The organism is Pontibacter silvestris, from assembly GCF_020907275.1.
Classification (GTDB): Bacteria; Bacteroidota; Bacteroidia; order Cytophagales; family Hymenobacteraceae; genus Pontibacter; species Pontibacter silvestris.
On sequence record NZ_JAJJWI010000025.1, the window covers coordinates 1 to 50,059 of the forward strand.

At 42.7% G+C, this 50,059-nt stretch carries 39 protein-coding genes; 20 read left to right on the plus strand and 19 right to left on the minus strand.

Annotation, left to right across the window (positions count from 1 at the left end; all coding sequences use genetic code 11):
* Positions 1 to 178 precede the first annotated feature (178 nt).
* The 4 genes from gap (at position 179) to LN995_RS18220 (ending at position 3,663) form a co-directional block, all read left to right on the plus strand.
* On the plus strand, positions 179 to 1,171 hold the full coding sequence (gap, locus tag LN995_RS18205) for a type I glyceraldehyde-3-phosphate dehydrogenase (protein WP_229962516.1): 993 nt from the start codon (positions 179 to 181) through the stop codon (positions 1,169 to 1,171).
* Positions 1,172 to 1,349: 178 nt separating this feature from the next.
* Positions 1,350 to 2,234 (plus strand): universal stress protein, encoded by an 885-nt coding sequence (locus tag LN995_RS18210; RefSeq protein ID WP_229962517.1) that lies wholly within the window; start codon positions 1,350 to 1,352, stop codon positions 2,232 to 2,234.
* Positions 2,235 to 2,336: 102 nt separating this feature from the next.
* Positions 2,337 to 3,218 (plus strand): diacylglycerol/lipid kinase family protein, encoded by an 882-nt coding sequence (locus LN995_RS18215; RefSeq protein WP_229962518.1) that lies wholly within the window; start codon positions 2,337 to 2,339, stop codon positions 3,216 to 3,218.
* A gap of 97 nt (positions 3,219 to 3,315) precedes the next feature.
* Positions 3,316 to 3,663: a translation initiation factor gene (locus tag LN995_RS18220; protein ID WP_229962519.1), complete on the plus strand. Its 348-nt coding sequence runs from the start codon at positions 3,316 to 3,318 to the stop codon at positions 3,661 to 3,663.
* 109 nt (positions 3,664 to 3,772) lie between these two features.
* Here the strand turns inward: LN995_RS18220 and kdsB are convergent, their stop codons facing one another.
* Positions 3,773 to 4,507, minus strand: a complete 735-nt coding sequence (gene kdsB, locus LN995_RS18225) for a 3-deoxy-manno-octulosonate cytidylyltransferase (RefSeq protein WP_229962520.1) — start codon at positions 4,505 to 4,507, stop codon at positions 3,773 to 3,775.
* 291 nt (positions 4,508 to 4,798) lie between these two features.
* The gene (locus LN995_RS18230; RefSeq protein ID WP_229962521.1) at positions 4,799 to 6,160 is read right to left on the minus strand and encodes an NfeD family protein; all 1,362 of its coding nucleotides are present in this window, start codon (positions 6,158 to 6,160) and stop codon (positions 4,799 to 4,801) included.
* A gap of 301 nt (positions 6,161 to 6,461) precedes the next feature.
* On the opposite strand from LN995_RS18230, the gene LN995_RS18235 reads away from it, so the two are divergent.
* Complete coding sequence (locus tag LN995_RS18235) at positions 6,462 to 7,238, plus strand: DUF4905 domain-containing protein (RefSeq protein WP_229962522.1); 777 nt, start codon at positions 6,462 to 6,464, stop codon at positions 7,236 to 7,238.
* Between the two features lie 12 nt (positions 7,239 to 7,250).
* Positions 7,251 to 8,234 carry a LysM peptidoglycan-binding domain-containing protein gene (locus LN995_RS18240; protein ID WP_229962523.1) on the plus strand — a complete coding sequence of 328 codons (984 nt, stop codon included), beginning with the start codon at positions 7,251 to 7,253 and terminating at the stop codon, positions 8,232 to 8,234.
* Between the two features lie 203 nt (positions 8,235 to 8,437).
* Here LN995_RS18240 and LN995_RS18245 read toward each other — a convergent pair whose 3' ends face one another.
* Both LN995_RS18245 and LN995_RS18250 read right to left on the minus strand, forming a co-directional pair.
* On the minus strand, positions 8,438 to 8,821 hold the full coding sequence (locus tag LN995_RS18245; RefSeq protein WP_229962524.1) for a DUF3037 domain-containing protein: 384 nt from the start codon (positions 8,819 to 8,821) through the stop codon (positions 8,438 to 8,440).
* A complete protein-coding gene (locus tag LN995_RS18250; protein ID WP_229962525.1) occupies positions 8,799 to 9,596 on the minus strand; it encodes a HipA family kinase in 798 nt (265 codons plus the stop codon). Before LN995_RS18250 ends, LN995_RS18245 begins: the two co-directional genes overlap by 23 nt.
* A gap of 743 nt (positions 9,597 to 10,339) precedes the next feature.
* Between LN995_RS18250 and proC the strand changes: the two genes are divergently transcribed.
* From proC to ppk1, 4 genes are all read left to right on the plus strand, one after another.
* Positions 10,340 to 11,164 (plus strand): pyrroline-5-carboxylate reductase, encoded by an 825-nt coding sequence (gene proC / locus LN995_RS18255; RefSeq protein WP_229962526.1) that lies wholly within the window; start codon positions 10,340 to 10,342, stop codon positions 11,162 to 11,164.
* A gap of 260 nt (positions 11,165 to 11,424) precedes the next feature.
* Entirely contained in the window at positions 11,425 to 12,516 is a 1,092-nt protein-coding gene (gene proB, locus LN995_RS18260; protein ID WP_229962527.1) for a glutamate 5-kinase, read from the plus strand.
* Between the two features lie 13 nt (positions 12,517 to 12,529).
* Positions 12,530 to 13,777, plus strand: coding sequence for a glutamate-5-semialdehyde dehydrogenase (locus tag LN995_RS18265; RefSeq protein WP_229962528.1), 1,248 nt, complete (start codon positions 12,530 to 12,532; stop codon positions 13,775 to 13,777).
* Between the two features lie 329 nt (positions 13,778 to 14,106).
* Complete coding sequence (ppk1, locus tag LN995_RS18270; protein WP_229962529.1) at positions 14,107 to 16,209, plus strand: polyphosphate kinase 1; 2,103 nt, start codon at positions 14,107 to 14,109, stop codon at positions 16,207 to 16,209.
* 141 nt (positions 16,210 to 16,350) lie between these two features.
* On the opposite strand, the gene LN995_RS18275 is transcribed toward ppk1, so the two are convergent.
* Both LN995_RS18275 and LN995_RS18280 read right to left on the minus strand, forming a co-directional pair.
* Positions 16,351 to 17,253, minus strand: a complete 903-nt coding sequence (locus LN995_RS18275) for a Ppx/GppA phosphatase family protein (protein ID WP_229962530.1) — start codon at positions 17,251 to 17,253, stop codon at positions 16,351 to 16,353.
* Between the two features lie 99 nt (positions 17,254 to 17,352).
* Positions 17,353 to 18,729, minus strand: coding sequence for a M23 family metallopeptidase (locus LN995_RS18280; protein WP_229962531.1), 1,377 nt, complete (start codon positions 18,727 to 18,729; stop codon positions 17,353 to 17,355).
* A 169-nt stretch (positions 18,730 to 18,898) separates the two neighbouring features.
* Between LN995_RS18280 and LN995_RS18285 the strand changes: the two genes are divergently transcribed.
* On the plus strand, positions 18,899 to 19,744 hold the full coding sequence (locus LN995_RS18285) for a murein L,D-transpeptidase catalytic domain family protein (protein ID WP_229962532.1): 846 nt from the start codon (positions 18,899 to 18,901) through the stop codon (positions 19,742 to 19,744).
* A 108-nt stretch (positions 19,745 to 19,852) separates the two neighbouring features.
* Here LN995_RS18285 and malQ read toward each other — a convergent pair whose 3' ends face one another.
* The 4 genes from malQ to treZ are packed head-to-tail and all read right to left on the minus strand — an operon-like array spanning position 19,853 to position 28,352.
* Entirely contained in the window at positions 19,853 to 21,367 is a 1,515-nt protein-coding gene (gene malQ, locus LN995_RS18290; RefSeq protein WP_229962533.1) for a 4-alpha-glucanotransferase, read from the minus strand.
* Positions 21,364 to 24,090: a malto-oligosyltrehalose synthase gene (gene treY, locus LN995_RS18295; RefSeq protein ID WP_229962534.1), complete on the minus strand. Its 2,727-nt coding sequence runs from the start codon at positions 24,088 to 24,090 to the stop codon at positions 21,364 to 21,366. The genes malQ and treY overlap by 4 nt, the downstream gene beginning before the upstream one ends.
* 3 nt (positions 24,091 to 24,093) lie before the next feature.
* On the minus strand, positions 24,094 to 26,508 hold the full coding sequence (locus tag LN995_RS18300; protein ID WP_229962535.1) for a DUF3536 domain-containing protein: 2,415 nt from the start codon (positions 26,506 to 26,508) through the stop codon (positions 24,094 to 24,096).
* 2 nt (positions 26,509 to 26,510) lie between these two features.
* A complete protein-coding gene (treZ, locus tag LN995_RS18305) occupies positions 26,511 to 28,352 on the minus strand; it encodes a malto-oligosyltrehalose trehalohydrolase (RefSeq protein ID WP_229962536.1) in 1,842 nt (613 codons plus the stop codon).
* A 198-nt stretch (positions 28,353 to 28,550) separates the two neighbouring features.
* Between treZ and LN995_RS18310 the strand changes: the two genes are divergently transcribed.
* The 3 genes from LN995_RS18310 to glgB all read left to right on the plus strand — a co-directional run bounded on the left by LN995_RS18310 (position 28,551) and on the right by glgB (position 36,430).
* Positions 28,551 to 30,518, plus strand: a complete 1,968-nt coding sequence (locus tag LN995_RS18310) for an alpha-1,4-glucan--maltose-1-phosphate maltosyltransferase (protein ID WP_229962537.1) — start codon at positions 28,551 to 28,553, stop codon at positions 30,516 to 30,518.
* Between the two features lie 85 nt (positions 30,519 to 30,603).
* A complete protein-coding gene (treS, locus tag LN995_RS18315; protein ID WP_229962538.1) occupies positions 30,604 to 33,936 on the plus strand; it encodes a maltose alpha-D-glucosyltransferase in 3,333 nt (1,110 codons plus the stop codon).
* A complete protein-coding gene (glgB, locus tag LN995_RS18320) occupies positions 33,929 to 36,430 on the plus strand; it encodes a 1,4-alpha-glucan branching protein GlgB (protein ID WP_317206972.1) in 2,502 nt (833 codons plus the stop codon). The genes treS and glgB overlap by 8 nt, the downstream gene beginning before the upstream one ends.
* A gap of 136 nt (positions 36,431 to 36,566) precedes the next feature.
* Here the strand turns inward: glgB and LN995_RS18325 are convergent, their stop codons facing one another.
* The 3 genes from LN995_RS18325 to LN995_RS18335 form a co-directional block, all read right to left on the minus strand.
* A complete protein-coding gene (locus LN995_RS18325; protein WP_229962539.1) occupies positions 36,567 to 36,860 on the minus strand; it encodes a DUF2179 domain-containing protein in 294 nt (97 codons plus the stop codon).
* 43 nt (positions 36,861 to 36,903) lie between these two features.
* The gene (locus LN995_RS18330; RefSeq protein ID WP_229962540.1) at positions 36,904 to 37,155 is read right to left on the minus strand and encodes a DUF5698 domain-containing protein; all 252 of its coding nucleotides are present in this window, start codon (positions 37,153 to 37,155) and stop codon (positions 36,904 to 36,906) included.
* Positions 37,156 to 37,272: 117 nt separating this feature from the next.
* A complete protein-coding gene (locus LN995_RS18335) occupies positions 37,273 to 38,382 on the minus strand; it encodes a mechanosensitive ion channel family protein (RefSeq protein WP_229962541.1) in 1,110 nt (369 codons plus the stop codon).
* 347 nt (positions 38,383 to 38,729) lie between these two features.
* On the opposite strand from LN995_RS18335, the gene LN995_RS18340 reads away from it, so the two are divergent.
* Positions 38,730 to 40,952, plus strand: coding sequence for a bifunctional alpha,alpha-trehalose-phosphate synthase (UDP-forming)/trehalose-phosphatase (locus LN995_RS18340; RefSeq protein WP_229962542.1), 2,223 nt, complete (start codon positions 38,730 to 38,732; stop codon positions 40,950 to 40,952).
* Positions 40,953 to 41,126: 174 nt separating this feature from the next.
* Here the strand turns inward: LN995_RS18340 and xseB are convergent, their stop codons facing one another.
* The 4 genes from xseB to LN995_RS18360 all read right to left on the minus strand — a co-directional run bounded on the left by xseB (position 41,127) and on the right by LN995_RS18360 (position 44,829).
* Positions 41,127 to 41,399 (minus strand): exodeoxyribonuclease VII small subunit, encoded by a 273-nt coding sequence (gene xseB / locus LN995_RS18345; RefSeq protein WP_229962543.1) that lies wholly within the window; start codon positions 41,397 to 41,399, stop codon positions 41,127 to 41,129.
* Positions 41,389 to 42,954: an exodeoxyribonuclease VII large subunit gene (xseA, locus tag LN995_RS18350; RefSeq protein WP_229962544.1), complete on the minus strand. Its 1,566-nt coding sequence runs from the start codon at positions 42,952 to 42,954 to the stop codon at positions 41,389 to 41,391. The genes xseB and xseA overlap by 11 nt, the downstream gene beginning before the upstream one ends.
* A 171-nt stretch (positions 42,955 to 43,125) precedes the next feature.
* Positions 43,126 to 43,668, minus strand: a complete 543-nt coding sequence (locus LN995_RS18355; protein ID WP_262910525.1) for a GNAT family N-acetyltransferase — start codon at positions 43,666 to 43,668, stop codon at positions 43,126 to 43,128.
* 108 nt (positions 43,669 to 43,776) lie between these two features.
* Entirely contained in the window at positions 43,777 to 44,829 is a 1,053-nt protein-coding gene (locus tag LN995_RS18360) for a CNNM domain-containing protein (protein ID WP_262910526.1), read from the minus strand.
* 217 nt (positions 44,830 to 45,046) lie between these two features.
* On the opposite strand from LN995_RS18360, the gene LN995_RS18365 reads away from it, so the two are divergent.
* Both LN995_RS18365 and LN995_RS18370 read left to right on the plus strand, forming a co-directional pair.
* The gene (locus LN995_RS18365) at positions 45,047 to 45,892 is read left to right on the plus strand and encodes a hydroxymethylglutaryl-CoA lyase (RefSeq protein ID WP_229962547.1); all 846 of its coding nucleotides are present in this window, start codon (positions 45,047 to 45,049) and stop codon (positions 45,890 to 45,892) included.
* 2 nt (positions 45,893 to 45,894) lie between these two features.
* Positions 45,895 to 46,635, plus strand: a complete 741-nt coding sequence (locus LN995_RS18370) for a (Fe-S)-binding protein (protein ID WP_229962548.1) — start codon at positions 45,895 to 45,897, stop codon at positions 46,633 to 46,635.
* 507 nt (positions 46,636 to 47,142) lie between these two features.
* On the opposite strand, the gene LN995_RS18375 is transcribed toward LN995_RS18370, so the two are convergent.
* Both LN995_RS18375 and LN995_RS18380 read right to left on the minus strand, forming a co-directional pair.
* Positions 47,143 to 47,331, minus strand: coding sequence for a hypothetical protein (locus LN995_RS18375; protein ID WP_229962549.1), 189 nt, complete (start codon positions 47,329 to 47,331; stop codon positions 47,143 to 47,145).
* A 328-nt stretch (positions 47,332 to 47,659) separates the two neighbouring features.
* The gene (locus tag LN995_RS18380; protein WP_229962550.1) at positions 47,660 to 47,818 is read right to left on the minus strand and encodes a hypothetical protein; all 159 of its coding nucleotides are present in this window, start codon (positions 47,816 to 47,818) and stop codon (positions 47,660 to 47,662) included.
* Positions 47,819 to 47,881: 63 nt separating this feature from the next.
* Between LN995_RS18380 and LN995_RS18385 the strand changes: the two genes are divergently transcribed.
* The 3 genes from LN995_RS18385 to LN995_RS18395 all read left to right on the plus strand — a co-directional run bounded on the left by LN995_RS18385 (position 47,882) and on the right by LN995_RS18395 (position 49,982).
* Positions 47,882 to 48,667: a transporter gene (locus LN995_RS18385; RefSeq protein ID WP_229962551.1), complete on the plus strand. Its 786-nt coding sequence runs from the start codon at positions 47,882 to 47,884 to the stop codon at positions 48,665 to 48,667.
* A gap of 17 nt (positions 48,668 to 48,684) precedes the next feature.
* The gene (locus tag LN995_RS18390; protein WP_229962552.1) at positions 48,685 to 48,999 is read left to right on the plus strand and encodes a DUF2391 family protein; all 315 of its coding nucleotides are present in this window, start codon (positions 48,685 to 48,687) and stop codon (positions 48,997 to 48,999) included.
* An 89-nt stretch (positions 49,000 to 49,088) separates the two neighbouring features.
* Complete coding sequence (locus LN995_RS18395; protein ID WP_229962553.1) at positions 49,089 to 49,982, plus strand: cyanophycinase; 894 nt, start codon at positions 49,089 to 49,091, stop codon at positions 49,980 to 49,982.
* Positions 49,983 to 50,059 lie beyond the last annotated feature (77 nt).

The window sequence follows — 50,059 nt, forward strand, 5'->3', positions numbered from 1 at the left end:
TGTGCCGTATTGCGATGCAAAGATACGTAACAAATTTTAGCCGCAAAACATTTTATGTAAATTTTTAGCGGCTTATACGTAAGCTATTCAATATCAGTATAAAAAAAATATATTGGTTTTAAAATATGCTAAACGTAAATTTGCGTCAGAAACTTAAACCTTTCAAACAATAGATATTATGTCTAAAACTAAAGTTGCAATTAATGGCTTTGGCCGTATCGGCAGACTTACTTTCAGAGCGCTGCTTGATAAGGACAATGTAGAAGTAGTGGCAATCAATGACTTGACCGATACTAAAACATTGGCTCACTTGCTGAAGTATGACTCTGTTCATGGTAAATTCAATGGCACAGTAGAGGCTAGTGAAAATGGTATCGTAGTAAACGGAACAGAAATCCAGGTTACAGCGGAGCGCGATCCTAAAAACCTTCCTTGGGGTAAGCTAGGTGTTGATGTAGTATTAGAGTCTACAGGACGTTTCGTAGATGAGCAAGGTGCTGGTGGTCACATTGAGGCTGGTGCCAGAAAAGTAGTTATCTCTGCACCTGCTAAAGGTAACATCCCAACAGTTGTGTTAGGTGTAAACCAAGATATCCTGACAGGAGAAGAAACAATTCTTTCTAATGCATCTTGTACTACTAACTGCCTTGCCCCAATGGCTAAGGTGTTAGATGATGCTTTCGGAATCGAAAAAGGGTATATTACTACAGTTCACGCTTATACAGCTGATCAGAACTTACAGGATGGTCCGCACAAAGACTTAAGAAGAGCTCGTGCTGCTGCTAACTCTATTGTGCCTACTTCTACTGGTGCTGCAAAAGCTGTTGGCCTTGTATTACCTCACCTCAAAGGCTCACTGGATGGTGTAGCAATGCGCGTTCCAATTCCTGATGGTTCACTTACTGACCTTACTTGTATACTGAAGAAGGAAGTTACAAAAGAGGAAATCAATGCTGTGATGAAAGATGCTGCTGAAAATGGACTAAAAGGTATTCTGGAATATACAGAAGATCCAATCGTTTCTATCGACATCGTAGGTAACAAGCACTCTTGTATTTTTGATGCGGAAATGACATCAGCTAACGGTACTCTTGTAAAAGTTGTTGGCTGGTACGATAACGAAACTGGTTACTCAAACCGTGCTGCTGACCTTATTTCAATGATTGGTTAAGGATTTTTTTCTCACCCATAGGCAAGGCCCTCCTTTAAGGAGGGCCTTTGCTTTTTCAGGCTTGTTTGAAATTGATAAGCAAAACCAAAGAGACAAAGGTCACATATACTATGTAATATTGAAGATTTAACTTTAGGCACATGAAATGAGTACACTTTAGAAATTCAATACTGAAACTATGAAAAGAATTCTTGTACCAACTGATTTCTCTGAACAGGCTAAAAATGCTTTTGAAATAGCAATTGCAATAGCCCGTAAAACAGGTGCATCAATCAAACTGCTTCACGTTGTCGAGATGCCGTATTCATCAGCCTATGGAACTACAACCGCCACAAGTACTGCTACTGGTGGTTTTATTTCCCCCTTGAATGATAGCCTTGCTATGGGGCAGAGGCAGGTGTATTTGCAGGAGATGTTGGAGGCATCAAAGAGGCAAATTAGGGAACTGAAAAATAGTATAGTGCATGATGGAGTTGAGGTAGTGGAGGAGGTGGAAACTGATCGTGTTATCAGTTATATAAAACGAACCATAAAAGAAGACCAGGTGGACTTAGTGGTGATGGGATCGAAAGGGGCAAGTGGCTTCGATGAGTTCTTAATTGGTTCAAACACTGAAAAAGTAGTGCGATCTGCTGAGTGTCCGGTGCTTACTGTAAAAAAGCCACAGCCAGACTTTAACCCAAAAGAAATAGTGTTGGCCTCAGATTTTAAACGAGAGGTTAGTACAGCCATGGGTAAGTTCAAGGCTTTCCAGAACTTGTTCGGGGCCAGAGTGCACCTGGTGTATATAAATACTCCGGGAGCGTTTGAGTCGAGCGGTAATTTGCGTCAGAAACTTGAAGAAACAGCAAAGTGTAATGGGCTTAAAGATTATACTGTCAATATCTATAACGACACAGTTGAAGAAGATGGGATTCTGCACTTTGCCCGGGACATTAAAGCTGATCTGATTATGATGGCAACACACGGGCGTACTGGTTTTGCTCATTTGCTAAGTGGTAGCATAGCAGAAGACCTGGTAAACCACACAAGCAGACCTGTCTTAACATTTCACTTAAAATAAAAAGTACCATTAATTAATGTGCAGCCTGGCCAGATGAAAGCCAGGCTTTTTTTGTTATAGGTTGGAAAGGCTTACTTTTGCGTCAGGCATAAATACTGGTACATGAGCCATCAATCTACAATTCGTTTTATTATCAACCCTACTTCAGGACCTAAAAGTCGGCAGGATGTGGCAGCACTTATAGCGTTACATTTAGATAAAAATAAGTACAGGCACGAAATAGTGTACACCGCCCATGCCGGACACGCCACAGACCTAGCAAAAGAAGCTGCTGACAAAGGTTGTAATATAGTGGTAGCTGTCGGGGGAGATGGTACTGTGAATGAGGTGGCTCGGGGCTTGCTTTATTCTGAAACAGCTCTGGCTATTTTGCCTAAAGGCTCTGGTAATGGTTTGGCCCGCCACCTGCTGGTTCCTCTGAACATAAAAGGTGCTCTCCGTATCATAAATAGAGGATACACCTCTTTCATAGATAGTGGCAATATCAACGGACATCCCTTTTTTACCACAGCGGGCATTGGCTTTGACGCTTATATTAGTTCTGTGTTTGCCGGCAACAGCAAGCGTGGTTTAAAAACATATGTGCAGTTGGTATTGAAAGAAGTAATGAAATACAGGCACTTACCCATAAAAGCGACTATAAATGGTAGCGTTTTTGATTCAGATTGTTATGTAATGGCTTTTGCCAACGCCGCGCAATATGGCAACAACGCTTATATTGCACCGATGGCTAATATTCAGGATGGTATGCTGGATGTGTGCCTGGTGCGGCAACTGAATTTTAGAAAGGCACTGCATTTAAGCTACTGTATGCTAACGAAGCAATTAGCAACCGATAGTGCAGAGTATTTTCAGACGAATGCCGTAGAAGTAGAAACAGAGCAGGAGATTATGTACCATGCAGATGGCGACTTCATGGGTAAAGCCTCCAGATTTTCTGTGCATATGGAGCCAAAGTCGTTAAAGGTAGTCGTGCCGGCATGAAGTTAGGAGTAGACGAACTTTCAGAGACAACATCTCTGAGAGGTAGAATGTTATTAACCCCATCTATTATTTTAAATTCTAAATAAAGCTAAAACTTATGAGCGATAAAAATAAAAAAGGCAGACAAGGTGTAGTATATTCTACCAACTCTGATTTTAGCTATGAGTATGAGCAGGAATCAGAACAGGAGACGCTGCCTCCGCAGCAACAAAACCTGAAAGTAATGTTGGATAAAAAAGCGCGTGGCGGAAAGCAGGTAACCTTAGTGGCTGGCTTTGTAGGTACAGATGATGCCCTCAAAGATCTAGGGAAGACACTGAAGAGCAAATGTGGCGTAGGAGGTACGGTTAAAGACGGAGAAATATTAATTCAGGGAGACTTCCGCGATAAAGTACTGCAAGTACTTCTGTCGGCTGGATATAAAGCTAAAAAAGCAGGAGGATGAGGTGTTGAACAGCTAACCTTCAGGTATCAAAGCATACTTATATCTGAAGGTTAGCCGTCACTTATTTATTATTCTGATTGAAATATTCACGGTAACTTTTGATAAGTTATTAAAAAAGCTGTTGTACCTTCAGTAAGTCTTCTGGTGTATCAATGCCAATAGTTTCAAACTTGGTGAGCGCAGTCGTAATGCGGAAGCCATTCTCCAGCCATCGGAGTTGCTCCAGCGACTCGGCCAGTTCCAGGGCTGAAGGAGGTAGTTTCGTGATCATCTCCAGAATATCTACACGATAGCCATAGATGCCAATGTGTTTATAATAAGTATGTTGCTTATGCCAAATGTCGTTCGGGATATTGCGGCAGTAGGGGATAGGCTGCCTGCTGAAATATAATGCTTCCTTTTGTTGACTGATAACTACCTTTGGCGAATTTACATTAAACAGTTCTTCTGCTGATGTGACTTTCTTTATGAGTGTCGCCAGTTGCGTTGCAGGATTTTCAAAACAGGCTGCTATCAAATCGATCTGCTCAGGTTTGATAAAAGGTTCATCACCCTGAATGTTGATAATAACATCGAAAGCGGAATTATTTAGCTGGTAAGCTTCAAAGCAACGGTCAGTGCCACTCTGGTGATGGTTTGAAGTCATGACGGCTTTGCTCCCGAAACCTGTTACATGTTCTAGTATTCTGTTGTCGTCGGTGGCAACAATAACATCAGCCAGCCTGGATTTCTTTGCCTGCTCGTATACCCGCTGAATCATAGATTTCCCATTGATTAGGGTTAAAGGTTTACCTGGGAATCGGGTAGAGGCGTATCGTGCCGGAATTATACCAAGTACTTTCATATGGTTGCTTTACTTAACTAAAGAGCTGCGTTTGCAGCTTGCCAAAGTTACACAAGTAGGCCTGGTTTTCCAGTATATTATACGGTTTATGATTCGCTTAAAAAAGGAATATGAAATATGAATGTTGGCATCACCACAATACTGCTTGGTTGTTTGTAGGCTTCTGATAGTAATTTTGCAAATAGGCTTACCTATCTCCGTTTTATGGGAATTACTTTACATAAAGTAAAGAGATTGTACGCTGACTTAGAACCAAAATGCCAGTTACTACTCATGTAAATAACTTTCAGCTTAAACAACGACTCTCTTCACTCTCAAAGAGAAAGTACTCTGATCTACCACCTGAATTGGTTCGCCTTTTTCAATGTAACCGTCACGGGCCTGGGCATCATACACAGTGTCATCAATCATAATACGGCCGGAGGGAGCCATGCGGGTTTGTGCGATACCGGTTTTGCCTACTAAATGTACAGCCGTATTGCCTGAGCGGTAGCCTTCGCTACTGTGGAATGTATTAGTCAATACAACGTGCCGCATAGCTTTGCTGCTTACCAAGCGGTTCCAGGTAAAGACAATTAACATAAAAGCTCCTGCCATGCCGGCAACCACTGAAATCAAGCTTTTCATGAGTTCATCAGAGGCCACAAAAGTAAAGTCGAAGAACAGGTTGTTTACCATTACCAGCACAAGCGAAACAAAAACCAACACAATACCACTTACGCCTGTTATGCCAAATCCTGGTACTACAAAAACTTCCAGCGCAATAAGAATAAGGCCAATTACAAACACCAGAATCTCCCAGTTTTCGGCCAGCCCGTTCAGGTAGTAAGGTGTTAGGTACAGAGCACCTGCCACAATAGCTGCCAGCAATGGAAATCCAATTCCGGGAGACTGAAGTTCAAAGTACAGGCCGCCAAGGATAACCAGCAACAGAATACCGCTGATGAAAGGGTTAAGGAAGAATGACACAATTTTGTTAGAAGTACTAAGCTCATATTTGACAACTTTAGCATTCTGCAGATTTAGCTGTTGTAGTACTTCATTTGTGTTAGAGGCAATACCCTCACAAAATCCATGCATAACGGCCTCAGTTGAGGTTAATGATAATACCTGCCCGGCAGAAAGAGTACTATCGACGCTGGCTTCTACCATAGCTTCTGCTAAGTGTGGGTTTCGGCCATTGGCTTCAGCAGTAGAGCGCATAATAGAGCGCATATAACTCTGGTATTTACCCGGTGCTGCAGTGCCGTTGGCGTCTACTACGGTAGCCGCACCAATATTGCCTCCCGGTGCCATGTAAATGCTGTCGCATGCTAGCGAAATAAGTGCACCGGCCGAGGCCGCATCTTTGTTGATGAAAACGTATACGGGCTTCGGGTATTCCAGTATTCTGGTCCTGATCGCATCGGCATCCGTCAGGGCTCCGCCATATGTATCCAGAATCAGTAGCACATGGTCCGCCCCGATTTCTGTGGCATGCTGAAGAGCCAGTTCTGTATAGCGGTTCGTACGTGGGTCTATCTCTGACTTTACCTCCATCAGCATGACTTTTGGGCGTTGGTTCTGTGCATTAGAAACAAAAGGGCACATCAGCAAAAGCATAAAGCTGTAAAAGATAAACTGAATGTTTCGGTGTATAGGTTTAGTTTTCATCAGAGTAGAGATTATTTTAAATCAGGTGAAGTCACTATATGGTCATAACATTAAGGTAATAAACTTCTAAATCTTTTTAAGAGCCTCGCAACATTGTACCAGCCTTAATACAGCTTAAAGGCTCTTCTGTCGGGTTCCCAAAAGTATTTTAGAATTTATCCTTAAATTTTGTTCCTTCTGAAAGGGGATTTAAACAAAACAATCATGTTCATTTCATAACTTGCGTACTGACTGGAGTTAAGATAATAAAAATTACTGAGTTATTCTTCCCTTATTATTCTCATACGATTTTGGCGCTCCTGTGTGGCGCATCCGCATAGATGCTACTGAAGAAAGGCTGGCATTGGAGGTGCGCGATGCTGATGTGTTGTTAGCTTATTTTTACACGTTCAATATAAAAGATCATAGAATAGATGAGCTTAAGCTACAGCAGCACATTACCTGGTGGCAAGGGCTGGAAGATGCGCATGACGGACTAGTGCTTTTACATGGGTACGCTGACCGTCAGCTGGGTCAGCATAAGGGTATCACAGCTCTTAATGCTACATCAGGCAATATGCAGTGGGAGCAGCCCGAACTCGCTTTTTATGGAATAGCTTCAGATGGTTTATTCGCATACCTAACTGCCGATCCTGAGGCAGACTTCAGCTTGATTGCATCATCCACAGGAAAGAACATAACAGACTATGTGCCACAGCAGGAGGCGATAATAGCTATAGATAGTTACAGCCTTACCCGCTACAGCAAGTGTACTTACCCGATGTTATACCTGCAAGGGGGAGAATACTTTTCTGATTTGCAGGTTTTTCTTCAGCAGCAACTTGATGTTTCTGTTATAAAAGCCATAGAGTACGCTGAGGCAGGGGCTTGTTTTGTAGCAAGCTATTATGTTCAGGCTGGTTCAGATAAATTAGATAACTTTGTGGTTGTGTTTGATCTGGAGGGGCATTTGCTGTTGCAGGTGCAATTGGGCGGCAGCCTGGATGGCATAGGCTCAGATACTTTTTTTATTTTTAAGGATGAATTATACCTCATCCGGAACAAGAACTTACTACAGGTATACAAACTTCCTATATAGTTGATTTTACAAATGATGGTACGAGTTATTTTAGCTGCCCTTTTGGTGGCACCTTTGCTTTCTTTTTCGGCCAGTGCCCTTGGTGTATCGGCTGTTCGTGATTCTGTTGGTGTGGAGCGCAAGAACGGGAAGCTTTTTGTGCAGCATAAAGTTGAGCCGAAAGAAACGCTATATGCCCTTTCCCGAAAGTATAATGTATCAGTCAGCCAGATTGTTGAAGCCAACCCTAATGTTGAAACAACCATAAATATTGGTCAGATTGTGCTTATTCCACGAAGAGGGGCAGCAACCGTTGCCTCTGCTGCTTCTAAAGCAAGTGCCTCAAGCGCTGCTGCTGCAACAACAAATAAAGCAGTGCCAGCAGCCAGCAACCGTACATATACTGTTAATGAAAACCGTGAAAAAATTCATGTGGTTGAGCCAAAGCAAACGCTGTATGCCATTTCCCGCATGTATGGAGTAAGTGTGGAGACTGTTAGGCGCTGGAATAACCTGCCATCAAACCAGATAAGCATTGGGGATAGTTTGGTTGTCGGAAAGAATGCTGCTGCACCTACCAAACAGCCTGTGTATGTACCGGAGCCTGATGATGAAATAACTGTTTCTAAACCCGCAGATTCAGCTACTACTAATACCTCTCCTGCCACTGTTTCTGCCAGTCCACAGCCAGCTACGGCTCCTGCCGTGGAACGTGAGCGTGAGGAAGTAGAAGATGCATCAGGTATAAAAAAGATTTTCGAAAGTGGAATGGCCGAGGCAATAGATCCTAAGGCAGACACTGACAAATATTTAGCTCTGCACCGGTCTGCACCGGTTGGTACTATTATGCAGGTAAAAAATGCAATGAATGGCCAGATAGTGTATGTGCGCGTTGTTGGCAAACTGCCTGACACAGGCGCAAATGACAAAGTGGTTGTACGTCTTTCTAAGAAAGCCTGTGATAAACTTGGTGCTGTTGATTCTAAATTTAGAGTAGAGTTGTCTTACATGCCATAAAAGGCTTTTTTACCAAAACAAAAGGCCAGTGCTTATTGCACTGGCCTTTTGTTTTGGTAAAGCTTCACAGAATTTTAAGATTTCTTGTTTTCTGCCATCATAAAAGAATCTCCAAAATACTTACGTCTCCCTTTCATAAAGTACTTCCGGGTTAACGGAGAAAGCTATCTTTTTCTTCTGGAAGAAAGGGAGGAATATACTTGCTATATGACTAGTTGGCTATGTAGCCTGCTAAGTGTTTCCTGGGCATTGGCACATAAACCCGGGTGAACGGGCGATGTTTGCACAATAGTACTGCGTGTTGCAGTAAGCCAGCGGAAACGTGAGGCTATGGCTAGCTTACCTATTTCCCCTCCAGCCGAACCACCTGTGCAGATTCGCTCGAAAGCTAGCAGGCGCTCTCGCAGTTCCTGTATATCTATTTTGCCGGAAAAGACCTTTAGGCGCTCCTCGTTTAGCTCAAATTTTGTTTGCAAAAAGCCTTGGGAAGAACAATAGACAATAACACCGACATTAATGAACTCTTCACGTTCTACACATGGTACAACGCGAATAACTGCGTACTCAAATAAGTGCTTTTCTTGCATGTTGGGCTTCTTTGACAAAAATTTCAGAATTAGCGAGACGTGTTTCCAGGAATTGGGCGTAAGCTTGCCGGTGTTCACTGGCAGATTCAAAGGGTGAATCGCCTAGCAGCCACTCATCAGGAATCAAAGAAACAATTGAACTGATTCGTTCAGCATTAAGGATGGCGCGGAATGCCGCATCTGCTTTATCCAGTTCAGAGGCCTGAGGAAGCAGTACATGGTCTTTTACCTGTACAAAAGGGCGCTTAGCCTGTTCCACCCAGTTGTGCCAGGAATGATGAAAGTAGAGCGAAGCGCCGTGGTCAATCAGCCACAGCTCTTTATGCCAGATGAGCATGTTTGTATTACGTGGCGTACGATCTACATTGTTCAGTAGGCAATCTAACCAAACAATCTGCGAGGCAAGAGTGGCATCTACAGTTGTGACCAACGCATCAAAGGTAATGGCCCCGGAAAGATAATGTAATGCCAGGTTTAGCCCTTCACTAGCCCGAAGTAAATCCTGTATTTCCTCATCCGGTTCTGTGCGGCCAAAAGCTGAGTCGAGGTTCATGAACACAATTTCGGGTACCCGAAGACCAAGTAAGCGAGCGATTTCACCGCCAATAAGTTCGGCAATAAGGGCTTTTACACCCTGTCCCGCGCCACGAAACTTTAGTACGTACATAAACTCATCATCTGCCTCGACAATAGCAGGCAATGAGCCGCCTTCGCGTAACGGAGTGACATAGCGGGTCACGTTGACGGTTCTGAGTATAGGTTGGCTATAATTCATAAAAAATATTCAAATTAATTCCTACTTCATTTTAGTTGATAGGAATCTATAAGCTTCATCAATAGCATGCTTGAAATTTAGATCATATTTTTGAGAAGCGAGGATTTTATTTATCGTTATCTTCAAGTCTCCTGATATAGTACCTTTCATTTGCTTTTAGGTTTTAACCTGTTATTTTTTTTAAACCCTTTACTGATTACCTATATCCTGTTTCTTTCTCAATTCTTATGGCTGTGCACAGCCATTTACTATTTCATGTAACGAGGCCTTTGTGCATACAATTTTATCAATGTGCGAAAGGTGGTTTATAGCTTATAACTTATCTAAGTCTTAATGTGGCTGATGGAGCTATTTTGCTAATAAACATTGTGCTCATCTTATAAATGCAGTTTTCAGAAGTGCTTCATGGCAGCTCTTAAATTATCACTTCTAACAAAAGATAAATTTTGATTATATAATTTTTTTTATTCAGTAGATTTCATCTTTGTAAAAAGGAATATTAAATTGTTTAGAAAAAATATTTTAAGTTAAAATTACAGGGGATGTTACCTTTGTTTTACATTTTGATAATCAGTTAGATATGTTTAGGTGTGTTGTTGTTTTTTTTGATAGAATAAACCTTGAATAGGAGAGGTACGTTTTTAAACAAAGGATAAATTTTGTACTTTTGTAGCCTAATCAAAAAATTTTTGTGTCTAGGTTCTGTTGATAGAGCCCGTAAAAGCCCAAAAAGAAAAGAAAAAATGAACGACAACAACGTAGCTATCCTGGGAGCAGGAAACCTTGGAATTGCAATCGCAGAAGGACTAATAAGCAATAGTCAGTTTAAGCCGGAAAATATATTCGTAACCAGAAGAAATACTAAGTCTTTGCAGCCATTGAAAGACAAAGGCCTTCAGGTAACTAGTAACAATGGTTTAGCGGTAAAGCAATGCCGTTGGATTATGCTGTGTGTGCAGCCGGCTCACCTGGAGAACGTGTTGAATGATATTAAGCCTCACCTGGACCCGGAAAAACATGTCTTGCTAAGTGTGATAACAGGTGTGACAATTGATAAGATTTCCCAGGTTGTAGGAGATTTCCCAATTGTAAGAAGTATGCCTAATACAGCCATTGCTGTACAGGAATCTATGACTTGCCTGTCTTTTAATGAAAAAGCTGCAGCGGTAGAAGATGAGGTGCTGGCAATATTTAACTGCTTAGGCGAAACACTGGTTATAGAGGAAGAGCTAATGGCTGGTGCTACTGCGCTTTGCTCTAGTGGTATTGCTTTTAACATGCGCTTTATAAGAGCAGCAACACAAGGTGGTATCCAGCTTGGTATAGATGCGGAAGACGCTCAGAAAATAGCTGTTCAGGTAAGTAAGGGTGCTTCCAGCTTGCTTGCTATCCATAAGTCTCACCCCGAGCAGGAAATTGATAGAGTTACAACCCCGGAAGGTTGTACCATTGCCGGTCTTAATGAAATGGAGCACCAGGGGCTTAGCTCTGCTGTTATAAAAGGACTTGTGAGTTCTTATGAAAGAATTCTTGTGCTGAAAGAACAGCGCGAAAACGAAGCTAACTAATCTTTAAAAGTTGCTGCTTTTGATAGTGCAGTGGCAATAGCTACTGTATATCAATTGTAGCAACTTTTGTTTACAGGCCACCCGGATGCTTGTTTGGTAAACTTTACCTGGTTCTTTCCTATTCTGTTTGTTTTTAGATTAGCGCTAACAGGTAAGAGTAATGTAGAAGCAGAAAGTGGCCCGGCTATAGATTGGTACTTACAGGCAAGATTACTTAACTCTAGCCTCAAATAATTTCTTTTAACAAGCATATATTTCACATGGATCATCAAGCGCAGCTTGTTGTAGTAAAAATCGGCTCTAATGTTCTTACAAAAGACGATGGATCGCCGGACAGAGAACGCATGGCTTCTCTTGTGAAGCAGTTGGTCTTTTTAAAGGAACAAGGCCTGCAGGTGGTGCTCGTTTCATCAGGAGCGGTGGCCTTTGCCAGAAACCACATTAAATTCGACGAAAAGACCGAGTCGGTAGTTAGAAAGCAGATCTTAGCGTCAGTAGGCCAGATAGATATTATTCACGCCTATAAAGACCTTTTTCAGAAGGAGGGGCACCAGATTGCCCAGATTGTGGTAACCCCACAGGATTTCCGCTCACGCAGGCATTACCTAAACATTAAAGACTGCCTCTTAGGGTTGTTAAACCATAATGTTATTCCCATCATAAATGAAAATGATGCGGTAGCGGTTACAGAGCTGATGTTTACTGACAATGATGAATTGGCTAGTATGACAGCCGCTATGATTGACGCTGACACACTTGTGCTGCTAACTAATGTAGACGGTATTTACAAAGGGCACCCAGACGACCCGAATTCTGTTCTGATTGAGCGAGTCGGACGCAGAACGTCAGGAGTTAGCCGCTACATATCTTCTTCAAAATCTAATTTTGGCCGTGGCGGAATGCAGAGTAAGATGAAGATGGCAAAGAAAGCAGCTTACCTGGGTATTCATGTTTATATTGCCAATGGTAACCGCGATAATGTGCTGCTTGACTTCTACAACAAAGAGTTAAAAGCAACATATTTTGAGCCGGAGTCTTCAAAGCCCAACCCTAAGAAATGGGTAGCCCACAGCGACAACTATACCAAAGGTGAAGTGTACGTGAATGAGGGGGCAAAGGAAGCGCTCCATTCTACCGAAGTTACCAGCCTCTTACCAGTAGGCATCATAAAAGTAACAGGTAACTTTTCGAAGGGCGATGTTATCCGGATCAGAGATGAGCATGGAGAAAAGATTGGCCTTGGTAAGGCAGAGTATGGCTCAACAAAAGCCAATGAGAGAATAGGAATGAACAACCAGAAACCACTTGTTCATTATAATTACCTATATTTATTTAAATATCATAACATCTAGAAAAATAAAATACATGGCTTTGCAACAGGTTTTTAGCAGTGTTAAACAAGCGAGCAGGAAGTTAAATTTACTATCTGAAGATAAGGTTAACCAGGTTTTGGAAGACCTTGCCACTAAGGCTGTGGCTGCGACAGATACTATATTAGCTGAAAATCAGAAAGACCTGGACCGTATGGACACCAATGATCCTAAATACGACAGGTTAAAACTGACCAGGGAACGGATTGAAAGTATAGCTGCGGATATTAGAAATGTAGCAAGCCTGCCTTCTCCGTTGGGTAAGGTGCTGGCTGAGCGTAAGCTTGATAATGGACTGGAGCTGAAGAAAGTGTCTGTTCCTTTGGGAGTAATAGGTATTATTTATGAAGCCCGGCCTAATGTAACCTTTGATGTTTTTAGCCTTTGTCTGCGCTCAGGAAATGCACTGCTGTTGAAAGGCGGCAGCGATGCTATAGATTCTAATACAGCCATTGTTAAAATTATACATGACGTACTGGAGAGCAACGGCATAGATAAGAATATTGTACAACTGTTACCAGCCGACCGTGAAGCGACACACGAAATGCTGCATGCAGTAGATTATGTCGATATTATTATACCGCGCGGTAGCCAGGGGCTTATCAATTATGTACGTGAAAACTCTAAAGTACCAGTAATAGAAACAGGAGCTGGTATTGTACATACTTATTTCGATGAATTTGCCGATTTGTCTCGTGGGAAAGAAATAATAGTTAATGCAAAAACCAGAAGGGTTAGTGTGTGTAATGCGCTTGATTGCCTGATTATTAACAATAATCGGCTACAGGACTTACCGGAAATAGGAAAGGGTTTGGCAGAAAAAGAGGTGGATTTATATGCTGATGAAGCAGCTTATAAGGTGCTGAAGGGCAACTATCCGGAAGAGAAGCTGCACCAGGCAACTGCGGAGCATTTCGGTACTGAGTTTTTGTCGCTTAAGATGTCTGTGAAGACGGTAGATAGTTTAGATGAAGCGATTGAGCACATTAATAAGTACAGCTCTCAACACAGCGAAGCTATTATTTCAGACAATGAGGAAAATGTTGAACATTTTCTGAAAGCTGTTGATGCTGCTGCAGTTTATGCCAACACTTCTACAGCATTTACTGATGGTGCCCAGTTTGGTCTGGGTGCTGAAATAGGCATTAGTACGCAGAAACTTCATGCCAGAGGCCCAATGGCTTTAGATGAACTGACAAGCTACAAATGGATAGTAAAAGGGAATGGCCAGATAAGACCTTAACTTCTTATAGTACCACAATTAATGAGTTTGAATCCGACTGTTGCCAAATAGCAGCAGTCGGATTTATTTTTTTCATGAAAAACATGTACAAATGCAAAAAAAAGTAGCTAGAAGTTTTACTAATGCCAAAACAGAAACAAGTATTTCCAATAGGAGAAGCTTAATTTAATGGACTTTTACAAACCTTTGAAGTAAAACACTTTATGTGATAGGTGAAAAATTATATTAATGTTTTGTATACTTCAGCATAAAATTATTGGTATATTTTATGCTGAAGAAAGGCTCAGGCCGTTTAACGGCTTCTATTCCCCTTTTTAATAATTGAAAGCATGCTTATAAATAAGGTTTCTGATCAGATTAAGAGAAGTAAATTTATTAGCCGTGACCTTAGCTGGATGCGGTTTAATTACCGGGTACTTGACCAGGCCCGTGATACAAACAAAAGCTTTATTGACAGGCTAAAGTTCTTAGCTATTACCTCTTCTAACCTGGATGAGTTTTTTATGATCAGAGTGGGGAGCTTGTATAACTACATCGATTATGGTAAAGAACGTACCGACTACTCCGGTCTGCGTGAGATGCCTTTCCGAAAAAAGCTGCTTGATTACGCTCACCGTTTTGTGAACGACCAGTACCTTACCTACAACGGTGAACTGAAACCGTTGTTTGAGAAGTATGGTTTTGACATTCTGAAAGTGGCCGAACTCACAGAGATAGAGCAGAAGAAAGTAGACTCATACTTCAAAAATACTATTTTCCCGCTGCTTACACCTATGGTTTACGATAACTATCATGGCTTTCCGTTGCTGATGAACCAGTTGCTTACTTTTGGTGTCGTTACCCGTACTACCGAAGAGCAAAAGGCACTGGATCGGTTAACTTTTGTACAGATACCGCAGAACCTGGAACGATTTTACGAGATCAACCGCAAGGATAAAATTATATTTGTACCAATTGAAGAAATTGTCCGCTGGAAGATTAAGAAGCTTTTCAGAAATGTTGAAATTGTTTCTGTGAACCTGTTCCGCATTACACGTAATGGTGACTTTACGTTAGAGGAATCTGATGACCTGGAGGCGGATTTTGTACAGGAAATTAAAGCTAAACTGCGTACGCGTAAAAAAGGACGTGTTGTACGGCTTGAAGTTGAACGTAATGCCTCGCAGTTCATGATGAAGATTCTGAAAGAACGCTGGACCATTGACAATGCCAATGTGTTTACTATTAACAGTCTTATCGATTTGCGTGCGCTCTGGCAGATTGTGAACCACCGGAGCTTCAGGGATAAAGGCTTTCGCCAACCGGCTTCTGTCAGACCTAAAAGCCTGCCAAGCGATGCTGTAGATATGTTTGAGTATCTAAAGGATCATGATGTGCTGTTACACCATCCGTATAACAGCATGGAACCAGTGGTAAACCTGCTGGAGCGTGCTGCCGAAGATCCATCAGTGCTGGGAATTAAACAAACCATTTATCGTCTGGCTGATCAGTCTCGTGTTACGGCTGCTTTACTGAAAGCTGCTGAAAACGGGAAACACGTTTCGGTGCTATTTGAGGTAAAGGCTCGCTTCGATGAAGAGCGTAACATTAAAGAAGGAGAACGCCTTGAGAAAGCTGGCTGCTTTGTTATTTATGGTATCAGCAAGTATAAAACGCATACCAAAATGCTCATGATTATCCGCAAAGAAGGGGAGAAAGTGACGCGTTATGTGCATGTAGGCAGCGGAAATTATAATGAGAAAACGGCTCGTCAGTATACTGATGTTAGCTTACTTACCACCAATGAGGTATATGCGCATGATGTTTCTGAGTTCTTTAACGTTATAACCGGCCACTCTATACCCAATGAGTATAAGTACCTGCTAACATCGCCTAAAAGCATGCGTACGCAGCTGATCGAGCTTATTCGTGCTGAAGCTCGTCATGCAAAAAAAGGACTAAAGAGTGGTATTGTCATTAAAATCAACTCTCTGGAAGATAAGGAAACAATAGAAGAGCTTTATAAAGCTTCTAAAGCCGGAGTGTCTATAAAGCTTATAGTGAGAGGTATTTGCTGTCTCCGGCCAGGCAGGGCAGAGTTAAGTGAAAATATCTCGGTAAAGTCTATTGTCGGAGAGTACCTGGAACATGCACGTTTATATTACTTCCACAATAACGGTGACTCTAAGGTATACGGAGGCAGTGCTGATATCATGGTGCGCAGCTTCGACCGTCGCTTAGAGGCGCTGTTCCTTATCGTGAACCAGGATCTGAAACGCGAGGCAATAAACATTCTGTATTATAACCTGCTGGATAACCAGAACTCATACGTGATGCGGGAAGATGGTAATTATGTGAGGAAGCGCCCTGCAGCAAATGAAGAGATAATGGATGTACACAAACTATTCTTCAACAAGGCATATAATGAAGTTGAGAATTTTGAGCTGGTCTAATTTAGAACTTTCTCCTTCCCTACAACATTAAAACAAGAGAGGTTGCAGCTTACACTGCAACCTCTCTTGTTTTAATGTTGTAGGGAAGATTTNATTTTTAATAACCTTGGTTAGGAGCTGCAAATGCTTTTACAATCATTTTTAGCTTAAAATGTCTGTAATAAACCTCTCTTCGGGGTGGTAACGCTCGTACAGCGCATGCAGGATACCATCTTTAAGACCAACAGTAGGTACAATCATACTTTCTAGTTTAGCCCATTTCATGGCAGATAAGTAAATTTCAGAGGCAGGTATAATGACATCAGCCCTATCTGGGTTAAGCATAAGGTCTGTTATTCGCTGTTGCATACTCATGCTGGCAATGCGGGCTGCTGTTTCTTCTATCTGTTTGCGATAAATAGGTTTACTTCCGGTTTTGCCTGCTAATTCAAATATCTTGTTAATGTTACCTCCGGTACCTACTGCGCGGGAGAGATGGTTTTTGCGGGAGTTAGCTTCTATCCAACGGCGCATGCTATCCCATAGTTCTTTCGAGTCTTCTCCATGCTTATGCCGTATAGAACCCTGCTCAAAAGACTGCGAAGCAACTTTTTCTCTGTTAACATAAATGTTAAACTCCGTGCTGCCACCGCCTACATCAATATGCAGGTAATTACGATCATCAAGGAAGTTTACAATAACTTTATTAATAATATCTGCTTCAGTTACACCATCTATCACCTGTATCTCCATATCGATTGCTTCGCGCACACGCTGAATAATCTCTGTTGCATTGGCAGAAGTACGCATGGCTGATGTGGCACAGATCATATAATTATCTACATCATGTACATCTATCAGCAATTTGAAAGCGTGCAGAAGCTTTATGAACTTCTGTATTTTTTCTTCGCTGATATAACCGTTGGTAAACACATCTTCGCCGAATCGAATAGCATAGCGAACATATTCTACTTTTTTAAAGATTACTTTTCCGTTCTGGTGTAAAACGCTGGAGATTTGGCATCTGACAGCGTTCGAACCTATATCAATGGCAGCTAGCTTCAAAAGTTTTTAATTCTGGTTGATTAGTTAGATATGTAAATATAATCAGAAAAGGGGAGTTTTTGCCGATTTTAACTTAGTATTGCGAATACCTACTATTCATTACCGGCCTGCAGACAAAGAGGCCTGTTGGCCGGTATAAATCCAGCCTGTTTCTCCATCGTTGTTACGAACCAGTCGGTAATCATTAAATGATGCCAGTACAGCCACGCTCGTTCCGGCTGAAAGACTGTCTTTGGCAGCTGCTAACGGATGTGCCTCATCTAACAGGTCTGTTTGTTTTGCTAAGCTTTCGTAACGTACCGGTTGGGAAATATTTTCTACAACAGAGGCAGAAACATAAGCTTCCACTTTATTAGGTAACTGTACTCTGTACCAATTGCTAGTGCCACCTAATACTTGTAGTGGCGTGTGCTGGGGCAAACTCATATAAACGTTGCTTTTGGTAGTCGGCATTAACCGGACATTGGCAAGTTTAGGTGAAATTCTAACCCATCCGCCTAAGGTACTAAGGTCAGATTTGATAGTTGAAGGCGTCTGAGACGGCTCATGTACGTAAGGGTAAGGATTAGTAGCTCCCTGCCCATAGCGGTAAATACCAAAATGCAGGTGCGGGTTAGTAGTGATAGCGTTACCTGTGTTACCAATTAAACCTAAGGTGTCACCGATGTTTACGTGCTGTCCAGCCTGTACTAACTGCTTGTCGAGATGTGCATAATAAAGACTTTGGTGGTGCTTTGTATCGGATAACCATACTACTTTACCTCCGCGAGGTGTTTCCTGTACCCTGGAGACATAACCAGCTACTGAGGCAATGGCTGGAGTTCCTCTAGTGGCAAAAATATCAATTCCCTCGTGTCTCCGGGCTCCTGCATCACGCGGGTCTCCCCATATACTGGCAATATTCCGGCTGCTTTTACCTAAAACCGGAAAAGCTAATACAGGCTGTGATTTAATAGTAATAGTATACTGCACACTTTGTAATAGCTCTGGCTGTATACGGAGCAAATGCATCAGTTCATCGTCTATCTCATATTCTATGGTGTTAGAAGCTGTGTCTGTATAAGCTACAAGTTTAGGCTCTTTTCCTTGAGTGGCTAGCACTTCAAACATATCCATGAACACTTTGCCTTCATTCCTGGACCTTGTTTCAAGGTTTACCACCACCTTTTGCCCCCGCTCTGCTTTAAACCTGTAGCTGGCAGCTTTAGGTTCTTCTGCTGCTATGTAACCTGTTTCTTTAAAAGGTAATGTTACTGTGAGGGAATCCTGAAGAGCATCCTGTCCAGCTTCAATCCAGCTTCTGCCTAATTCAGTATGGTCTAGTTTAGCACTTTTTAGAGAAGAGAGGTACTGCTGATAAGGTGTCTCCTTTTTGAACACTCTCCGTAATGTCTGCTGCTTTCCACAACTGGCAAGCAAAAGCAAAATGCAGGAGTAAATAGTTAACTGAACTAATTTTATATTCTGTTTATGCATATTAATCAGAAAAGGTTTTGTACTGTATAACAGCTATTAGTCCAAAAATGATGCCTTTGTGTAGAAAAAAATGATGATCTTCTTTTTGTACTACCTTAATTTATAACAGATGGCTAACTGTAGCGGCTACTGTTCGTAAAAAGAGGAATAGTTATAAAACAAATGAGCTATGAGAAAACCGAGATGGAGGTACACAAGAAGAAAACTAGCAAAAGGATTATTGCCGCTTTTCGCTCCCCTTATCCTGTCTCCGATAGCAACTCCGGTAGCCACTACTATGGCTAAACCGGACTCTAAACGGATTAAAGCCAGGATTTCTGATTATAAGGTTTTGAAGTTTAACCAAGTAGCTTTTAACCTCTATAATCATATGGATTTACAAGGCCAAGGGCTTCGTTTTGAGGTGTTCGATAAAGCGTTGACTGGTTATTATAACCTTAGAAGGGAACAAAAGCTATCAGAGAAACCAATAATTACGATTGTCGACTTTACCAAGTCCTCTACAGAAAAAAGGTTATGGGTGCTGGATTTAAGTAATAAGGAGGTGCTTTATAACACTTATGTGTCGCATGGTCGGAATTCCGGAGAGGAGTATGCTGAAAACTTTTCTAATGATACAGGCTCCTATATGAGCAGCATAGGCTTTTATGTAACTCAAGCCCCTTACTATGGCAAACATGGACTTTCGCTGAGATTGGATGGAATGGACGAGGCTTATAACTCTAATGCTTTAGACCGTTGTATTGTAATGCATGGTGCTGAGTATGCCTCAGAAAATGTAATTGACCTGACAGGTAGATTAGGCCGTAGTTTAGGTTGCCCGGCTATTCCTATGGAGCACCATGAGGAAATAATAAATACAGTGGTAGGAGGTACAACGCTTTATGTACATGCCGCAGACGATGCTTATACTTCACAATACCTGGATCAGGTGAATGCGATGGCGGAGCTGGTACAGGAAGAATCAGGTGAAAAAGCTGCACTAGGAGCTACTCCTAATTTAGCTTCTCGTTAAAAAGAGAAGATTCAATTTATGTGCAAAGAGTAGTAGAGGAACGGCCTCAATCACTTTGAAAAGCTCTGTAGTGTTCATTGCTTTTCAAAGTGATTGAGGCCGTTTATATTACCGTCCATACAAATCAACAAGTTTCTTTAAGGCCTTAGCTTCTTTCTTTGTAAACTGACTGGGTTTTAAGCGCCATTTCCAGTTATTTCCTCCTGTAGTGGAAGGTTTGTTCATGGTAGCTTCTGCTCCTAAACCTAATACATCCTGCATTGGCAGTACGGCAAGCTGTGCTACGGAAGCTAGAGCAAGCCTTTGCATTACCTCGTGCACATTATCTTTTGTAAGGCGATGAAAACTGTAATCGCTCAGTAATCGTTTATCTGCGGCAGTAGCTTCATCGAACCAGGCGCGGGCAGTACTGTTATCATGTGTTCCAGTATACACAATGCTGTTCCTGACGTGATTATGAGGCATAAAAGAACTTTCAAAAGCCTTTTCATCACCAACAAAAGCAAACACAAGTACTAACATACCTGGTAGGCTGAAGTTACTAATAAGGTCTCTTACTGGCTGGTCTATGTCGCCAAGGTCTTCTGCAATAATAGGCATCTGCGGGTATTTGTCCCGGATAATAGTCAGTATCTCATGGCCAGGTGATTTTTCCCATTTGCCATTTATAGCCGTGTCTTCATCTGCCGGAACTTCCCAATAGGCAGAAAAAGCACGGAAGTGGTCCAGGCGCAGTAAACCAAACTGGCGAAGGTTATGGTCTATCCGTCGAATCCACCAGTCGTAGTTGTGCTCCGCAAGCTCCTTCCAATTATAAACAGGTGTTCCCCATAGCTGCCCAGTTTCACTGAAGAAGTCTGGCGGCACGCCAGATACTGCTGTAGGCATACCTTCCTTATCAAGCTTAAAGTATTTCGGATTCGACCACACGTCAGCACTGTCGTGACTTACATAAAAGGGCATGTCACCAAAAAAGGAAATATCTTTCTCGTGGCAGTACTGCCTGAGTTGTTCCCACTGGTGGTAAAACAGAAACTGCATAAACTTTTCCTTTTCCAGTTCATCTGCTAACTCTTTAACCAAGTCCTGCATCGCGTTTTTCTGGCGATGCTTTATTTCCTTTGGCCATTCTGTCCAGCCTTTATCCCCGAAATGGTTTTTAAAAACAACAAACATGGTATAATCCTGAAGCCAGGCTTTGTGTTCCTTTTGAAACGCCTCAAAGGCTTTTTTCAGTTCTTTGGGCTGTTTGCCTTGGTAGTTTAGAAAGGTTTTATGGAGTATCTCTTTCTTAAAATCAATCACCTGCTCAAATTCTACCCGTGTATCGTCAAACTTAAGCTTTGTATCAAGTTCTTTCTCTTCTAAAAGTCCGTCTTTTATCAGCAACTCCGGGCTGATGAGCAGGTGGTTTCCTGCAAAAGCAGAGTGGCTGCTATAAGGGGAATTGTCATAAGCAAGCTCAGTTGGGTTAAGCGGTAGTATCTGCCAGAATCGCTGCCCTGCCTCCTGCAAAAGATCTGCAAAGGCATAAGCCTCCGGCCCCAAGTCGCCTATACCAAAGCGTGAAGGAAGAGAAGTAATATGTAGTAGTAAGCCGCTACTGCGTTTATCTATAATCATTGTGCTGTTGCTGTTAAAAGTGCTACTGGAAAAGTATCCATGATGGTTGCCAACGGAATAGCTTTATCTTGTTTTACTGCTCCATCTTTGCTAAAAGCTATTTTCCATGTTTGTGGAGCATTGTCTGGTAAAACAATAGCAGTGTCTTTCCATGTGTCTTTTCCTAATGGTAATGTTTCGTTTTGGCACAGGTTAACCAACATACGAGGTACGGCTACAATACACCATTGCTGCTGATAGTTTCGTGCAAAGGCAACCACATGTTCTTTATATTTCCCTTTTACTGTTAAAGGAATGTAACTTCCGTAACTGAAGAGGTCTTGTAAGCTATTGCGTACGCTTAATGTCTTGTACATCAGGTAAAGCTTAATACGGGCATTTTGGGTTTGAGACAGCAACTGTTTATGTAGTTGTGGAACGCTTTCCTGCTCGGCTTGCCTCAATTCCTGCAGATACTGCTGGCGCTGGTCATAGTTTACAGGTCTGCGGTTATCTGGGTCTACTAAGCTAAGGTCCCAGAACTCGGTACCCTGGTATATGTCCGGCACACCGGGGCAGGTAAGCTTAAGTAGTGTCTGGCACAAAGAGTAAATAGAACCATAATAAGCCAGCTTTTTAAAGAAAGGCTTAAACTCCGCTATAAACTCTTCATCTTGCTGTAACAGCTTTTTAGCCAGCTTCTGTATTTTCTGCTCATACTCTATATTAGGATCAGCCCAGTTCGTTTTCCTTTTGGCTTCACGAAGTGCTTTCTGCATATAATCCTGTACGCGTTGCACCAGTGAATCATCTATGGCCATGTTATGCGGCATTACGCCTATAAGCGTCTGAAGAAGAAAGTACACATCGTTTGGTGAGGTATCGGGCACGAGTAACCTGCTTTTTTCTAGCCACCTGTAAGCCATGTTGTCCCAATCATTCGATAGCTCACTCAGTACATTGAGACGCATACGGGCATCTTCGCCTCGCTTCGTATCATGTGTGGCAGTGGCATTAATAGAATAAGGGGCAGCTTCTACTTTGTATTTCATCCGTTCATGAAACTGCTCTGGTTTCAGGTGAAATATGTCTGGGCTATTACCTACTTCGTTTAATGAGATAAGGCGGCTGTAGTTGTAGAAAGTGGTGTCTTCCACGCCTTTGGCAGCCAAAGGCCCGGTAAACTGCTGGCAACGCATGACGAAATACAGTTTGTTGTTTACCTGCTCTTCTGATTCATCTGCTGAAACTTCAAATAAAGAACGTAAGTACCTAAGTTGTTCCTTTGCATCCGGGGCTTTTTCAGCAGCCTGTTTAAAGGCTGTATCTATTACCTCTAGTGCCTCCTGCGAAAGTGGAAATTTATTGCCATAAATACGATATATCGGAAAGGTAACCAACAGCATTTCGAGTGCTTGCTGCCATTTGTCTCTCTTGTCATCTGATGGGATAAGTTGCCGTTGCTGAAGTACGCGCAACAGGTTCTGTAGTTCCCCATTCATGCGTGTGCGTAGCATGAACAGCTTCTTTTCAAACACCATTTCTTCATACTCCACTGTGGCATTTGGCACCAGGCGCTTATAAACCGTACTTAGCCGTTCTTTGCCAGTAGGGAATGTATACAAATTGCTTACCCATGCTAAAAAATCGTAACCGCTGTTCCCTTGTATAGGCCAGTAAACAGGCATGTTTTCCTCGCCCTCCAATATCTTCTCTACAACCAGGTACATATCCTCACCGGCCATTTCCCGAAGTCTCTCCAGGTATTGGTCCGGATCAAAAAGCCCGTCTACGTGGTCTACCCGAAGGCCTTGTACCAGTTTCTCGTCGCAAAGCTGCTTAATAAACCGATGGTAGTGCTCAAACACTTCTGGTCGCTCCATGCGCAGGCAGATCAGGTCATTTACTGTAAAGAACCTGCGGTAGTTGATGCGCTGCATACTGTCTTTCCAGTAACTAAGCTTGTACTGCTGCATGGCGAGTAGCCTTTGCATTTTTTCAGTAGAATTGCTTATTTCCTCTAACAGCTGTTTCAGCTTATCCTGTAATGCCTGTTGCTGGCTGAAGTGTTGGTACAATGATACTTTTAGACTTTCCCATTCCTGTACATCTACTTTTTCTACTTTAGAGAACTGCTCAATTTTGTGCAGTTGTTCAACCAATCCTGCTCTTTCGTCTTCAACGTCTGTGTTCTGCTTAAGCCGACTGATCAGGTAAGGATAGCTTTCGAGGCTGGCGGGGTATACATTATCGAAGTAGCTGATGATAAAGCCCTTTTCTCCAAAAGATACTTTTAATTGATTCTGTTCCAGTACATTTTCCAGCGGTTCTCCCAGAAAAGGCACCATTACCTGCCCCTCGAACTCTGGGTTCTTGAAGTCAATGTCAAAAAAAGTATAATAAAAAGACTGGGCTCCTTTCTCCAGCACGTCCATTAGCCAGACGTTGGAGGCATCAAAAGCCATGTGGTTTGGCACGATGTCCTGTAACCAGCTCATGTTGTTCTCTTGCAGTGTTTTGGCAATCTGCCGAAACTCTTCCAAAGTTCCAATCTCAGGGTTTATCTGCAAAGGGTCGGTAACGTCATAACCATGTTCGCTACCAGCGCGTGCAGTAAAAAAAGGAGAGGCATAAATAGTACTTACCCCTAGCTCTTTCAGATAAGGGATAAGCTCTTGCACCTGTTTCAGCTTAAACTTAGCTGATAGCTGCAGCCTGTATGTAACGTTAGGTATGTGCACCATATTTTATGCTTTTAGATTAAGCCAATTATAGAGTTCTTCAAATTTATGACACCATATAGCATAACTTTCTTGGCTATATTGCTTATACTTTTCGTAGACAGTTTCTTTCAAACGGAAAGCAGAATTTTGCGCCTGCCAGTACTCTGGTTCTATCGGAGATTCCTGCAGTACCTGCAACAGGTCAATGAGCCGTTGCATCAGCTTCAGGTTGTCTGGTTCCTTCTCCAGCCTTTTCATCATAGTGTCAACTGTCAGGGCTGCTGTAAACCGAAGGGTGCCTCGCTTCAGGTTTATCTGCATACGGGCAGCCTCCTGTAGCAAGTTTTTTATCTCCCGAACATCCGGTTCATTGGTGGACAGTGCCTGCTGAAATTTTTTATCATTAATGTAGCTTACTGTTAACTGTAACGGGCGTGGCAGTGGCATGTTCAACGATTTCATGGCAAGCATTAAAGGGTAGTTGTTGTCATAGAGTTGTTGAAACTCATACTCTACGCCTTGCAGTGTTTGCCCCAGTACCTGTGCCAGTATCTTATGCTGATCGTCTTTGAACAGGTGCCAGAAAGAATAGTTATGCGACTCAAAGTGCTTATCAAGTAACATGATGATTTCACTGGTGTTGCCTTTATCAAAAGCCTCTGATAGTTCCTGCTGCAGTTGATTGAATGCATTGTTGCCTATGTACTCCCGAACACCGCCAAACAACTGGTGCTCGCCCAGGTGAAGCACGCCAAAAGTAATTTTCTTTTCCTCCCAAGTAATGGCTGATTTGATGTTGGCAATTCCTGTCGCAAGCTTCTGACGACCAGCCTCCTGTAATTCATAATTTTCTGAGGTGGCTGTAAAGCTATAAACTTGCAGTTGTTCCGGGTACTCGGCAAACAGCGAAGACACAGCATAATGCGCACCAACACGAAGCAAGTCGATAATAGCTGGTTTTACAATTAAGTTATATGTTACACCTGCGTCGCCTCTTTCTTTTACGTTACTCTTAGCCTTTGATAACAGCTCTACAAAATGCGTTTCATAATCCTGACCACTAATTTCGTAGGCTAACTGCAGGGCACGTGCAGCATAATAAATATCCTGTACAGTTTCAATTCCGGTTACCTCGTCAAAAAACCACCCGCAACTGGTGTACATCAGCAAGGTATGGTACTGCATTTCCTGAAGCTTCAGAAATTTAGTTTCCTCCTCTGTGCTTAGGTTGTGTGATGTGTGGCTCTTGATAAAAGCTTTCACGTTATCTTCGGAGCGGTCCATAACAACTTGTATATAATCGTCACGGGTTGCCCAGGGATCTGCCGATAGTTGTTTCATCTCCTGCTCGTAAAGTGGAGCCAGCTGATCGCGAAGCCAGTCAAATGCATCACGTAGTGGGCCTCGCCACTCCTGGTTCCAGTTGGCATTACCTCCGGTGTTACAGCCGCAGTCGCTGCGCCAGCGTTCTACACCGTGCGCACAACTCCATGAAGTATCCTCTATTATCTCGGCTTCATAAAGGGGCGGGTGTTTTTCCAGGAATTCACCATAAATGGTTACAGTGGCCAGTTTTTCCTGCTCAATATGGTGCAAGGCAAAAGAAAGAGCCATCTCTCCAAACCGATGATGGTGCCCATAGGTTTCTCCATCTGTGGCAATATGCATAAGCTGTGGCTCATCCCTGTTTTGATCCAGCTGCCCCACCAGGCGGTTAGCAAACTCATCTCCTCTGTTTAGCAGTCCCTCAAAAGCAATCCCCTGCGATACAGGAGCATCATAAAAGAAAATAACAATGCTCCTGCCCGACGGAAGGTTACACAGGTAAGTACGCTTGGTATCAATGTTAGCACCTTCGGCATGATGCCATTCTTTTTCTCCAATTTTTCTAAAGCTTTTAGCCTGGTAAGGAGACAAAATGGTGTATTTAATACCATGCTCTGCCAATATTTCCAGCGTTTCTGTATTAGCAGCTGTTTCAGCCAGCCACATGCCCTCCGGATCTCGACCAAAGCGCTTTTTAAAATCGTACTTGCCCCATATTACCTGCGTGTGTTTATCACGGGTATTAGCTAGTGGCATTATAATGTGGTTATACACTTGTGCTACGGCGGAACCATGCCCTGAAAAACGGCTCTGGCTTTCTTTATCAGCAGCCAGTATGGCTTGGTAAGTGTCTGGTGCTTTTTTCTCCATCCACTCCAGCAGAGTAGGGCCAAAGTTGAAACTCATGTAGGCATAGTTGTTCATAATGTCTACAATGGTTCCCTCTTCGTCTAGTATGCGTGAGGCTGTGTTTCGGGCGTAGCTCTCGTCGGTGATGCGTTCATTCCAGTCATGATATGGTGCGGCAGACTCTTGCATCTCCACGTCGTTCAGCCAAGGGTTCTCACGGGGCGGTTGGTAAAAGTGCCCGTGAATACAGATATAATTGTGCATAATTAGCTTTTGCTCTGAAGAATAACTAGTGATTCGGGTTGCAGGGTAATAGAGCCGTTTTGCTGGTCAAAACTGTTATTGCCAGTTCCGGTACCTCCCCAGGTTGTATCTGCTGAATTCAGCAACACTTCCCATGAATCACCAATTTCTTTTTCTAAAGATGTCTCCTGTGCCTGATCATTCAGGTTGAACAAACAATATATAAATGGTTTCTGCCCGTAATGAATAAGGTGAAGTACCTTATGGTCTGAATCAAAAGAAGCCTTAAGATATTCTTTACTTGCTTTAGCCAGGGTAGGAGAAGTTTTTCTAAGGTTAATAAGCTTTTTGTAAAACTCTCTTAGCTTTTGTTGCTGTTCATTCTGTTTGTAACTGTGCTGTAATTTAGACTGCCGGAATGTTTCCTCCGATTGAGGATCTGGCGCTTCCCCTTTCCAGGCGAAAGCAGAGAATTCTGCTTTACGGCCTTTGCGTACGGCCTCTACCAGGTTTTCGTCGGTATGGCTAACAAAGTACAGAAAAGGGTTTTCTTCGCCGTACTCTTCCCCCATAAATAACATTGGAGTGAACGGCGACAGTAAGTACAGGCCTGCGGCAACTTTAAGCTTTTCAAAAGAGACTAGCTTGGTAAGGCGCTCACCTAACATCCGGTTACCAACCTGGTCATGGTTTTGTATACAAACTACAAATTGCTTTGCAGGGTTGGCAGTGGCATCAGTTCCAAGTGTTTTTTTGCGATGTTCAGAGTAAATGCCATTATATATAAACGAATGCTGTAACGCTTTTAGAAGGTGCTCTGGCTCTCCATAATCTTCATAATATCCTTCCCGTTCACCAGTTATTAGTGTGTGTGCCGCATGATGATAGTCGTCCATCCACTGAGCTGCCAGGCCAAAGCCTCCTTGCTCCATAGGGTTTAGCAACTTTACATCGTTAAGGTCGCTTTCTGCAATAAGTATATACTCCTGGCCTGTCTGTTCACCTAATTGCTCTACATGCTCCTGAAGTTCCTTTAGAAAATGCTTTGCTCCGGTATCCAGTATTGCATGTACGGCATCGAGCCGTAAGGCATCAATATGATAATCTCGGAGCCACATCAAGGCGTTCTGCAGGAAGAAGTTCCGCACGTGGTCTGAATGCGCATCATCAAAGTTTAAGGCTTGCCCCCAGGGAGTACTGTATTTCTTTGTAAAATAAGGGCCATAGTCGAACAGGTAATTTCCTTCCGGCCCCATGTGATTATACACCACATCCAGAATAACAGCTATGCCTTGCTGGTGGCAGGCATCCACTAAGCTTTTTAAAGCTTCCGGGCCACCATAGGAGTTTTGAGCGGCAAAAGGGTAAACGCCATCATAGCCCCAGTTGCGGCTGCCCGGAAACTGAGCAATAGGCATTATCTCAATAGCTGTAATACCTAAATCCTTTAGCTCCGGTAACTTTTTTTGCACCCCTTCAAAAGTGCCTTCCTCTGAAAAAGTACCTATATGCAGTTCATAAATAATGTACTGTTCCAGTGGTATGCCTTTCCAGTTTTTGTCCTGCCAGTTATAGGAACTGTGGTCCACTACTTCTGATGCTTCATGTACACTGTCTGGTTGTGACTGTGATGCCGGGTCTGGTCGTTGAAGATCCTTGCCCAGGTTATAAAAATAGCGTGTTCCTGGCGCTGCATCCTCGGCCAAACCTGTCCAGTAGCCGAATGCTTCGCGCTGTAGCGGTATTTTCCTTTTTTCTGGATGTACCAGTACAACTTCTACCTGCTCTGCCTCTGGTGCCCAAACAGTAAAAACCGTTCCTTTATCTCTAGTAAATTCTGCTCCAATCGATCTTGTTACTCCCATAAATTTCTGAAGTTTTCCAATTTGATTTTAACTAGGGAATGATAAAATAGGTTGTGCTTTTTTTAGGAAAATAAATAATTGGAATCGTGATATTTATATATATATTAGTGATAGTTAATATAGTGTTTGAATATAGCTTGCAACATATTCTAGTGCTACGTAGTAGTTATATAAATCTAATGTAAGGTTTACATATTAATGGAAGAACTGGAAGGAACAAATCGCGTTGTCATTGAAAATGTACAGCCACAGATAAACTGTGGTCAATACCCGGTAAAGCGTGTAGTGGGTGAGGAGTTGTTGGTAACTGCCGATATTTTTACCGATGGTCATGATGAAGTAAAAGCAGTTCTGGCGTATCGTCAGGTAGGCTCTGAAGAATGGCAGGAGGTGCCTATGGAGTTTATTAGTAACGACCGCTGGCAGGCTGCTTTTACGCTCGATACTATGGGGCGTTATGAATATACCATCAAAGGATGGGTAGACCACTTCTATACCTGGCAGAAAGGAGTCAAAAAGAAATTTGAAGCCAATCAGGATATAACTGTTGAGCTACAGATAGGGGCCCAGTTTCTGGAAGAGACGGCCGCATCTGCCGAACAGGATATCCAGGATCAGTTGCATGAGCGTGCTTTCTTTATGCGACATGGCAATGCTCCTGGCGAGGCTGTGACAATGGCAAACAGCACGGAAACAAGTGAGTTGATGCGAGTGAACAGCACACGTAAAAATGTAACGACTTATAATAAAATACTGCGGTTGAATGTGGAGCGTAAAAAGGCGCTATTCAGTGCGTGGTATGAGTTTTTTCCTCGGTCTGCAGCACAGGAAGCAGGTAAACACGGTACTTTTAAAGATTGCGAGCGACTGTTGCCCCGGATAGCCGAAATGGGCTTCGATACAATTTATCTTCCGCCAATACATCCTATAGGACGTGCTTTCAGAAAAGGTAAAAATAATGCTGTGACAGCTCAGCCTGGTGAACCTGGTTCACCATGGGCTATCGGCGCAGAGGAAGGAGGCCATAAAGCGATACTTCCGGAGCTAGGCACATTGGACGATTTTAAAGCTTTTGTAAATAAGGCCAAGGAACATGGTATTGAAGTGGCATTGGATTTTGCTATTCAGTGTTCTCCGGATCACCCATATGTAAAAGAGCACCCTCAGTGGTTTAAGTGGCGGCCGGATGGCACGGTACAGTATGCAGAAAATCCACCTAAAAAATATCAGGATGTTTTGCCAATAAACTTTGAAACAGAAGACTGGCAGAACCTGTGGCAGGAGCTTAAAAGTGTATTGTTACACTGGATAGAGCAAGGAGTAAATATTTTCAGGGTTGATAATCCGCATACCAAAGCTTTTGCTTTTTGGGAGTGGGTTATTGCAGAAATCCAGCAGGAACATCCACAAATTATATTCTTGTCTGAAGCCTTTACCCGCCCACGTGTAATGGAGCGCCTGGCAAAGATAGGCTTTACGCAGACTTATACGTACTACACCTGGCGAAACTCTGCAGAAGAACTAAGAGAGTATATGCAGGAGCTAACCCAGACGGAATTACGACAATATTACCGTCCGAACTTCTGGCCTAACACTCCAGACATTAACCCTGTTAGTTTGCAAGAAGGCGGGGAAGCGACACATATTACCCGTGTGGTTATGGCAGCTACTTTATCTTCTAACTATGGCTTATACGGGCCAGTGTACGAATATAATATTGCTACGCCGGTGCCTGGAAAAGAAGAGTATTTCGATTCTGAGAAATATGAAATAAAAAACTGGGACTGGGGCAAACTGACCAAGACGCGTGAGATTATTACCTTGATAAACAAGATCAGGAAAGTAAATCCTGCGTTGCAGACTACCTGGAACATAGCGTTTGGGGAAACTGATAACCAAGCCTTCTTTAGTTATGCGAAGTGGAATGATGATATGACCAATAAAATTTTCGTAGTGGTAAATCTTGATCCTAATAATACGCAGGCAGGCTGGATTAAAATGCCATTATGGAAATTGGGTCTTTCAGATAATGAACATTACCTGATGCACGACTTGCTTACTGAGCGTAAGTATACCTGGACAGGTGAGTGGAATTATGTGGAACTAAGGCCATATGATATGCCGGTGCATGTGTTCCGCATCGAAAGCCCGAACCCAGGAATGTAACAGTACCTAATGATACACAAAATTAACTGGCTGCTTTTAGTGGCCAGTGCAGAAAGATAAACCCTCTATAATCACAACCATCTATATGGCAGACGATAAAGATCTGATAGACGATAATATTCACTGGTACAAAGACGCCATTATTTATGAGCTGCACATAAAGGCTTTTAAAGATGGCAATGGAGACGGTATTGGTGACTTTAAGGGGCTAATGCAGAAGCTGGACTACCTGGAAGACCTGGGTGTGACAGCTATCTGGCTTTTGCCTTTTTACCCATCACCCTTACGTGACGACGGTTACGACATAGCTGATTACTTTAGCATTAACCCGTCATATGGAAACATGCAGGACTTTAAGCTTTTTGTAAAAGAAGCGCATCGGCGTGGGCTTAAAGTTATTACAGAGTTAGTGATCAACCATACATCCGATCAGCACCCCTGGTTCCAGCGGGCTCGTAATGCAAAAAAAGGCTCTAAATACAGAGACTTTTATGTGTGGAACGATAACCCGGATAAGTATAACGAGGTTCGCATTATCTTTACAGACTATGAGCCGTCAAACTGGACCTGGGACCCGGTGGCACAGCAATATTACTGGCACCGCTTCTTTTCTCACCAGCCTGACCTGAATTATGATAATCCGGCTGTTCAGAAAGAAGTTTTCAAGGTGCTGGATTACTGGTTTGACCTGGGAGTGGATGGATTCCGCCTGGATGCTGTTCCATATTTATTTGAACGAGAGGGTACAAACTGCGAAAACCTGCCGGAAACGCATGAGTTTTTGAAGAAGCTACGCGCGCACGTAGACAGTAAATATGAGGGCAAGCTGCTGTTGGCTGAGGCAAACATGTGGCCGGAAGACTCTGCTTCATACTTTGGCGATGGGGATGAGTGTCATATGAACTACCACTTCCCGATTATGCCGCGTCTCTTCATGTCGGTAAAGATGGAAGACCGTTACCCGATCATTGACATCTTTAACCAGACACCTGCCATACCGGAAACCTGCCAGTGGGCTATGTTCCTGCGTAACCATGATGAGCTTACGCTGGAGATGGTGACAGATGAGGAACGGGACTACATGTACAAAGTGTACACCAAAGACCCCTTAGCCCGGATTAATCTGGGTATTCGCCACCGCTTGGCTCCACTGCTGGGTAACGACCGTAACAAGATAGAACTGCTGAATGTGCTGCTCTTCTCAATGCGTGGTACACCAGTGGTATACTATGGCGACGAAATCGGTATGGGAGACAACTACTATCTTGGTGACCGGGATGGTGTGCGTACCCCAATGCAGTGGAATGATGACCGTAATGCAGGCTTTTCTACTGCCAACCCTCAACAACTGTACCTGCCTATTATCATAGACCCAGAGTATAAGTATGAGTCTGTTAACGTAGATACACAGAATCACAACAGTAGCTCTTTGCTCTGGTGGATGCGCCGAATAATTAATATGCGGAAGCATTATAAAGCATTCGGCCGTGGTAACATCAGGTTCCTAGCCCCAGCTAACTCTAAAGTACTGGCTTTTGTGCGCGAGTACGAGGATGAGACTATCTTAATCATAGCTAACTTATCTCGTTTTCCGGAAGCCGTTGAACTGGACCTGCAGGAGTTTAAAGGCAGAGTACCGGTAGAGGTCTTTAGCAAGAATAAATTCCCGGCTATAAAAGATGACTCTTATGTTTTAACAATGGGTTCGCACGGTTACTTCTGGTTAGAGCTGAAACCCGCAGAGGTGTCTACAGATTCTGAGCAGGATATCCAGAAACCAGCTTTCCAGCTTGGAACATTAAAAGCAGCCTTGGATGCAAAGACACTGAAAGAACTGGAAACAAGAGTTCTTCCACCTTATATTATTAATCGCCGTTGGTTTGGCGGTAAGGCGCGTACCATACAGCGAATGCAGGTATCTAACAATATACCTGTGCCTATGGGCAAGCAGAATGCTTCGCTTCTGTTTGTAGAAGTAAGCTATAACGAGGGGCTGCCAGAGGTGTATCAGTTACCGGTAGCATTTGCAACTGGTGAACAGGAGCAGGAACTGCGCGAGCAATGTCCTAATAGTGTGATAGCTCGTGTGACAATAGATGGGAAAGACGGTATATTGTATGATGCTCTTTACAGTGAGGACTTCCGTCAGACATTGCTTCAACTTATTGTAAAGCGTAGAAAGTTAAAGCAGGGCAATGCAGAACTGGTAGGGAACAGTAACCGGCATTTAGCTTCAGAGCTAAAGAATGTAGGGCAACCTGCATCTAAAATTCTTAGTGCTGAGCAAAGCAATTCTTCAATAGTGTATGGTAATAACTTCTTTATGAAGCTGTACCGTAAACTTGACAGAACTTTAAACCCGGATGTAGAGGTAGTACAGATGCTGACAGAGCGCCTGGGCTTCCCGAACGTGCCACGCTTTGTTGGAGCTATTGAACAGCATGAGCCGGGTAAACAGCCCATGGTGCTGGTTATGCTACAGGAGCAGGTTCCAAACCAGGGCGATGCCTGGAGTTACATGGAAGATGCCCTGAAGCGATTCTATGAACGCGTGCAGACGCAAACCGAAAAAGTTAAACTTAAAGCACCGATAGGCTCTCTTGCTAATCCATTGCCTTTTTCAGAGGTTCCGGATGAAGTACAGATGCAATTAGGCGGAGCTAGTGTAGAGCGGGTTGAACTGCTGGGGCAGCGTACTGCTGAAATGCACTTGGCTTTAGGCTCTGTTACCGATGATAAAGACTTTATACCAGAAGATTTTTCATTGCACTATCAGCGTTCCCTCTTTTCGTCTTTAACCTCTTTGGTGCGCAGTAACTTCGACAGTTTACAAAAGCATTTGCCAAACCTGCCGGAATCAGTGCGTGGCGAGGCAGAAGAAGTGCTGAATATGCGGGAAGATATTTTGGACCGTTTGAAGATGATTTTTGCCAGAAAAATTGATACTAAAAAAATACGTAACCATGGCGATTATCATTTAGGCCAGGTATTGTTTACTGGTAAAGATTTTTATATTATTGATTTTGAAGGAGAACCAGCAAGAAGCTTTAGCGAGCGAAGGCTAAAACGTTCTGCCCTGCGGGATGTGGCTGGTATGATTCGCTCTTTCCATTATGCGGCTTATAATGCCCTGTTCCTGCAAGCTGGCTTGCGCAAGGAAGACACAGAGTATCTGGAGCAATGGGCAGAACAGTGGTATCATTATGCCAGCGGGTTCTTTATGCATACATACCTGGGTAAAACAAGAGGTACAGGCATAGTGCCTGCCAGCGAGGAAGACTTTGAAATACTTATGCAGACCTTCCTGCTGGAAAAAGCAATTTATGAACTCGGATATGAATTGAACAATCGTCCGGATTGGGTACTTATCCCGATTAGAGGCATTAAATACATCATGAGGAAGTATAAGAATGGCTAAAAAGAAAGAAAGTACAGCAAACAATAACGAGGAAACTCCTAAAGCAATGGCAAAGACTACTAAAGCTAAAGGCTCAGCAAAGTCTGCTGCCAAGGAAGAGACTGCTCCAGAAGCAACTCTGGGGGGCGCTTCTACAGAGGAAGCAGCACCTAAAAAAGCTACAGGCAGAACCAGAAAAAAGGCTACGGAAACTTCTGAAGCTGCTTCTGTACAATCCTCTGATGAAGCAGCGGCCACTAAGCCCAAGAGAGGAAGAGCCAAGAAAACAGAAGAGGCAAGTCCTGTTGCTGAATCCGAGGCTACTCCTGCTCCAAAGCGGGGCAGATCCCGTAAAACAGTAGCTCCAATGGATGAGTCTACACCAGACCCAGAGACAGTTTCATCACCTATAAGTGCCCCTGTTGCTGATGAGTCAGAAAACCCTGCAACAGGTAAAAGAACGGAAGAACAGCCACAGGAAAGTACTGCGGAAACAACTTATACGGAACAGGTAGAGGCACTGGAAACTGTGCCTGCTATAGAGTCCGGATCTGAAGGAGACAAACAACAAATGGTTTATTACAATATTAGCCGCTTTACTGAATTTGATATTTATCTTTTCAGAGAAGGCAGGCACTTTAATTTATATGATAAGTTCGGCTCTCACCTGATGGAGCATGAAGGGCAGCAGGGTGCATACTTTGCTGTCTGGGCCCCAAATGCAGAACAGGTATCTGTAATGGGAGACTTTAACGGGTGGAACCGAGAAACGCACCAACTACAGGTTCGCTCTGATGAGTCTGGTATTTGGGAAGGATTTATACCTGGTGTGCAGGCAGGAATGCTTTATAAGTATCATATCAGATCACGCTTTAACTTCTTCCATGTAGAAAAGAGCGATCCGTTCTCCTTTAGCCGAGAGGTGCCGCCTCAGACAGCCTCTGTTGTTTGTGACCTGAACTATGGTTGGCAGGATAGTACCTGGCTGAACCAGCGTAAAGAGCTAAATGGGCAGCCGCAACCATATTCTGTTTATGAGCTGCATGCCGGCTCCTGGCGTCGCAAACCAGAGGAAGATAACCGCCCACTCACGTATCGTGAACTGGCAGAGGAACTGCCACAGTATGTGCGTGACCTTGGCTTTACACATGTTGAATTTATGCCTGTGATGCACCATCCATTTGGTGGCTCATGGGGTTACCAGATTACAGGTTACTTTGCCGCCGGAAGTAATCTAGGGTCACCGCAAGACCTGATGTATCTGGTTGAGGCATTGCATCAGCATGGAGTCGGTGTTATCCTGGATTGGGTGCCTTCACACTTTCCATCAGATGAAAACGGCTTGGTTTATTTTGATGGTACACACCTGTATGAGCACGCAGATCCACGCAAAGGCTACCACCCGGACTGGAACAGCTATATCTTTAACTATGGAAGGAATGAAGTACGTTCCTTCCTGATAAGCAATGCCTTATTCTGGTTGGATAAATACCATGTTGATGGTTTGCGTGTAGATGCAGTTGCTTCTATGCTTTACCTTGACTACAGCCGTAAAGAAGGTGAATGGATACCGAATGAGTACGGAGGCCGGGAAAATCTGGAGGCCATCACTTTTATCAAGGATTTCAATTATGCTGTGCATGAGCGTTTCCCTGATGTACAGACAATTGCAGAAGAGTCCACAGCATGGCCTGGCGTAACTGCTCCAGTTGATCAGGGTGGATTAGGCTTTGACATGAAGTGGATGATGGGCTGGATGCATGATACTTTAGATTATTTCTCGAAGGACCCTGTATATCGTAAGCACCACCAGGGAGAGATTACCTTTAGTATGGTATATGCTTTTTCTGAGCGTTTTATGCTGCCGCTTTCTCATGATGAGGTGGTATATGGTAAACACTCTCTGATCTATAAAATGCCAGGTGATGAATGGCAGCGATTTGCTAATCTGCGTACATTGTATGGTTATATGTTTGCTCACCCGGGTGCTAAATTGTTATTTATGGGAGCAGAGATAGCACAGACCAGCGAATGGAACCACGACAGTAGCCTAGAATGGCATTTGTTACAGTATGGGTTCCATAGTGGAATGCAGGAACTGATACGAGATTTGAACATGTGCTATAGGCAGGAGCAAAGCATGTACACGTACAGCTTTGATGATCGTGGCTTTGAATGGGGAGATTTTCAGGACGCGCACAACAGTGTCATGAGCTTCCTGCGTAAAGGTAGTGACCCGGAAGAAGTAATGCTTGTTGTCTGTAACTTTACTCCTATGATGCACCACCATTACCGTTTAGGTGTGCCAATGGCAGGTAAATGGGTAGAAGTAATAAACACTGACCTTGCCAAATATGGAGGAAGTGATGTGTATAATCTCGAACCGCCTGTATCGGTGCCAGAACCACTGCACGGTAGAGATTACTCTATAGAGTTACGATTACCTCCGCTGTCAGTAGTTTGGTTAAAATACCAGCGCAATTCAGACATGCCTTTTGAGGCTGGGCTTGAGTAAAATTAAAAAAGCTTAATGAATGTGAACGGAGCACTGTCTGGCAGGATAGTGTTCCGTTTTTTTGATAGGCAGTAGTTTGCTTGGAAAGAGAAAGGAACGGTTAACCATATTGTCCTAACGAGAGAACTATTAAAGGTTACTTCCCTTTCCGTAAAGGAAAAAACTTTTTGAATGTTGTGCTGCGTTCCGATCCAGAGAGAGCTACATCTGAAACAGAGCGAACATCTTCTACAGAGTAAAACGCTTGTGGGTTATAGTCACGAATAATTCCCAGCACATGATCGAGTTTCTTTCGCTTTACAATCATGAACAGCAGGTTAACTTTACCGCGTGTGCCACGTGCATCTACACAGGTGAGGCGGTAGCCATGGCCCGTGAGGCGTTTAATCAGGTTGTCAGCTGGTTCTACCGTAATAACACGTACTACCATTTGCCCTAGAGCCAGTTTCTGCTCAATTTGTAATCCCAGGAAATTACCTGTGGCAAAGCCTCCAGCCCAGGTAAGAAGCGAAATTACTTAGATTCTGCATAACCTGTGTAATAGCCACTAACCAGATTAAGACTTCCACGAAGCCAAGTAAAGGAGCAACCAGCTTATCTCCTCTGGAAACAAACACTATGCGCAAGGTACCTAGAGTGACATCCATGATACGAGCCATAAAGATAAGAATAGGGATAATCACCCACTCTACAATACGAGGGTCTAGTCCTTCAAAATAGTTCATTGTTTCCTTTGCTTTGCTGGCGCTGTGAGACACCATATTACTTCTCTAGCTGTGGTACTGAAAGGATATGGTAGTTTCGCAAAGGCGCCCACAGGTCATATTGATTTATGCTTTTGATTATTTCCCATTAGAATTTTGGGTGGAAATCTTTGCTAATTGCTTCACAGCATCTCCGGTAAATTCAGCGCGGGTACGCGGAAGCGATTCAGGGTAATTCTGTTGTATGAACTTAATCATTTTCTCGCGTACCAGGCACCTCAGGTCAAACGCAATACTAGAGTTGTTAGCGCTTACCAGGAGCCGCAGCTCCAGTGTTCGTTCTTTGGCTTCTGTAACCTGAAGTACCGATACGCGCTTGTCCCAAAGATCCGTTTCAGCAAGAATGCGATCAAACTCTTTGCGAAGGGCATCCAGCGGTATACTATAATCAGTATAAAGGAAAACAGTACCGAGTAAGTCGGAGCCGGTGCGGGTCCAGTTCTGGAAAGGTTTTTCAATAAAATAATTAAGTGGGAGTACCAGGCGGCGGCTGTCCCATATCTTTAGAACAACATAAGTTAATGTGATTTCTTCTACACGACCCCACTCACCTTCTACTACCAGCACATCATCCAGACGTATGGGTTGTGTAAAAGCTACTTGTAGCCCTGCCAGTAAGTTTGCAATAGAGCGTTGGGCAGCTAAACCAACTACAATACCAGCCACCCCTGCAGATGTAAGTAAACCAGTTCCAAGAGTTCTGACAGACTCAAAGCTGAAAAGAATAAGAGAGATAGCTACAAACACGATTAAGATAACAGCCAGTTTTTTTATAAACTGCACCTGGGTGTACAGCTTTCGCTCTTTATAGTTATCTGGCTTTTCTACCTGAAACTTGTCTTTAACTATATCCAGCACAACATTTGTTAGCTGTACCAGAACCCAGGCGAAAGTGGCAATGTTCAGTATCTCTGCAACCCGCCTTAGGAAAAAAATAGTACCTGTAGAAAACGGTATGGCCGGAAGAGCCATAGACACAAACAGTAGCGGTATAAAAAGTGACAATGGCCCGTTAAGGTGTCGGGTAAGTGAACGAATCAGTTGAGGGTCGGTATGCCGGTTGTAAAAATCCAGCAGCTTAAAAACTAGAAACTTAACCAGAATGCCCAAAAGTATGGCTGCAATGAAAATGGCGATGCCTATAAAAAAATCGTTAAACCGGCTAATATAATCTATTATGTTGTCCATGTAAATTGCACATTTTTGTTTAAAAGCAGGTAAAATTAAGTTAGCAGACAAATGCTTTAATAATCATGGAAACGTACCTCAATTTTAAGGTAATGGTTGTAGTTTATCAACTAATTCATCAGAAAGTTGACTTCAGACGTGTTTTATTACATAAATTTATATAAATTCATAACGTTAGTAACACGTTTACGTAACTGTAGATATAAAATTGTGTCCAACTTAAAAGATATATCTAACTAAGTTAATAAATATAAAACATACTAGATTCAGACTTTATGGGCAGGACAAATGGACTCCCACTCCAGATGGAATGCTACACGACGCCTGAGTAAAAATTACCAAAGCAAATGGCAAAACTGATCATCGTATCAAATAGACTTCCTGTTAAGCTGCAAGAGAAAGACGGAGAGCTTACTTATAAAGCGAGTGAGGGTGGATTGGCTACGGGCTTGGGCTCTATCTATAAGAAAAAAGACAACCTTTGGATTGGATGGCCAGGCTTGGTAGTGGATGATCCTGATAAACAGAGTAAGATTGTAGAAGACTTAAAGGATGAGAACATGCATCCTGTTTTTTTGACTGAATCTGAAATCAAAGAATTTTACGAGGGCTTTAGCAATGAAACGCTGTGGCCTACTTTCCATTATTTTTCGCAGTACGCCATTTATGATCAGGACCTTTGGGAAACTTATGTAGAAGTTAACCAGAAGTACTGCGATGAAATTGTAAGGCAGGCAGGCCCTGATGACACTATTTGGGTGCATGACTATCAATTGCTGTTGTTGCCTTCCATGTTGCGAGAGAAGCTGCCCGATAGCACCATTGGTTTCTTTCAGCATATTCCTTTCCCGTCTTATGAAGTTTTCCGTTTGTTGCCATGGCGTAAACAGATACTGGAAGGCATGCTTGGAGCTGACCTAGTAGGTTTCCATACATACGATGATATGCGTCACTTCCTGAGTTCGGTAAACCGTATTACTGGGTATGGCAGTATGCATGGGTGGATTTACACCAATACACGGTCTTTGTTGGTAGACTCTTTTCCGATGGGCATTGATTATGAAAAATATGCTAGAACGGCTGAACTGGAAGAAGTCAAAAAGAGGGAGCGCATTTACCGGAACCACATATCTTCAGAGAAAATTATCATTTCTATTGACCGCTTAGACTATTCTAAAGGTATTCCGCAACGCCTGATGGCTTTTGATTTGTTCCTGGAAAAATATCCTGAGTTTCATGAGAAAGTAACTTTGGTTGTGCAGGTTGTTCCATCAAGAGATACAGTCGATCAGTATAAAGAGCTGAAGGAAGAAATTGAAGAGCTTGTGGGTCGTATTAACGGTAAGTACAGCACCATGAACTGGAACCCATTGCAGTACTTCTACCGCTCTTATCCGTTGGAGACTATTTCTGCTTTTTACCGTATGGCAGATATTGCGCTGGTAACACCCATGCGCGATGGTATGAACCTAGTGTGCAAGGAGTATGTAGCCAGTAGGTATGAGCAGAAAGGTGTATTGATTCTGAGCGAAATGGCCGGTGCTTCTAAAGAACTTTCTGATGCCTTACTAATTAACCCGAACGATATTAACCAGATTGTAGAGGCGCTGCACCGGGCTGTTACTATGCCTGAAGAGGAGCAGAAAGTGCATATGACAAGTATGCAGGATACGCTGAAACGATATAATATTCACCATTGGGTAACTATGTTTATGGACAGGTTATCTTATGTAAAGATTAAGCAGTTGTCTCTGGCAACAAGCTATCTCGATGAGGCTACTTTCCAGGAGATGAGCGATTCTTACGAATCTGCCAGTTCCCGCCTGTTTTTCTTAGAGTACGATGGCGGCCTGATAGATTATAAGACGAAGCCTTTGATGGCTCGCCCTGATGATGAATTGATGGAGCTTCTGGAGAACCTTAGCGGCGACCCTAGAAACAGAGTAGTTGTGATAAGCAGTCGTGAAAAGGCAACCATGCAGGACTGGGTAGGGCATATGAATATCGATATCATAGCTGAACATGGAGTCTGGATTAAACAGCGTAATGCTGGCTGGCAAACCGTAGGAAGCATGATAAACGATTGGAAGAACGACATCCGGTTAATCCTGGACCTTTACGTGGATCGTACACCAGGTTCTTTCATAGAAGAAAAAGATTATTCACTGGTGTGGCATTATCGTAAAGTAGAAACCGGCTTAGGTGATTTGCGTGCCCGTGAACTGGTAAGCCACCTTAACTTCCTGGCAACAAACAGTAACCTACAGGTACTGGATGGGCAGATGGCTGTGGAGGTAAAAGCTCAGGAGATAAGTAAAGGGAAAGCCTCCAGTGTATGGCTGAAGAAGTATCCGCATGAGTTTGTATTGGCTATAGGCGACGATTGGGGCGATGAGGATATCTTCAAAGCAATGCCTCGCGAAGCTTATACTGTTAAAATCGGTAATGCTTATTCTGTTGCTAAATACCACCTGGATACTTCTGACGAGGCGCGTAACATGCTTAATAAGCTGGTACAAAACCATAAAAAGTCAGAGCAGTCTTCCGGAGGAGCTTTAATGACTGGATAATCTGAAGATAAGCTTAAAAATAAAAAAAGCGGTCAGTACATTACACTGACCGCTTTTTTTATGAAGAAAGTGAGTTATGTTAGAGCTGATCTAACATGTGAATGTAATTTATCTTAGCTTAACAAAGGAATTAAAAGGCTTTCTCCCTAAAAGAACTTTGTACTGTTTTGAGTGTCAAAACAAAGAGCCACTCGTTGTCCCTGATTTATTCTCTGCCTGCTTAGGCTTTTGTGGGGCTTCACAGTTTTCTTCGTTAAATACCTGGTCAATTGCTTTTTCGGCATGACGGAGTTTATCTTTGCAGAGCTTTATCAATTGAGAAGAACGTTGTACCTTTTGTGTTAGCTCATCTACATCTACTGCGTCATTTTCAATAGCACGTAAAATTTCTTCCAACTCCTGCGTTGCTTCCCTATAGGTCATGCTGTTTATATCTTTATTCGGCATCTTTATCAATATTTACAATCATACTATGGAGCGTGCCGTTTTGCATCTTAGTCTCAATCACGTCTCCTTCTTTTACCTGATTTATACTTTTAATTATCTTTCCGTTAACGAGTGTCAGTGTAAAGCCCCGCAACAGTAGCTTTTCAGGGTCGTTTGCCTGAATGCTTAGTTCGAGCAGGTTTAGCCGATGCTTTTCTGCCTGAAGCTTGTTATTGGTATTAAACTGTAATTTATCACTGCGTTTAGAGAACAGCAACTGTTCTCTTTTTTGTTTGTCTTTTGCTTCGGTCTCTACACAATGCACTAGGTGGTTAAGCTCATGCTCTTTTGAGTGTAGGTAACGCTGGCTTTTCCCTTCCACACATACCGACAGCTCATTCAGCTGTATTTCCCTTTGGTGGAGTAAATCTTTAGTTAAAGATTTAACATCACGCTCCAAGTCGCTTACCAGGTGTTTCTGCATATCAAGGTAAGCTTTAGGCTTCATTAAAAAGCCTCGGGACAGTTGCTCTAGTTTTTCACGACCTGCCTGCAGGTAATCTTTTGTAAGGTTTGATAGTTTCAGACTCAGGCGTTCCAGTTTATCGTCTGTAACCTTAAGTTGCTGGGCAGAAAACATCCTGATGCTATCATACAGTCCTTCTACATGCTCCTCAGCCGATCTAAACCGATCGATTAAGAAGTTGGCAACAGCTGTTGGTGTTTTAAGTCGTGTATGTGCCACCAGATCAGCTATGCTTTCGTCACGCTCATGGCCTATGCCGGTTAGCACAGGCAGAGGAGAGTGCCCAATGGCTGCTGCAATAGTATAGTCATCAAAACAACTTAAGTCTGTCTGTGAACCACCGCCTCTGATCATGACAATAGCATCAAAGCTATCCTGATGTTTAGCTATCAGTGTCATGGCTTTGTTTACTGAGGCAGGTGCTTCATTTCCTTGAACAGTGGCTGGAAAAAGTGTCGTTTCAAAAGTGTACCCAAAAGCGTTGTTCTGCAGTTGGTGTATAAAGTCCTGATATCCTGCAGCGGTTGCTGACGAAACAACAGCAAGGCGCTGTGGTACTAAAACCAGATCCTGCTCTTTATTTGCCTGCAGCAAGCCCTCCGTCTCCAGTCGTTTCAGAGTTTCCTGCCGCTGCCTTGCCAGGTCACCTAAAGTATAGTTAGGGTCTATGTTCACAATGTCAAGGCTCAGGCCATAAAGCTCATGAAACCTTACATTTGCCTGGAAGAGTATTTTTAAACCAGCTTTTAATGGTTGGCCGGTTTTCTCCTCAAAGTATCGGCTCAGCATCTGAAAGCGAGCACTCCAAATAGTAGCTCTTGCCTGCGCCAGCATCTGCCCCTTCGGGTCATCTCCCTTGTCAACCAGGGTTAGATAACAATGACCTTTGCGTCTGTCGGGCGAAACCTGAGCTACTTCGGCTACTACCCAGTAACTTTCAGGAAAAGCGAGCTCTAGTTCCTCCCGAATCTGCTGGTGCAGTTCATGAAGCGACAACGGAGTCTGAAACTCCTCCTTTACTGTTGTTTGCCTGAAAAAAAGCTGGGCCATGTGGTCTCGTAAAATCAGAATGGTGCCAATTGCAAGAGCTATAGTGACTTATTCTCTTCAATCAGAATTCGAAGATAAGCTTTTGCCAACTTAGCGCAAAGAGGGAATGGGTGGGTTTTTTAATAATTTTTAAATAGCTATAGATATATATGCTTTTCTGCCAGTACTTTACTAATTATAGAAGCGTTCATACACCTGTTGTTTTATTGCGGTTGCCATCTCTGCTAGCTTTTCGTTTGTTGCGACAGTGGGTTTTGACATCAGGTAAAGTGGTACTGGTTGCGCACTTGGCTCGTAAGGTGGTTGGTAATAGTCATATTGATCATAAAGTACAAAACCAAGACTTTTATAAAACTGAATTCGTTTCAGAGATAGCCCATCGACAGGGCGCTCCACTTCCAGTACTACAGTTTCTTCTGACTGACGTAGCAACCAAGTTACAGCTTCTTTTCCAATGCCTCTTCCTCTTTGCTCTGGTGTTATTGTCAAGTGCTCCAGGTAAAGGAACCCATTTAGTTGCCAATGTACAGATAGCCCTACTATATGCCCCTCTGCACTTATAGTATGGAAACTCATCTCTGGTACCTGAAGCATTTTCAAAAGCTGATTAAATTTTCTGCGCTCTTTTTCTGGGAAAGCAGTCTCATATAGCTTTTGCAGTACATGTAAACTATTTAACTTGTTGTTTCTGATTAGTTGGAAACTGAGCGGCATATAAGGTTAAAGCTGTTTTAAGCAATTCACATAGATATTCTTTAGAAAGCATAAGAAGAATTTTAATTAATATATGTGATGATAAGAGAGGTGACACAACAATCCTGTCTATTCTTCCTGCCTATAACCAATTCTCCTCGACTTCTTTTCCCAGTTGTCGCGTGCCCACTTTTGTAAGTCTGCTATATTGTCCATTTCATCTACAATTTCGAGACCCAGTAGTGTTTCTATAATGTCTTCCATGGTTACAATGCCCGCTGTACCACCATATTCATCTACTACCAGGGCAATGTGCTCCTGCTTTTCAATAAGATTATTAAATACAGTCGGGATAGGCGTATACTCCGGAACTACCTGAATGCTGCGGCATATCTTTTTCAAAGGCTGACTTCCCTCATTTTGTATAAGTTTATACATAACTTCATCTTTTAAAACATAGCCTGTAATTTCATCCAGTGTACCGGAGTAAACAGGAATACGGGAGAAGGTTAATGTTGGAAACTCTTTAAAAAAAGTAACAATAGAAGTGTTTTCCTGCGCAGCGACTATTACAGTGCGGGGAGTCATAATATGGTGTACCTGAATATTGTTAAAGCGCAAAATATTGCGGATAATCTGTGACTCACTTTTTTTGAATATTCCTTCTTTGATTCCTATTTCTGCCATTGCCACAAAATCAGCCCTGCTCAGCACGCTACGTTCCTTGTCTTTCTTAAGCCATTTTGTAATAAACTGTGAGAACATAATAATAGGGTACAGGGGCGAGTAAATAAGTACCTTCAGCACACGTACTGAAGCAGGAGCTAACTGCTGCCAATAGTTGGCTCCTATGGTTTTGGGTATTATCTCAGAAAAGATAAGGATGATAATGGTAAGTAAGGCAGATGTAAGCGATAAATAAGCCTCTCCCCATATTTTTTGTGCCTGGGCGCCCACTCCGGCCGCTCCTATTGTATGTGCAAAGGTGTTAAGGGTTAGTATGGCAGCAAGGGGCTTGTCTACATTGTCCTTAAACTGCTTTAGGGTTGTGCCCAAGCCAGGGTTGTTCTGGCTTAAGATACTTACATAAGAGGGTGTTATGCTCAAAAGTACAGCTTCTAATACAGAACAGGTAAAAGAAAAGAACAAAGCGATTAATAAGTATAATAGGAGTAAACCCATGCCTTCTAGTATCTATGTAACATATATCGCCTGCATAAGGTGAGGTACTGGTTCCTTATAGCAGCTTTAAAATAAACGCTTCATGTTAGGCAGGGGTTGTAAACATCTATCTAAACATAACAGGTGATTTTAAGTACAGTAAATATGCTGTATAAGTTAACATGAACGCTGCTTTAAACAACAACTGTTAATGCTTTAGCCAAGAATAGATATTTCAATGAAGATAATAGAATGCCCACGTGATGCTATGCAGGGGCGTAAAGAGTTTATTCCTACCGAGAGGAAAATAGCTTATATTAATCAATTGTTACAGGTGGGCTTCGATACCATCGACTTTGGCAGTTTTGTTTCGCCGAAAGCTGTACCTCAGATGAGTGACACTAGTGAAGTGTTGGCTAATTTAGACTTGAATGAGACTCCTTCTAAGCTATTAGCTATCGTAGCTAATATCCGCGGGGCTGAAGAGGCGGTGCAGTATAGAAAAATATCCTATATAGGGTTTCCGTTGTCCGTATCAGAAACATTTCAGCAGCGCAATACCAATAAAAGCATAGCAGAGGCAATCGTGCAACTGGAGAAAATACAGAATATCTGTTTAAGGCACAATAAAACACTGGTGACCTACCTTTCTATGTGCTTCGGAAATCCTTATGGCGATCCTTGGAGTGCTGAAGCGGTAATAAAGTACATTGAAGAACTGCATCAGCTAGGGGTAGAGACAGTATCCTTGTCGGATACTGTTGGGATGGCTGACCCAGCTAGTGTTTCTTACCTTTTCCGGCATATTATACCAGCTTATGAAAGTATAGAGTTCGGTGTACATTTACATACTACGCCCACAGGGTGGCAAGATAAAATTGAGGCTGCTTACAAAGCCGGTTGCCATCGTTTCGACGGAGCTGTACGAGGATTTGGAGGCTGCCCTATGGCTAAGGATAAACTTGTTGGAAATGTGGCTACCGAAAATTTGATCAGTTACTTAGAAAATAATGGCGTAAATTTGAACCTTAACAAAGAGGCGTTTCAGCAGGTAATGGCACTGTCTGGCGCAGTATTTTCTTAATTATGGCAAGCAGAAGAATTATAGATATTTTCATCCCATGTTTTGTAGATCAGCTTTTCCCGGAAACGGGGATGAATATGGTAAAGGTGTTGGAGAAGCTGGGGTGTGAAGTTAATTATAACCCTAACCAAACCTGCTGCGGACAGCCTGCCTTTAATGCAGGTTTTTTTGACGAAGCCAAAGAGGTAGCTAATAAGTTTTTAGAAGATTTCTCGAATGAAACCTCACATTATATAGTAGCACCCTCTGCTTCCTGTGTTGGAATGGTCCGAAATGCTTATCAGGATATTTTTGTAAAATCGTCGAACCTAGTGCGGTACCGTTCTATGCAAAGAAAAGTATACGAATTTACGGAGTTTCTGACGGATGTGTTAGGAGTAACGGAAGTATCAGGTGCTATATTAAGAGGTAAATTTACTTATCATGATTCCTGTAGTGCCCTTCGGGAGTGCGGTATAAAGGCTGGTCCGCGTGCCTTATTGCAAGGTGTGAAAGGACTGGAACTTGTAGAGATGGAGGATAGTGAAACCTGTTGCGGGTTTGGTGGAACCTTTGCAGTTAAGTTTGAGGCTATCTCGTCAGCAATGGCCGAACAGAAAGTGGATAATGCCTTGGCTACAGGAGCTGATTTTATTGTTTCTACAGACAGCAGTTGCCTGATGCATTTAGAGGCATATATACAGAGACAGAAGAAACCAATTAAAACCATGCACATTGCAGATGTGCTGGCCAGTGGCTGGTAAGAATTTAACAGTGGTTATAAAAGCCCAGCTATTAGATAAAATAGCTGGGCTTTTTTTCTTAACGGTTGATAAAGTAACTAAAATCAAATGAGAGTGAGCTAGATCGCAAATTCATTTCTACAAAATTACTAGTTTCCTTATAATTAGCGTCTCTGTACTTTGTTTTACTGTGGGTATAATTTAAATAGCCAAAAGATACTCCTAATCCAAATCTTTTACTAGGAAAGAACATAATACCTGGCACAACTCCAACTCCAAAAGATGTCGTGGTAGTTCTTTCATTCTGATTAGTAGTAAAACTTTCTGATTTGCTAAAAGTTTGTCCACCAAAAATAGATACTCTATCTGTTATAAAAAGGCGATCTGAGAGTGACCAATATTTTGTTAAGTAAGACGAAATACTATAACTGTGATATTGACCTGTCCATGTTTTTGTATTGCTTGAATCTTTGTTAATTGTTCTATCATAAGTATAGCTAGGGCTAATTCCTATTTCAAGCCTGTCCTTTACAAAAAACCTACTCTGGGTGCTATTCCTAGTCTGATGTAAGTTCCTTTGTTATAAACATCTTCATAATCCGTAGAGCCTGCATTAAAATTCATTCCTCCTGAAAATACTTTTGTACCCTCGGATGTTTGTGCAAAGGCCCCTGTACCAAGTATGGCCAGTACTGCTGTTACTAGAAGTTTCTTCATGTTTGTTCTTAGCTTATTTGAAACAATAAAGTTTAAACATACATACTATATAATATAATAAATATATTATATAGTAAAGATTTTTGCTAAGTAATAAACCTTAAACCTATTGTCAGTCTTATAAAAGGTTTAAGGTTTATTACTTAGCAGCTTCGTTCAAAGTGGTATTTGGAAGAATAAACACCCAATTACATAGCAGATTTGCTACACAAGTTCAAAGAGTCCGTATCACAAGTTAAACGACTCAACAGCTGTTTGGCATAAAGAGAAAGTTTAGGGTTGGTTGGCTTCTCTGCATTTGCTAAATATTCTTTCAGATGGAAAGAAATCAGAGAAAACTGATGTAGTCGTTATAATTTATGGTGAGGTCACTCTTTTTGGGTGCTGGAGTGGCCTCTACCATAAAGTTTGAAGCATTCCTTCCTATTAATGAACGGGTTCGCAACCTATCTTTTACATTAGTGCCCGGTGCTACAAAACAATCCATAAATTTTTCTCCATTTGCAATATTCAATCTCTTTAGACTGCGTATATCAGCCAAAAATTGATTATGGATAAAGGAAAAAGATTGCATCAACTGTGTTTTCTGTTTCTGCTGATGTTTGTTACGATAAACCAGGTAAGGGCGCAGGAGCAGGTTGAGAAAATGGAGACAGATAGGCCTGATCAGACAGAAGCATCAACAGTGGTTCCAAAAGGAATACTGCAAATTGAAGCAGGTTATCTATTTCAGAAAAACAGGCAGAATAACATTGAATATAAAACACATGCGTATCCTGCAGCCCTTTTTCGTGTTGGCTTGCTTGGTAGGGTGGAGCTTCGTGTGCAAAGTGCTCTGAAAGATTCTGTGATAGAAAATAGCATTCGCAGAAAATTAAAAGGTTTAGGACCACTAAGTGTAGGCACAAAAGTGAAGCTTTGGGAGGAGCAGGGCTTTCGCCCGGAAGCGGCATTACTGCTGATGGTAGCTTTACCTGTAGGAAACAGCGCTTTTCGCCCTGACAAGGCAGAACCTCAGTTTCGGTTAGCGCTAAAAAATAGCCTTACCGAAACTTTAGATATTAATTATAACCTGGCTTACAGTTGGGTAGAAGGTAACCATGAGCCTGCTTACTCCATAAATCTTAACAATGAATTCAGTGATAAATTTTCGGTTTTTATAGAAGCTTTTGGTAGCAAAGAGGAGGGAGAAAAGGCAGAACATCAGGCGGATGCCGGAGTGCTGTTTTTCCCTTTGCCTAACCTGCAATTTAATGCCGCTGTTGGCTTTAGCTTGTACAAAGCTGCGCCTGATTATTTTATAACCACTGGCTTAGCAGTGCGGCTGCCGAGGTAAATATTTCTTAGTAGATTATGTCAAGCGATACTAATAACCGCCCGTTGCGGGAGTCTCTGGAGGAATATGCCCGTGGAATTGCCGGAGGTTTATTGTTTAGTTTTCCGCTGCTCTATACCATAGAAGTGTGGAGGGCTAGCTTTATTGCCACACCTTTTGAGCTTATGTTGCTGGTGTTAAGCACTTTTTTGTTGCACTTAGGTTATAATCGCTTTCCCGGCATGCACCCTGGTGCATCATGGCGAAGTGCAATATCAGCAGATGTGCAGATCCCTTTCTGTCCTAAAGAGTCATCGAGAGAAAGAGGTAGCTTTTACAAAAAGCTTAAGTGAGGCAGATACCATTGTAGCTAGGGTCGTAAGCTACAAAAAACCGTAATTGAATATTAGTAGTTTTTTCGTTTAGAAGATATTGCAAGTTTATGACTAAGAGAAAAGTATCTGATCGTTATGAAAATAAGAAGGAAGCACCTGTTGCGAAAGGCAAAGTGCTTGCTATTGGAGGAAAAGAAGACAAAGGAACGAATGAGCTAAAAGAAGAACAAAGGAGGAACAAAAGCTTTATTACTGAAGAAATACTGAAGAGATTCGTAAGTGAGCTAAAAGGTGATAACCCTATGGTTGCTGTTGTGCCTACGGCTTCTTCCATACCCGATGAAATGGCCAAAGACTATGAAGAAGTGTTTCATGGCTTAGGAGTCGGCCGCATAGAGGTGGTAGACGTAAGGAACAGAACCCAGGCCAGGGATGGAGCATTTTTGAAGATTGTAGAACAGGCAGCAGGTATTATGTTCACTGGAGGGGACCAGCTAAGGCTAACAGCTATTTTTGGAGGTACACCTCTGTTAGAGTTAATGAAAGAGCGTCATACTTATGATGATATTATTATTGCCGGAACAAGTGCTGGAGCAGCGGCTATGTCTACACCTATGATTTATGAAGGTGAAACAGTAGGTGGTTACATTAAGGGGGATGTGCGTATTACCACAGGGCTGGAGTTTCTGAAAGATGTGGCTATCGACACTCACTTTATTCAGAGAGGCCGCATAGTACGTATGTCACAGGCCATTGCCACAAATCCTGGTTGTATAGGCATTGGCTTAGAAGAAGATACCGCCATTCTAGTAACCGAAGGCAAAAATGTGGAAGTACTGGGAAGTGGCTTGGTTACCGTAGTAGATGGTATGGGGATAAGCAGAAGCAACATTTATGAAATCAGCACTGGTGAGCCTTTTACTGTATGCGATCTGAAAGTACACCTGTTATCTAAAGGCGAGCGTTATACGCTGCCTACATACGACCAGCTACATTTGTAGAATGAGAGATGTGAAGTTGTTTTGCTAATGGCCCGGATGCAGTTGTTTAAAGCGGCAATATCTCAAGAACTGTGTAA

What these genes read in the sequence shown, in the direction of transcription:
- gap (WP_229962516.1), top strand. Translation starts at nt 179, where the DNA reads ATGTCTAAAACTAAAGTTGCAATTAATGGCTTTGGCCGTATCGGCAGA.
- LN995_RS18210 (WP_229962517.1), top strand. Translation starts at nt 1,350, where the DNA reads ATGAAAAGAATTCTTGTACCAACTGATTTCTCTGAACAGGCTAAAAAT.
- LN995_RS18215 (WP_229962518.1), top strand. Translation starts at nt 2,337, where the DNA reads ATGAGCCATCAATCTACAATTCGTTTTATTATCAACCCTACTTCAGGA.
- LN995_RS18220 (WP_229962519.1), top strand. Translation starts at nt 3,316, where the DNA reads ATGAGCGATAAAAATAAAAAAGGCAGACAAGGTGTAGTATATTCTACC.
- kdsB (WP_229962520.1), bottom strand. Translation starts at nt 4,507, where the DNA reads ATGAAAGTACTTGGTATAATTCCGGCACGATACGCCTCTACCCGATTC.
- LN995_RS18230 (WP_229962521.1), bottom strand. Translation starts at nt 6,160, where the DNA reads ATGAAAACTAAACCTATACACCGAAACATTCAGTTTATCTTTTACAGC.
- LN995_RS18240 (WP_229962523.1), top strand. Translation starts at nt 7,251, where the DNA reads ATGATGGTACGAGTTATTTTAGCTGCCCTTTTGGTGGCACCTTTGCTT.
- LN995_RS18245 (WP_229962524.1), bottom strand. Translation starts at nt 8,821, where the DNA reads ATGCAAGAAAAGCACTTATTTGAGTACGCAGTTATTCGCGTTGTACCA.
- LN995_RS18250 (WP_229962525.1), bottom strand. Translation starts at nt 9,596, where the DNA reads ATGAATTATAGCCAACCTATACTCAGAACCGTCAACGTGACCCGCTAT.
- proC (WP_229962526.1), top strand. Translation starts at nt 10,340, where the DNA reads ATGAACGACAACAACGTAGCTATCCTGGGAGCAGGAAACCTTGGAATT.
- proB (WP_229962527.1), top strand. Translation starts at nt 11,425, where the DNA reads ATGGATCATCAAGCGCAGCTTGTTGTAGTAAAAATCGGCTCTAATGTT.
- LN995_RS18265 (WP_229962528.1), top strand. Translation starts at nt 12,530, where the DNA reads ATGGCTTTGCAACAGGTTTTTAGCAGTGTTAAACAAGCGAGCAGGAAG.
- ppk1 (WP_229962529.1), top strand. Translation starts at nt 14,107, where the DNA reads ATGCTTATAAATAAGGTTTCTGATCAGATTAAGAGAAGTAAATTTATT.
- LN995_RS18280 (WP_229962531.1), bottom strand. Translation starts at nt 18,729, where the DNA reads ATGCATAAACAGAATATAAAATTAGTTCAGTTAACTATTTACTCCTGC.
- LN995_RS18285 (WP_229962532.1), top strand. Translation starts at nt 18,899, where the DNA reads ATGAGAAAACCGAGATGGAGGTACACAAGAAGAAAACTAGCAAAAGGA.
- malQ (WP_229962533.1), bottom strand. Translation starts at nt 21,367, where the DNA reads ATGATTATAGATAAACGCAGTAGCGGCTTACTACTACATATTACTTCT.
- treY (WP_229962534.1), bottom strand. Translation starts at nt 24,090, where the DNA reads ATGGTGCACATACCTAACGTTACATACAGGCTGCAGCTATCAGCTAAG.
- LN995_RS18300 (WP_229962535.1), bottom strand. Translation starts at nt 26,508, where the DNA reads ATGCACAATTATATCTGTATTCACGGGCACTTTTACCAACCGCCCCGT.
- treZ (WP_229962536.1), bottom strand. Translation starts at nt 28,352, where the DNA reads ATGGGAGTAACAAGATCGATTGGAGCAGAATTTACTAGAGATAAAGGA.
- LN995_RS18310 (WP_229962537.1), top strand. Translation starts at nt 28,551, where the DNA reads ATGGAAGAACTGGAAGGAACAAATCGCGTTGTCATTGAAAATGTACAG.
- treS (WP_229962538.1), top strand. Translation starts at nt 30,604, where the DNA reads ATGGCAGACGATAAAGATCTGATAGACGATAATATTCACTGGTACAAA.
- glgB (WP_317206972.1), top strand. Translation starts at nt 33,929, where the DNA reads ATGGCTAAAAAGAAAGAAAGTACAGCAAACAATAACGAGGAAACTCCT.
- LN995_RS18325 (WP_229962539.1), bottom strand. Translation starts at nt 36,860, where the DNA reads ATGGTAGTACGTGTTATTACGGTAGAACCAGCTGACAACCTGATTAAA.
- LN995_RS18330 (WP_229962540.1), bottom strand. Translation starts at nt 37,155, where the DNA reads ATGAACTATTTTGAAGGACTAGACCCTCGTATTGTAGAGTGGGTGATT.
- LN995_RS18335 (WP_229962541.1), bottom strand. Translation starts at nt 38,382, where the DNA reads ATGGACAACATAATAGATTATATTAGCCGGTTTAACGATTTTTTTATA.
- LN995_RS18340 (WP_229962542.1), top strand. Translation starts at nt 38,730, where the DNA reads ATGGCAAAACTGATCATCGTATCAAATAGACTTCCTGTTAAGCTGCAA.
- xseB (WP_229962543.1), bottom strand. Translation starts at nt 41,399, where the DNA reads ATGCCGAATAAAGATATAAACAGCATGACCTATAGGGAAGCAACGCAG.
- xseA (WP_229962544.1), bottom strand. Translation starts at nt 42,954, where the DNA reads ATGGCCCAGCTTTTTTTCAGGCAAACAACAGTAAAGGAGGAGTTTCAG.
- LN995_RS18355 (WP_262910525.1), bottom strand. Translation starts at nt 43,668, where the DNA reads ATGCCGCTCAGTTTCCAACTAATCAGAAACAACAAGTTAAATAGTTTA.
- LN995_RS18360 (WP_262910526.1), bottom strand. Translation starts at nt 44,829, where the DNA reads ATGGGTTTACTCCTATTATACTTATTAATCGCTTTGTTCTTTTCTTTT.
- LN995_RS18365 (WP_229962547.1), top strand. Translation starts at nt 45,047, where the DNA reads ATGAAGATAATAGAATGCCCACGTGATGCTATGCAGGGGCGTAAAGAG.
- LN995_RS18370 (WP_229962548.1), top strand. Translation starts at nt 45,895, where the DNA reads ATGGCAAGCAGAAGAATTATAGATATTTTCATCCCATGTTTTGTAGAT.
- LN995_RS18375 (WP_229962549.1), bottom strand. Translation starts at nt 47,331, where the DNA reads ATGAAGAAACTTCTAGTAACAGCAGTACTGGCCATACTTGGTACAGGG.
- LN995_RS18380 (WP_229962550.1), bottom strand. Translation starts at nt 47,818, where the DNA reads ATGGATTGTTTTGTAGCACCGGGCACTAATGTAAAAGATAGGTTGCGA.
- LN995_RS18385 (WP_229962551.1), top strand. Translation starts at nt 47,882, where the DNA reads ATGGATAAAGGAAAAAGATTGCATCAACTGTGTTTTCTGTTTCTGCTG.
- LN995_RS18390 (WP_229962552.1), top strand. Translation starts at nt 48,685, where the DNA reads ATGTCAAGCGATACTAATAACCGCCCGTTGCGGGAGTCTCTGGAGGAA.
- LN995_RS18395 (WP_229962553.1), top strand. Translation starts at nt 49,089, where the DNA reads ATGACTAAGAGAAAAGTATCTGATCGTTATGAAAATAAGAAGGAAGCA.